Consider the following 44437-nt stretch of genomic DNA (forward strand, 5'->3'; position numbering starts at 1 on the left):
GGGGGGGGGGGGGGGGGGGGGGGGGGGGGGGGGGAAAACCCCGCGCGAAGCGCGGGGCACCCACCCCGGCCCGTGCGAAGCCGCCCCCCACCGCGCGAAGCGCCGGGGCCGGCGCCGCAGCCGCCGCAGGCCGGCCCGGCCCGCCGGGCCCACCCGCGCGAAGCGCGGAACAAAGGGCGGGTGGGTGGGGAAAACCCCGCGCGGAGCGCGGGGCACCCACCCCCACAGCCCGGCTCGCGCGGAGCGCGCCGCCGCGGGCCAGCCCGGCCAGGGCCGGGCGGGGAGGCCTCGGCCGGCCTCGTGGGTCACAGCTCGGCCAGCAGCTCCGTCTTCTTTGTCGTGAACTCCTTGTCGGTCAGCAGACCAGCCGAGTGCAGCTCACCGAGGTGGCGGATGCGGTCCGCGATGTCCGCCGGGTCCGCCCGGTGGTTGCGAGGGGCCGGCGCCTCCGACGACTCGGCCGCGCGGACGGCCGCCAGGACCGCCGCCGCCAGCGGCAGCGACTCGTGGACCAGGCCGTAGCCGAGGCCGAAGACGACGGCCGCCGGATCCTGGTCCGCCGGTTCCGCGCCCTCCACCGGCTTGCCGTCCTTGCCGCGGCGCAGCAGCCGCAGGTGGCCGCCGGCTATCTCAGGGGAGCGCCACTCCACCTCGGCCAGCTCCGTCACCGCGAACGACTGGTCGCCCGCCTTCCACTTGGCCGACGAGGCGCCCGTCCAGAACCAGCGGAAGGAGACCACCGCGCCGTCGAAGGACACCTTCCCGTCGTACGCCTTGAAGTTCAGCGGCGCAGGCGGCGCCGCCACCAGGTACTCGCCGGCCTCCTCGTCGGCCCGGGGGCCGAGGGCGGAGCGCAGCTCGGCCGCGTAGTAGTCGGCGAGCAACTCGCGCTCGACCGGCAGCAGCAGCCGGTACGGGTCGGCGGAGGCACGCAGCTGCCCGGCCGCGGCGTCGAGCAGTGGATCGGCCCCGACGCGCGGGACGGCGTGCAGCACCACCGTCCCCTTGCGGGGGCCACGCACCAGGTCGACCGAGCTCAACGCCTCGTAGGGGATACGTCGCTCGCCGAGCACCTGGAGCAGCCTTGGTGTGCGCATTCCCCGTTCGAAGCGGATGAGCACGGAGTCGGTGTCGAACTCCCATGTGGAGTGGATTCCGGCCAGCACATCACCCATGCGGGTCATCGTAAGCGCCGGGGCTGATGAAACGGCTTCCCCCGGATGGGTGTGTTCCTGTCACATTCTGTCGGTCATGTGGCGTGGGAGGCGCACGGGTCATGCGGGGCGCACGACAGCACCCCGGGGGCGCACGTCACGTCGTCCACCTCGCCGGTGCCGACGAGCGCCAGATTGGTCAGGCTCGCCTCGCCCGGGGTGAAGTAGCCGCTGTGTCCCTCGGCCTGCCCGGCGCTGAGCAGCCGGGCGCCGAAGTCCGGGGTGACCGGGTCCCGGCCGAAGCCGATCGGGCCGATCTCCATGTGCGGCACGTCCTCGATCCAGTCGTCGTTCGCCCTTATCGCCCAGACCCGGGCCGCGGTGTCCAGGTCGCCCACGTCCGAGGCGCGCATGCCGGGGCTGCCGGCCACGGCGATGTCGCTCACCCGGCTCGGCAGCTCGGACGCGGCCACCCCGCACACCACGGAGCCGTAGGAGTGGCAGAAGAGCGCCACCCGCGCGTCGCCAGGCAGGGCCCCCACCGCGTCCACCAGCCGGTCGGCGCCGGCGGTGGCCAGCTCGGCGGTGGCGGCCGACATGGCGATGGTGGGCGGCGCGTCGTAGTCGGCCCAGGCGATCACGGCGGTCGACTCGCCGCCGGCCACGGCCCGCTCCTCGTCGTAGAGCGCCTGCGCCATGCCGACGGGGGCGCTGTACTTGCGGGCGGTGCGTTCGAAGTTCAGCAGGCCGCTGTCGACGCCGGGCACCACGACGGAGATCCGGTCGGCGGACTCCAGATCCCCCATCACCTCGGCCGCCCGGCCGCGCCCCGTCGGGTCGAAGGCGAGGATCTGCCGGCCCTCGGTCAGCATCGACTCGTAACGGTGCATCCGCCGGCCGGCCTCCCGCTGCCCGGTCGGCGACAGCCGCTCGTCGTTCATCCGGGCCCGCTCGGCGACGACGGCGTCCGCGAGCCCGTACCGGTTGGCGAGGTAGCGCAACTGGACGGGGGCGCCGTCGAGGTTCCCGACCACCAGCGGATACCGCTCGGCCAGCCGCCGCTGCTGGGCGAGGGAGAGACCGGCGAAGAACTCGGCGACGCGTGCGGGGGAGCCGTCAGGATCCGGCAGCGGGCCGCCGGCGACGTGGCCGTCCTCCCAGGAGCGGAGCTCCAGCTCGTACACGTCGGGCTTGGGCTCCGCCCGGCTGGACAGCCAGCCGGCGGTTACCAGCACAACGAACACCACCGCCAGCGGGAGCAGAACGCGCCGTGCGGTGGTCGGGAGAAGGAGGGACTTACCTCGTGGAACGGGACGAAATTTCAGCACTGCGTCGTCATCATACGGGGCGGGCGTGGCCGCCCTACCCGGCTGGCCGGGGTTTCTCCCCCACCCTCCCGCCCTTTTCCCGCTACCGCGGCCACCGCTGGGCGCTGCGGGTGGGAAGAGTCACGGCTCACGGCAGTTCGGAGTGGACGAGGGCCTGCGGCCCTCCACCCACCTCCGGCGCGGGGCGCGGACCGAAGCCGGGTTCGCTCGCGCGAGGCCGACGGCCGACGGGCGCCGGGCACCGGCCGCGTCGGTGGGGCTTGTACGGCCCGCCGCGCGGAGCGCGGAGGGGCAGGGGGAAGACCGCGTCAGCGGGGGAAAGGGCGGGTGGGTGGGGGGAGAACCCCCACCCACCCAAAGCCGCAGCGGCCAGCGTCAGGCGTCGCCGCCGGCGGAGCCGGGGTCGGCGGCCGCGACGTCGAGCAGCTGGTAGCGGTCGACGGCCTGCTTCAGGACGGAGCGGTCGATCTTGCCGTCCTTGGCCAGCTCGGTCAGCACGGCGAGCACGATCGACTGCGCGTCGATGTGGAAGAACCGCCGTGCCGCGCCGCGGGTGTCGGCGAAGCCGAAGCCGTCGCCGCCGAGCGACTGGTACCGGCCGGGCACCCAGCGCGCGATCTGGTCGGGAACGGACCGCATCCAGTCGGAGACGGCCACGAACGGACCCTCCGCGCCCGAGAGCTTCCGCGTGACGTACGGCACGCGCTGCTCCTCCTCCGGGTGCAGCAGGTTGTGCTCCTCGACCTCCACGGCCTCGCGCCGCAGCTCGTTCCAGGAGGTCGCGGACCACACGTCCGCCTTGACGCCCCACTCCTCGGCGAGGATCCGCTGGGCGTCGAGCGCCCACGGGACGGCCACGCCGGAGGCCATGATCTGCGCCGGGATGCTGCCCGCCTCGCCGCGCCGCAGCCGGTGGACGCCGCGGAGGATGCCCTCCACGTCCACGTCGGCCGGCTCGGCCGGCTGCTGGATCGGCTCGTTGTAGACGGTGAGGTAGTAGAAGACGTCCTCGGCGCCCTCGCCGTACATCCGGCGGAGGCCGTCCTTCACGATGTGCGCGATCTCGTACCCGTAGGCCGGGTCGTAGGCCACGCAGCCCGGGTTGGTGGAGGCCAGCAGCTGGCTGTGGCCGTCCGCGTGCTGGGTGCCCTCACCGGTCAGCGTGGTGCGCCCGGCGGTCGCGCCCAGTACGAAACCGCGCGACATCTGGTCGGCCATCTGCCAGAACTGGTCACCGGTCCGCTGGAACCCGAACATCGAGTAGAAGACGTAGACCGGGATCAGCGGCTCGCCGTGCGTGGCGTACGCCGAGCCGGCGGCGATCAGCGAGGCCGTACAGCCCGCCTCGGTGATGCCGTCGTGCAGCATCTGGCCCGTCGGCGACTCCTTGTAGGAGAGCAGCAGGTCCCGGTCGACCGACTCGTAGGTCTGGCCGAGCGGGTTGTAGATCTTGGCGGACGGGAACATCGCGTCCATGCCGAACGTGCGGTACTCGTCCGGCGCGATCAGCACGAACCGCTTGCCGATCTCCTTGTCCCGCATCAGGTCCTTCAGCAGCCGCACGAACGCCATCGTGGTGGCGATCTGCTGCTGCCCCGAACCCTTCTTGACGCCCGCGTACGCCTTGTCGTCCGGCAGCGCCAGCGGCTTCGCCCGCACCACGCGGGTCGGCACGTAGCCGCCGAGCTCGCGCCGGCGGTCGTGCATGTACTGGATCTCCTCGGACTCCTTGCCCGGGTGGTAGTACGGCGGGGCGCCCGTCTCCAGCTGGCTGTCCGGGATCGGCAGGTGCAGCCGGTCGCGGAACCGCTTCAGGTCGTCGGCGGTGAGCTTCTTCATCTGGTGGGTGGCGTTGCGACCCTCGAAGCTCGGGCCGAGCATCCAGCCCTTGATCGTCTGCGCCAGGATCACCGTGGGCTGGCCCTGGTGCTCCTTGGCCGCCTTGAACGCGGCGTACACCTTGCGGTGGTCGTGGCCGCCGCGGCCCAGGTGCAGGATCTGGTCGTCGGTCATGCCCTCGACCATCGCCCGCAGCCGGTGGTCGCCGCCGAAGAAGTTGTCCCGGATGTAGGAGCCGGTCTCGGTGGCGTAGGTCTGGAACTGACCGTCCGGGGTGGTGTTGAGCTTGTTGACCAGGACGCCGTCCCGGTCCTGCGCGAGCAGCGGGTCCCACGAGCGGTCCCACACCAGCTTGACCACGTTCCACCCGGCGCCGCGGAACACGGACTCGAGCTCCTGGACGATCTTGCCGTTGCCGCGCACCGGGCCGTCGAGCCGCTGCAGGTTGCAGTTGACGACGAACGTCAGGTTGTCCAGGCCCTCGCGCGCCGCGATCGACAGCTGGCCGAGCGACTCGGGCTCGTCCATCTCGCCGTCGCCGAGGAAGGCCCACACGTGCGAGTTCGTGGTGTCGGCGATCCCGCGCGCGTTCATGTAGCGGTTCATCCGCGCCTGGTAGATCGCGCTGATCGGGCCCAGGCCCATGGAGACCGTGGGGAACTCCCAGAAGTCCGGCATCATCCGCGGGTGCGGATAGCTGGAGAGGCCGTAGGGCGCCTTCGACTTCTCCTGCCGGAACGCGTCCAGATGACGCTCGGAGAGCCGGTCGAGGAGGAAGGCGCGGGCGTAGATGCCGGGCGAGGCGTGACCCTGGAAGTACACCTGGTCACCACCGTCACCGCCGTCCTTGCCGCGGAAGAAGTGGTTGAAGCCCACGTCGTAGAGCGAGGCCGAGGAGCCGAAGGTGGCGATGTGGCCGCCCACCCCGATTCCCGGCCGTTGGGCACGGGAGACCATCACGGCCGCGTTCCAGCGGGTCGCGTTCAGGATCTTGCGCTCGATCTCCTCGTTGCCGGGGAAGAACGGCTCGTCCTTGGTCGCGATGGTGTTGACATAGTCCGTGCTGCGCATCTCGGGCACGGCCACCCGCTTCTCACGGGCGCGCTCGATCAGGCGGAGCATGAGATAGCGGGCCCGCTCCCGGCCTCGCTCGTCGACGGCGGCGTCGAGCGAGTCGAGCCACTCCTGAGTCTCCTCAGGATCGAAATCCGGGACCTGGCTGGGTAGGCCGCCAATGATGATCGGGTTGCGATCTGATCCGGAAGCCACGCTGTTCCTTCACTGTGAGTTGTCTGCTCTGCTGTGTCGCGCCGCCTCCATCGTGTACCGCTGACGGCGAAACGTCATCTCTACTAGGCGGTAATCATCGTCCGTGATCTTCTTTGGATCCCTACAAAAGGCGGCTCGACGACAGGTTCGCCGACCGGCAACCCTACGCCCCCGGGGTTCCCCGACCACGAACACCCGTTCGCGGAGCTATGGCGCAGATCACGCCACAACCGCCCCGGGAACGGCTCCCGGCGCTCGTCGACTCCGCTCCGTGATCGGCCGGGGACCGCCGTCCCGCCCCCGCCGGAGCCGCCGCCGGCGGCCCCGGCCCTGGCCCGCGGAAACGGCCAAGACGTCAACGTTTGGGCAGGCGCGGCCGCCGGGTACTTGCGCGATCCGCCCCGCACGTGTGGACTACGGCCCAAGCCGCGCACACACGCGCGCGCCTACCCGTACTTTTCCGACACAGGACAGGAGCAATCCGTGAGCGCGACCGCGGACCACGCGGAGGAGCGGACCAACCCCGCCGCCAGGCTGGGTTTCCAGGCCGGACAGGTGGTCCAGGAGCTCGGCTATGACGACGACACCGACCAGGAGCTCCGCGAGGGAATCGAAGCCATCACAGGCCAGGAACTCGTCGACGAGGACTTCGACGACGTGGCCGACGCGGTGGTGCTGTGGTTCCGGGACGAGGACGGCGATCTCACCGACGCGCTGGTGGACGCCACCACGATGATCGACCCGGGAGCCCCGGTCTGGCTGCTGACCCCCAAGACGGGCCGGTCCGGCTACGTCGAGCCCAGCGACATCGGCGAGGCGGCTCAGACCGCCGGGCTCGCCCAGACCAGCAGCATCAACGCCGGCCGCGACTGGTCGGCCAGCCGTCTCGTCACCCCCAAGGGGGCCGGTAAGAAGTAGCCAGGTTCGGCGCGGGCGCGTCCGCTCCCCGGGGGCCGGGATGCCCGCCGGGGGCTCGTCGTAGGCTGGGCGGCGTCACTTTACCTTCGGCAGTGGAACGGATTACGCGCCCATGGCAATCGAGCCCGCCCAGCCAGCTCCCGATTTCCGGCTGAAGAACCAGCACGGCCAGACGATCTCGCTGTCCGACTTCCGGGGCGAGAAGAACGTCGTGCTGCTCTTCTACCCGTTCGCTTTCACCGGCGTCTGCACCGGCGAGCTGTGCGCCCTCCGTGACGAGCTGCCCACCTTCGTCAACGACGACGTGCAGCTGCTGGCCGTCTCCAACGACTCCCCCTTCTCGCTGCGCGTCTTCGCCGAGCAGGAGGGCCTGGAGTACCCCCTGCTGTCCGACTTCTGGCCGCACGGCGAGGTCTCCAGGGCGTACGGCGTCTTCGACGAGGAGAAGGGCTGCGCCGTGCGCGGCACCTTCGTCATCGACAAGCAGGGCGTCGTCCGCTGGACCGTGGTGAACGGGCTTCCGGACGCCCGCGACCTGAACGATTACGTCACGGCCCTCAAGGGGCTGTGAGCCCACCGTCGGTCCTGGGTACCGACCCGGTGGGACGCGTGTGCGGCGCGGGGCGGCAGAGCCCCGCGTGAAAGGAGTGGAGTAGCAGGTGGGCAACGGGGGAGTCAGCCTCGGTGAGGGCACGAGCGCCCCGCTGACGCATGCCCGGGGCCGGGTCCTCAGCGACGACCACTTCGTCTTCCTCGACAACCCCAAGTCCCCCGACGGCACCGTCGAGCACTGCGGCGACGAGCTTGTCGGCTCCACGGACTCCGCCACCGGCGGAGCCGGGGAGGAGATCAACGTCGACCTCACGGCCACGGCTACGGCCACGGCCACGGCCACCGAGGTGGACAGGATCGTGTTTCCCCCGTCCATCCACAAGGCGGCCATCCACGAGGCGGCGGCCGGACGACAGAACCCCGGCCCGGTCTCCGACGCCTACATCCGCACCATCAACCAGGCCGACGGAAGGGAACCGGCCCGTCACGACCCGCCGGGTCAACGCGGGATCGCCCTGGACTACGGGGTCAACGCCTGACATGTTCGCCTGCATATCCGCGGCCCCGCGCGGGAGACTGGACTTCTTGTGCTACTGAAAACCTTTGGCTGGTCCTTCGGCGTCACCGTCGCCGGCCTGCTCTTCGCCCTCTACTTCTGGGGCTGGGAGGGCTTCGCCGTCGTGGCGATCCTCTCCGTCCTCGAGATCTCGCTCTCCTTCGACAACGCCGTCGTCAACGCCGGCGTGCTGAAGCGGATGAACGCCTTCTGGCAGAAGATCTTCCTGACCATCGGCATCCTCATCGCCGTCTTCGGCATGCGGCTCGTCTTCCCCGTCGTCATCGTGGCGATCACCGCGGGCGTCGGGCCGATAGAGGCCGTCGAACTGGCCCTCGACGACCCCGACCGGTACTCCGAGATGGTCACCGACGCCCACCCGGCGATCGCGGCCTTCGGCGGCATGTTCCTGTTGATGATCTTCCTCGACTTCATCTTCGAGGAGCGGGACATCGTGTGGCTCAAGTGGCTGGAGCGCCCGCTGGCCAAGCTGGGCCGCATCGACGCGTTCTCCGTCGGCGTCGCGCTCGTCGCGCTGCTGCTCACCGCCACCACCGTCGCCCACCAGGCGTACCAGCACGGCGGCCTGCACGTCGACAAGACCGAGACGGTGCTGCTCTCCGGCCTCGCCGGCCTGCTCACCTACCTCGTGGTCGGCGGCCTCTCCGGCTACTTCGAGAACCGTCTCGAGGAGGACGAGGAGCGCGCCGAGGAGGCCGAGGAGGCCGCCAAGGAGGAGGCCAGGCGCACCGGCAAGGAGCAGACCGTCGTGGGCCTCGCCGGCCGGGCGGCGTTCTTCCTGTTCCTCTACCTCGAGGTGCTCGACGCGTCGTTCTCCTTCGACGGTGTGATCGGCGCGTTCGCCATCACCAACCACATCTTCTGGATGGCGCTCGGCCTCGGCATCGGCGCCATGTACGTCAGGTCCCTCACCATCTACCTGGTGCGGCAGGGCACCCTCGACGACTACCGCTACCTGGAGCACGGCGCCCACTACGCCATCGGCGCCCTGGCCGTGATGCTGCTGATCAGCATCCGCTGGCACCTGCCCGAGGTGGTCACCGGCCTCGTCGGCGTGGGCCTGATCGCGGCCGCGTTCTGGTCCTCGGTCCGCGCCAACCGGCTGGACGCGGCGTCCGGAGGCTCCGGCGGATCCGGCAACGGATCGGCACAGAAGCCGGTGAGCTCCGGGGTGTGAGCCGCCCGCGGGTGCGGAAACCTTAGAGCGGGGCGGGAACGGTCGACGGTCCGGCGACGGACACGACCGCCCGCCCCGCGGTGTACCGGTCGATTGGTTCGTTTTTCGTTTTTCGTTTCGGTGAGGGGTGGGGTGGGGAACGATGGCGTCCCTGTGGTCGTACCTGCGCAACGGTGGCGCGGCCGACATGAAGTTCGACACGGTGGGCGGCATGTCCAGCTACGCCCAGGAGCTCACCAGGCGCCGCCCGACCGCCCCCCTGACCGCGCCGGGCGCGGACACCGGCACCCTGCGGATCGACCTCTCCTGGCGGATGCGGAGCAGCACGGACTTCGGCAACGGCCGGGCCGGCTGGCAGAGCCTCCTTCGGCACCCGCTGGACATCTTCAAGCCGGCCGAGATCAAGGGCCACTCGCAGGGCGTCGCCACCATAGACTTCGACCTCGCCTGCATGTACGAGCTGACGGACGGCAGCAAGGGCGTCGTCCAGTCCGTCGGCGGCCTCCTCGGCGACTTCAACGACCCGCCGTACATCAAGCTCAGCGGCGACGACCGCTTCGGCACGGCCTCCGGCGAACAGATCTACGTCAACCTCGACGACAAGGACGAGTTCAAGCGGCTGCTGGTCTTCGTCTACATCTACGACGGCTCCGAGGCCTTCGCCCGCGCCGACGTCGTGGTCACGCTGGTCACGGCCGACGGCAAGAACATCGAGATCGGCCTGACGGACCCCGTCCCGCAGGCCAGGGCCTGCGCGGTGGCGCTCATCGAACCCCACAAGGGGCAGCTGGTCGCGCGGCGGGAGGTCAAGTACGTGCTGGGCTTCCAGTCCGAGATCGACCGGCTGTACGGGTGGGGGATGTCGTGGGGGCGGGGCACGAAGCCGACGCGAACGTAGCCGGGGGTTTCCCCCCACCCACCCGCCCTTTCCCGCGCGCTTCGCGCGTGTCGCTGTCGCGGTGCCTGGCGCTTCGCGCGGGTGGTGCCGTGCGGCGGCGTAGCCGCTGTGGTGCGGCTGGGCCGGGGTTTGTTTCCCCAGCCGCCCGCCCTTTCTGCGCTTCGCGCGTGTCGCTGTCGCGGGGCCCGGCGCTTTGCGCGGGCGGTGCCGTCCGGCGGGGGCCACCCGCCCGCTCCCTTCCGCGCTTCGCGCGGGTGGGCTCGCCCCTGGCGGCGTGGCCGCCGTGGGGCGCTCGGCGCGGCTTTTCCCCGCCCACCCGCCCCTTTCCGCGCTTCGCGCGGCCGCTGTCGCGGTGCCTGGCGCTTCGCGCGGGTGGTGCCGCTCGGCGGAGGCCACCTGCCCGTCTCCTTCCGCGCTTCGCGTTTCCGGCGCTTCGCGCCGGGGCCGTGGCCGCCGTGGGCCGCCCGGGCGTGCGGCCCGGAGACGCAGGGTGTCGCGCGGAGCGCGGGGAGGGCGGGTGGGCGGGGCAGAAACCCCGGGCCAGCCGCCCCGCGGCAGCGGCAGCGGCACGCGCGGAGCGCGGGAAAGGGCGGGTGGGTGGGGGGGGAACAACCCCTGAGGGCCGCCGCTAGGGCCTCGCGCGGGGGAGGAACTGCGGGCCCTGTGGCGGCAGCGTGAAACCGGGCTGCCCCGCCGGAGGCGACCGGCGGGAGGCGGTGATGCCGAAGTCGGCGGCCAGGGCGATCAGGCCGCCCGGGTAGCCGTGGCCGGTCGCGTGGAAGTCCCAGCCGGTGGGGGTGCGCGAGAACAGTCCGCAGACCAGCGCCGTCTCCGAGGGGGCCGGTGTGAGGGGGAGGACCGCGAGGGACGTGCCGGAGCCCGCGTCGTGGAGGAGCAGTCGGGGGTCGCTCTCGGGGGCGCCGAAGCCGCCGGGGCCCGAGGAGGCGGCCAGGACGACCCGGGTGACGCCGCCGTCGAGGCGGCCGAGGTCGGCTTCGACGGAGTCCCGCAGGCCGGCCGCGTCCCGCCGTTTCGTGAGTCGTCGCACCAGGCCCGTGGGATGCCGGGGCTGGTTGTAGAACACGAAATCCCCTTCCGTGCGCACCCGCCCCCCTGGCCCCAGCAACAGGACCGCGAGATCGATATCCGGTGTCCCCTGAGCCCCGATGATCCCGGTGGGCTGCCATCGCACCACAGCTCGTAATGAGGCGACCGGTAGATGAATTGTCGCCCCCCTCTCCAGTGCCTGCGTCATAGCAGGAATCCTGCCTTCCGCCACACCAACGAAACAATGTCGCGCTTACGATTGCGAGGGGAACCGGTAAGCCAGCGGGGCGGCCGGAACCGCTGCCAAAATCCGGGGAGATCCATGCGGCATTACGGGCACCTCACGCCTGCGCAACGTCGCGCGCTGTTTCACCGGGAGCCCGCCGATTTCGGGCCGGCCTCCCCCGTCAGGACGTTGGGCGTCGCCCTGGGCGCCACCCTCTACTGCCCGGCCACTCGTCCCAGACTCGCGGGCGACATCCTGAAGCAGGCCGCCGCAGGGGTCGTGTCCATGGTGTTGTGCCTGGAGGACTCCATCAGCGACGCCGAGGTCGAGGGCGCCGAGGAGAACCTGGTCCGGCAGTTGCAGAAGCTGCTGCGCGAGCAGTCGAGCACGGAGGACGCGCTGCCGTTGCTGTTCGTCCGGGTCCGCACCCCGGAGCAGATCACCGATCTCACCAAGCGGTTCGGGCCCGCGATCCGGCTGGTCACCGGCTTCGTGCTGCCCAAGTTCACCGCCGCCTCGGGGCCCGCGTTCCTCGAGGCGCTGACCGGCGCCGAGGTGATGTGCGGCCGCCGGCTGTTGGCCATGCCGGTGCTCGAGTCGCCGGAGCTGCTGCACCTGGAGACCCGCGCGCAGGGCCTGCAGGCCGCGGCCAGGGTGGTCGACAAGTACCGGGAGCGCATACCCGCCGTCCGGCTCGGCGTCACCGACTTCTGCTCCGCCTACGGGCTGCGCCGCAGCCCCGACATGACCGCCTACGACGTCCACCTGGTCGCCTCGGTGATCGCCGACGTCGTCAACGTCTTCGGCCGCGCCGACGGCACCGGCTACACCGTGACAGGGCCGGTCTGGGAGTACTTCCGGGCCCAGGAGCGGATGTTCAAGCCCCAGCTGCGCAACAGCCCGTTCAGCGGCCGCGCCGAGGGGCTCCGCGCCCGGCTGATCGAGCACGACATGGACAGCCTGCTCCAGGAGATCGAACTCGACCGCGCCAACGGCCTGTTGGGCAAGACCTGCATCCACCCCTCGCACGTGGCGCCGGTGCACGCGCTGTCCGTCGTCACCCACGAGGAGTTCAGCGACGCGGCCGACATCATGGGTGCAGGGCCCGAGGGCGGTGGGGTGCTGCGCTCCGCCTACACCAACAAGATGAACGAGGTGAAGCCGCACCGGGCCTGGGCGTCCCGCACCCTGCTGCGCGCCGAGGTCTTCGGCGTGGCCAGGGAGGGCGTCGACTTCGTCGACCTGCTGGCGGCCGGTCTGGGGGCGGCGGCATGACCGACGTGCGGAACACCGGCCAGGGCGTCTGGTCGGGCGAGTGGGTCAGCCGGCGGCTCGGCGTGCGCCTCGAGGGCGAGGGCGCGCGGGAGATGCTCGGCCTCGCGCTGCGCCGCAACCCCAAGCGCTCCCATCTGCTGGTCTCCTCGGTGCTCGGCAAGCACGTGCCGCAGCGCCCGGCGACGGTCCACGGCACCGGCGTCGCGCTCGGCCGGCGGGTGCGCGAGGTGCTCGGCGAGGCCGACGCGGACCGGGCCGTGGTGCTCGGCTACGCGGAGACCGCCACCGGCCTCGGGCACAGCGTCGCGGACGGCCTCGGCGCCGCCGCCTGCCTGCACTCCACCCGCCGCCCGGTGCCCGGCATCGCGTCGGTCGGCGGTTTCGAGGAGGAGCACAGCCACCACACCTCGCACCTGCTGCTGCCCGCCGACCCGGCGCTGCTGGCCGGCGGCGGGCCGCTGGTGCTGGTGGACGACGAGCTGTCCACCGGCCGCACCGTCCGCAACACCATCGCCGCGCTGCACCGCACCGCGCCCCGCGCGTGCTACGTGGTGGCCACCCTCGTCGACATGCGGACCGACGTGGACCGGGCGGCGCTCGCCAAGTTCGCGGCCGAACTCGGCTCGGACGTCCGGGTGGTGGCGCTGGCCGGCGGCCAGGTGCGGCTGCCGGCCGACGTGCTGGCGCGCGGCGCCGAGCTCGTCGCCCAGAACGAGCCGCAGAACGAGCCGCAGAACGAGCCGCGGCAGGAGCGGGCCGACACCGGGCGTGCCGCGGCCGCCGTCGGGCGGGTGGCGCTCGACTGGCCGGCCGGGGTGCCGGACAGCGGCCGGCACGGCTTCACCCCCGACCACCGGCGGCTTCTCGACGCCGCGCTCCCGCGGCTGGCCGCCGACGTCGCGGCCGCCCTGCCGGCCGGCGCCCGCCGGGTCCTGGTGCTCGGCACCGAGGAGCTGATGTACACGCCGCTGCGGCTCGCCGAGGCCACCGCGGCGCTGCTCGGCGACGCCGGGCCCGAGGTGCTGTTCTCCACCACCACCCGCTCCCCGGTGCTGCCCGTCGACGACCCCGGCTACGCGATCCGCAGCCGGCTCACCTTCCCCGCCCACGACGACCCGGCGGACGGCCCTGGACCGCGCTACGCCTACAACGTCGCCGACCGGGCCTGGGACGCGATCCTGCTGGTCACCGACGCGGCCGGCGACACCGCCGCGCTGCACGCGCCCGGCGGCCTGCTCGACCGCCTCGCCGCGCTCACCCCGTGCCCACTGCTGGCCGTCGTCCCCGACCGGCGCCTGGCCGAGCCGCTGCGCGGCCCCGCCTTCGGCTCCTACGCCGCCGACGAGGTCGGCTGGCTGCTCCAGGACCTCTCCGACGTCACCCTGGAGGCCCCGGCCGAGGAGCGCGAGGAGGCCATCCAGTCAGGCGGCGCGCACTACGCCGAGTCGCTGCCCGTCGAGTACCAGCCGAGCCCCGAGTACCAGCGGCTCTTCCACGCCGCGTTGGAGGCGTCGGCCCACCGGGTGGCGCGCGCCGTGGGCACCGTCACCGAGGCCGTGCTCGCCGAGCGCGGCCGGCCCGGGCGCCCGCCCGTGCTGGTGTCGCTGGCCCGCGCCGGCACCCCCGTCGGCATCCTGATGCGCCGCTGGGCCCGGCGGGCGCACGGCATCGACCTGCCGCACTACGCCGTCTCCATCGTGCGCGGCCAGGGCATCGACGCCACCGCGCTGCGCTGGCTGGCCGCCCACCACGACCCGGCCGACGTCGTGTTCGTCGACGGCTGGACGGGCAAGGGCGCCATCACCCGCGAACTCGCCGCCGCCGTCGCCCCGTTCGACGGCTTCGACCCCGAACTCGCAGTGCTCGCCGACCCCGGCGGCTGCGTCACCACCTACGGCACCCGCGAGGACTTCCTCATCCCCTCGGCCTGCCTCAACTCCACCGTCTCCGGGCTGATATCGCGGACCGTGCTCCGCGCCGACCTGGTCGGCCCCGACGACTTCCACGGCGCCAAGCACTACCGGGAGCTGGCCGACGTCGACCTCTCGGGCCACTTCCTGGACGCCGTCGGCGCGCACTTCGCCGACCCGGAGCTGGTCGCCGGCGTGGCCGCCGACACCGCGGCCCTGCTCGCCGCCACCGACCGCGCCCCGACCTGGGTCGGCTGGCGGGCCGTGGAGCGGATCAGCGAGGAGTACGGCATCGGCGACGTCAACCTCGTCAAGCCGGGCGTCGGCGAGACGACCCGCGTGCTGCTGCGCCGGGTGCCGTGGCGGATCCTCGCCCGCCGCGGCGCCGGCGCCGACCTCGACCACATCAGGCTGCTCGCCGAGCAGCGCGGAGTGCCCGTCGAGGAGACCGACGACCTGCCCTACAGTTGCGTGGGTCTGATCCACCCCCGCTTCACCAGGGGCGCCACCGGAGCCGACGGAAAGGCCGCCCGATGACCGGCAGCACCGTGGTCGCCAGCGACCTGGACCGCACCCTGATCTACTCGGCCGCCGCGCTCGCCCTCGACATGCCGGACCACGAGGCGCCCAGGCTGCTGTGCGTGGAGACCTACCAGGCCAGGCCGCAGTCGTTCCTCACCGAGGCCGCCGCCGCCCTGCTGGTGGAGCTGGCCGCCGACCCCGGGGTGGTGTTCGTGCCGACCACCACCCGCACCAGGGAGCAGTACCGGCGGATCAACTTCCCCGGGCCGCCCGCCCGTTACGCGATCTGCGCCAACGGCGGCCACCTGCTGGTCGACGGCGGAACCGACCACGACTGGCACGCCTCGGTGCGGCGCGCGCTGGCCGCCGACTGCGCCTCGCTCGACGAGGTCAGGGACCATCTGCGGCGCTCCGCCGACCCGGCCTGGCTGCTCAAGGAGCGGGACGCGGAGGAGCTGTTCAGCTACCTGGTGGTCGACCGGGCGCTGCTGCCCGAGGCGTGGCCCAAGGAGTTGGCCGAGTGGGCCGAGCCGCGCGGCTGGTCGGTCTCGCTCCAGGGCCGCAAGCTCTACGCGGTGCCGCGCCCGTTGACCAAGTCGGCCGCGGTCGCCGAGGTGGTGCGCCGCACCGGCGCCGACCGGGTGCTGTCGGCCGGCGACTCGCTGCTCGACGCCGACCTGCTGCTGGCCGCCGACCGGGGCTGGCGGCCGGGCCACGGCGAGCTGGCCGCGGCCGGCTGGTCAGCGCCGCACGTCACGGCCCTGGCCACGGAGGGCGTGCGCGGCGGCGAGGACATCCTGCGGGCGTTCCTGGCCGCCGTTCGCTAGGCCTCGGCTAGGGTCTGGGGCGCTAGGGCCTGTCTTCCGGATCTTCGTGGGGCCGCGACGCCGGCTACGGCACCTCGCTGCGTTACCCCACGCCGCGGAGCGGCATGTCAGGCGCCGCGCGCGAATACGGCCACGTATGAGCTGCGCTGCGGTCGATGTGCGGCTCCGCCGCGTGGGGCGCCTTGCGCGAAGCGAATGGGGGCACTCCCCCAAGCACTCCGTGCAGGGGGCACCCCCACCCAGGCCGCCAGGCCTGGGGGAGCCAAGGCCTGATCCACGAAGATCCAAAAGACAGGCCCTAGTCCGCTCGCTGGAGCCTGGCCCGGACGGCGGCGGCCTGGGGCAGGTCGCCCGCCTCGTAGACGGCGAGCGCCAGCCGCCAGTGCTCGCGGGCCGTGGCGTGCTCGCCGAGCCGGGCGCGGGCCTCGGCGATGCCCGCGTGCGAGTGGGCCTCCGCGACCCGCTCGCCGGCCTCGACGGCCAGGGTCAGGGCCTCGCCGTGCAGCCGCAGGGCCTGGTCGGGGTCGCCCGCGTGCGCGTGGGTGGCCGCCAGGGTGTTCAGGGCCTCGGACATCATCTCCGGCTCCGCGACGGAGCGGGCGAGGTCGAGCGCCTCGCCGTGCAGCCGCAGCGCCTGGGCGAGGTCCCCGCGCTTCCGGTGCAGGGTGCCCAGCTTGTCGAGACAGAGCGCCTCGATCTGGCGGTAGCCGGTCTCGCGGGCGAGCGCCAGGCTGCGCCTGGCGTGCTCGAACGCCGCCGGCTCCTGCCCGAGACGGGTGAACACGTCGGAGAGTACGCAGTGGGTGTTGGCCTCGACCGACAGGTCGCCGTGCGGCTCGCACAGCTCCAGCACGCTCTCCAGGCAGCGCCGCGCCTCCGCCAACCGGCCGAGGGTGCGCAGCGTTCGGCCCATGTTGACGAGGATCGCGCAGCGGACCCGCCAGTTGCCGTCCGTGCCGTTCGTGGCCAGCGCCAGCTCGAACCGGCGCATGGCGTCCGGCAGGTCGCCCCTGCGGAGCCGGACGCTGGCGAGCCCGTTGAGCACGAAGCCCTGGAGCGAGCGGTCGCCGATCCGTTCGTAGGTGGCCAGCGCCCGCCTGAGGTGGTCGACCACCTCGTCGGGGTCGGCGCCCGTCAGGTTCAGCATGGTGCCGAGCACGCGCCGCGCGTTCGCCTCGGCGATCTCGTCGCCGGCCCCCAGGGCGGCGCGGAGCGCCCGCGTGTGCAGGCCGATCGCCTCGTCGAAGTAGCCGCCGACGCGCAGGTACAGGTGCAGCGTCTCGGAGAGCCGGGTCGCGAACGCCTGGTCGCCTTGCCCGGCGACCGCGAGCAGGTTGGCGCGTTCGGCGTCCAGCCAGCGCAGGGCGCGGTCGTGGTCAGCGAAGGTGGGGAGCGGCCCGGCCGGCGGCGTCGCCTTCGGCCGCGGCGCGTAGTCGTGGGGTGCGAAGGCGTCCATGGCGGCGGAGGCGGCGTAGAGGTAGTGGCCGCGCAGCCGGCCGAGCGCCGCCGCGCGCTCCGCCTCCGGGTCGGTGGCCGCGGCGAGTTCGGCGGCGTAGCCGCGTAGCAGGTCGTGTTGCCTGTGCCGTCCCGCGCCGGTCTGCTCGACGAGGTGGGCGCGCAGCAGGGTGTCGAGGCAGCGGCGGGTCTCCCGTGGCCCCTGTCCGGCCAGGGCCGCGGTGGCGCCGGCGTCGGCGTCGTGCCCGGGGTGCAGGCCGAGCAGCCGGAACACCCGGGCCGCGGCGGGGTCGAGCCGCTGGTACGACCAGGAGAACACCGACCGCACGGCGGTGTGCGGATCGCCGTCGATGTCCAACAGGTCGAGGGCGTCCTGCCGTTCGCCCAGCTCGCCGGCCAACTCGGCGATGCTGAGGTCCGGTTGCGACCTGATCAGCTCGGCGACGATGCGCAGCGCGAGCGGCAGCCTGACGCACTGCCTGATCAGCCGCTCTGCCGCCTCCGGCTCGGCCGCGACCCGCGCGCCCAGCGACTCGCGCAGCAGCCGCGTGGCGTCCGCCGCCGGCAGCCGGTCGACGCGGATCCGGTGGGCGCCCTCCCTGGCGACCAGGCCGGCCAACGCGTCGCGGCTGGTGACCAGCGTGAGGCACGACGGGGCGCCGGGCAGCAGCGGCCGCACCTGCTCCACGGCGTGGGCGTTGTCCAACACGATCAGCATCCGCCGCCCCGCGACCAGGGTGCGGAAGCGGGCGGCGCGCTCGGCGAGCCCCTGGGGCACGGCCGTGCCCTCGAGGCCGAGCGCGCGCAGGAACCCGCCAAGCGCGTCCTGCGGGGTGACCGGCCGGTCGGGCCCGTAGCCGTGGAGGTCGACGTAGAGCTGGCCGTCCGGGAAGCGGCCTCGGTCGCGATGGGCCCACCGCACCACCAGCGCCGTCTTGCCGACGCCCGCGGTGCCCGACACGGCCGCGACGGCGGCTGGCGTCGTCGTCAGCAGGCCGTCGAGCTCCGCGAGTTCGGCGTCCCGACCGACGAAGCCCCGGACGTCCAACGGGAGTTGAGCGGGGATCTCGGGGCGCGGCACGGTGCGGCGCGCCGATCCCCGTGGGGCCGGCCGCGGGGCGTGGCCCGTGGGCCCCGGATCCTCGCCGGCGAGGATCCGGCGCTCCAACTCCCTTAGTTCGGGGCCTGGATCGATGCCCAGCTCGCCGGCCAGCGTCTCCCTGGCGGCCCGGTAGGCCGCCAGCGCGTCGGCCTGCCGCCCGGCCCGGTAGAGGGCGGTCATCAGCAGCCCGTGGAACCGCTCGCGCATCGGGTGCTCGCGCACCTGGGAGATCAGCTCCGCCACGATCTCCGCGTGCCGCCCGCGCGCCAACTCCGACTCGTACAGCACCTCGATGGCGATCAGCCGCCGCTCGACGAGCCGGTGGATCCAGTCGTCGAGGAGCGGCAGGTCCACGCCGCTGAACGGTGCCCCCCGCCACCCCGCCAGCGCCCCGCGCAGCGACTCGACCGCGCTCGACGGGTCCGCGCGGTCGGCGAACGCCAGCCCCTCCTCGACCGACGACTCGAACCGCTCCGCGTCCAACTCGCCGGGCTCCACCCGCAGTCGGTACCCGGCCGGTCCGAGCGACAGCCGGTCGGGCTCGCCCAGCTTGCGGCGCAGCCGGTGGACGTGGAGCTGGAGCCGCTGCCCGCTGCGTTCGTCCGGCTGGTCGCCCCACAACGCCTCGGTGAGGACGTCCGTCGGCACCGGCCGTCCGCCGCGCGCCAACAGCGCGGCGAGCAGGGTGCGTTCCAACCGACCGGTGAGGGCCTCCGCCCGCCCGTCCCTGAGGAGCAGCACCTCACCCAACACCTGAAACCGCACGGCCGCGTCCCTTCCCCCGCGCGTGCGGCCGACCGGCGTGACCGCACGTCACAGCCCGCATCGTCGCAGAGACGGGGGGTGGGGGGAAACTCGAAGGCCCCGATGATGAAAGAGCGGAGAAAGTGGCCGGTGCCATGCTCGGTTGGCCGGGGAGCGCCGGGGGACGGGCAGCGCCTCGTCCCCCGGCGGGGGAATCACCGCACGACCGCGGTCTTCGGTCCTGCGGTGACCCCGGCGCCCCGCGGGCTGGCCGGGGGGTGCCGGGGGAGGGGGACGGCCTCAGGCCGCCCGTCTCCCCCCACCCTCGTCACGGCCCTCGTCCGCCTCGTCCGCCTCGTTGTCGGCGTTCTCGGCTTCTTCCTCGGCCTCGGCCTCGGCCTCGCGGCGGCGCTCCCGGCTCAGGCCCTCGTTGAGCTCCTGGCGCCGGTGCTCCGCGATCTCGTGCCGCACGGCCATGTCCTCCGCCGACTTCGCGTGGCGGGCCCGCCAGTACGGGTTGTCGTGCGGCAGCCGACCGCTGATCCGCCCGTACATGCCGATCGCCATCAGCACCACGCCCACGACGAAGCTGAAGATGATGTTCTGGATGCGGAAGTCCAGGAAGTTGAGCCCGGTCCGCACGATCGCCAGGTTCACGAAGCCGCTGAGCACGAACAGCACCCCGAGCACCAGGTTCAGATTGGAGGCGAAGTTCCCGCCCTTCACCATCCCGCCGAACAGCAGGACGCCCACCACGATCGACAGCCAACTCAGCGCGCCGTTGCTGTTCAGCCCGATCACCGCGTTGTCGCCCGTCGAGAAGAAGCCGACGTCGCTGGCGATGCCGAACGCGCCGAAGATCACGAAGCCGATCCCCATCAGCCCGGCCCCCACCCGGTAGACCCGGCTCAGCCGGTGGTGCCCCGGAAGCCGCTCGTCGAGCTCGGCCTGCCGGAACAGCTCGCGTGGCCCGCTGTGCGGCAGCCGCGGCTCGCCGTGCGGGTCGGTGCCCAGTGCGCCGCGCATCCAGGACCTCCTCAGGTGCTCGCTCCCGAGACGACAGGAGTCGCCGAGTACCCGGGGCGCCCGCCCCCAATCCCGCCCGTGGCCCGCCTCAGCGGCCGGCCCTGATCTCCTCCACCACGGCGGCCACCGCGCCCCGCACGGCCTCGGCCTCGGTCAGGAACCGCCAGTAGTCCGGGTGGCGCCCGCCGGCCTCGAGCTCGGCCACCGCCCGGTCGAGCCGGGCCACGGCGGCGTCGAGCGGCCGCGCGTGCCGCGGCTCGGGGATCGACCGGCCCGCCATCGCGAGCCGCTGCGCGTCCCTGATCACGAAGCGCGTCCGCTCGATCTCCCGCGCCGGGGCCGACGACACCTCGTTCAGCCGGCGCAACCGGTCGCCGGCGGCCGACACCGACTCGTCGGTCGTGCCGAGCAGCGCCTGCACGCTCGTCAGCGTGGCCGTGGCGGCGTCGAACCGCTGCTCGTCCCTGGCCCGGCGCGCCTCGGTCAACATCTCGCCGGCCCGACGCGTCGCGTCCTCGGCCCGCTCGGCCACGCCCCGCAGATCCTGCCAGCAGGCCGCGGTGAACCGGCGCCGCAGCTCGCTCAGCACCGGCTCCACCTTGCTGGCCCTGGTGGTGATCGCCTCGGCACGGGTGCGCAGCGAGGAGAGCCGGCGGTCGATCTCGGCGGCCAGCGTCGGCAGCCTGGCCGCCTCGGCGGCGATCGCGCCGGCCCGCCGGCGGACGTCCTCGGCACGGCGGATGGTGGGCTTGATCCCGTGCCGGCCGGCGCCCTCGTTGAGCAGCCGCAGCTCGGGCGCCAGCGCCGCGAGCGACGCCGCCAGCTCGTCGGCGCCAAGACCCGCGGCGCGCGCCTCGTCCAGCGCGGCGGAGGCCGTGCGCAGCGCCTCCTTGGCGCGCTCCACGGCCGGCGCGACCAGCGCCAGCTGGGAGGCGGCCCGCTCCTGGAGCGGCGCCAGCCGGGCGGCGAACCCGTCGAGCTCGGCCTTCACCTTCTGCAGCTCGCCCTGCGCCACCAGCAGCGCGGCCCGCGCCCGGTCGGCGGTGCTGGCGTCCAGGCCCTCGGCGTCCAGGTCGTGGGCGTCGACGGTGGCGATGTAGTGCTGGCTCACCTGGTCGATGCGCTCGCCGAAGGCGGCGAAGTCGGCGGCGGCCCTGGCCGCCGCCGGCGAGTCGTCCGCGGCGCCGATGGTCTGAAGCGCGATCTCCAGGTCCCGCTGCGCCATGTCGAGGTCGTAGAACGCGGCGGCCGCCCCGTCCCTGGCCTCCTGGGCGGCGGCCCGCAGATCCTCCACCCGCATCCGCCGCCACGGCCGGTAGCTCCCGCCCCCGCCGCCGCCGCCGAAGGCGGCAGGCAGCGCCCCGAGGAGCAGCAGGGGCAACGTCACGGACAGCCCGAGATGACTCCTGGAACGCCTCGCCCTCACGTCTCCCTCTCCCCGCCGTCGCCCGGCCGATACGTGTGAGGGCCATTGTCCCACTCGGGAGGCGGGTCAGCGGGAGTCGGTGCGCAGGATGATCTCGCCGTTCCGGCTGCGCGCGTCGATGACGGGCGCGGCGGCCGCGTCGTCCCGGGGCACGTCGACGTCGACGTCGCCGTTGTGGGTCTCGGTCTCGACCCGGTACGCCGTGCCGTCGTCCGGGACCTCGACGGTGGTGCCGCCGTTGTCCGAGACGGTCTCGATCCGCTCGGGCGCGGCGTCCAGGCTCAGCGAGAGGCCCCCGTCGTGGGTCCGCGCGGTGATCTCGGACGAGCTGAGCCCGGTGCCCTCGATCCGGCCGTTCCTGGACTCCAGGGAGAGCGGCGCCGAGACGTCCTCCAGGGTGATCCCGCCGTTCCTGGTGTCGAGGACGACCGGCGCCGAGGAGTCCCGCACGGTGATGCCGCCGTTGTGGGTGGCGAGGTCGAGCGGCGCGGCGAAGCCGTCCGCCTCCACGGCGCCGTTCCGCCCCTCGACGGTCACCGCGACCCCGGCCGGCACTCGTATCTCGTGCCGGGCGTCGCACTCCACGACGAAGCCCCGGCAGACGACGCGGAGCCGTAGCGTGTCGTCCGCCATCGACCACTCGATGCCGGTGGTGCCGGTCACCCGCCGCGCCTCGAAGGTGCGGGTCACCGCGACCTCGCCGGTCAGCGAGTCGTCGGGCACCAGCACGATCCGGCTGTTGTCGGAGTCGACGGTCAGCGTCTCGCCCGCCAGCGCGAACGCCTGCTCCTCGGGCGTGCCGTCGTGCGTCTCCCGCACCACGCAGCCGCTCAGGGCGGCGCCGGCCGCCAGCACGACGAGGGCGGCAAGCGAGGCGCGACGGACGGCGGCGGTGCTTCGGATCATGGGTCTTCTCCGGTCTCTGCCCCCTCGCCGGGTCCGGCGGGGCGCGGTTCGTGTCGACGCCTCCGACGCTAGAAGTCCCGCCCACCGCCCCGGAATCCGGCGACCCACCGGCTCCGGGGTGGGGCTGTCCCCACCTGTTCCCTCCAGCGCCGACGTTTGCGGCGGCGCGGCGGGGGCCATGTAGGCTGTTCCCTCAATCCCCGGGTGCATAGCTCAGCGGTAGAGCGCCGCCCTTACAAGGCGGATGTCGGCGGTTCGAACCCGTCTGCACCCACCCGCGGGCCTGAGATCGCCGATCACCCCGCTCGCGTCGGCGACGACGCGCTGCCGCCCTGGACGCCCCCGGCTCCCGGGACGCTCAACGGCCCCTCCCGCTGCCGCGGGAGGGGCCGTTCACTGTTCCCCGGGCGGCGCCCGGGGGTACCGTCCTGGTGTCGAGTCAGAACGGAGTCAGCTTGCCATGTCTGCCTTCATCGGCGACAGGCTACGCGACACGCGCAAGCGCCGCGGCCTGTCCCAGAGCGACCTCGCCAAGCGAGCCGGCGTCTCCTACTCCCTGGTCAAGAAGCTGGAGCAGGGGGAACGGCAGTCCACCAGGCTGGAGACGGTGCGGAAGCTGGCGGCCGCACTACACGTACCGACCAGCGCCCTCGTGGCTGAGAACGTGGAGCCGGGCGCGGACGCCGCAACCGTAGACCGATGGGCGCCCGTCAGACGCGCGCTCGCCGGAACCTATCCCGGTGACATCGCTGAGGAACCCACCGTGGCTGGCGTCGGGGAGGCCCTGGACGCGGCCATGCCGCTCTTCTCCAGCGACAGCTTCGCAGAGCTCGGCGCGCTGCTGCCCGCGCTCATCCGAGACATCGACACCGTAGCCGCACTGGACGAGCGTGGCCGTCGACTCCAGGCCCGCTTGCTGCAGCTCACCGGCTGGCTGATGGTGCAGACCCGCCAGTTCGAGACCGCATCGGAGGTCTTGGACCGCGCGCTGGCCGCCGCGGAGGACCGGTTGGACGGGGCCGCAGTGGTCAACTCCCAGTCGTGGCTACTGCTGCGGACCGGGCGGTTGGCCGAGGCGCGGGAGCTGGCAACCAGATGGGCCGATGAGACTGAGCCGCGCCGGCCCTCACGGGCGACTCTGGGTGAGCTGTCAGCCTGGGGGTGGATGCTGCTACGGGTATCGGCGGCAGCGGTGCGCGACAACCGCAAGGAAGAGGCAGAGGACGCACTGAGGTGGGCGCGCGCGGCGGCTGTGGGCATGGGCCGAGAGCACCAGCCACGGGCCGATTTCCTGCGGACGTTCGGGCCTGCGACGGTGGCGATGAAGAGCGCCGAGAACGCCATGGTCGTCGACAAGCCGGATCGCGTGCTGCAACTCGCGGGCAAGGTCCCGGCGGGTGGCCTTCGGCCGACCTCGAATAACCGGAATCGGCACCTGCTCGATGTCGCGGATGCGCACGCGAGGATGCGGCAGTACCCGGAGGCAGTGCAGAAGTTGCAGGAGATCCTGCGGGACTCTCCGCAGTGGCTGCCGAACCAGCGGTACGCGCAAGACATCATGGGGCGGGTGATCGCCCGGCGCCGGACACTCACACCGGAGATGCGGCAGCTGGCCGACGCCATAAAGCTGCCGATGTGACGGTGTGGCAGTTCGGGATCGGGCTGCCACAAACGGCCATTGATGGGTAACGGGCCGCTTGCATAGCGTCATGTGTCGCAACCTCCCAACAGGAGCCGACCATGACGACCGCGTCCCCACCCACTGAGTGGATCCCGCCCCCGCGCACTGGAGCCCGGGCCATACCGACTGTCCAGTGGTGGGGCGCGCTCGTCTCGGTTGCGCGCGCCGTTCTCGCCCGCCTCTTCGAGCCCGACACCGACGTCACCCTGGTGACCGGCCTGGAAGGGCCCGTCGACCTCGCGGAGCCGGTCACCTGCCGGTACTGCCGGCATGACATCGTCGCGGACGACGACCACGCCCCCGACTGCACGTGGCGCCCCGGAAGGGCGGCCGCGCGGTGAGCGTCGAGGTCCCGGGGACCCGGACGCGGTGGGCCGGGCACGCGCTGATGGGCCACCTGGTAACCGACCCGACCACGGGTCGAGTCGGGAAGCTGGACGGCGTGCTGGAGTTCGTCGCGAACGGCTCCGGCCGGGTCGTCGCGGCCGAGGCGCACGTCCGGCCGGTCGACGGCTCCGGCTGGGAGTGGAAGACCCGGCCCGAGGCCCTGGTGGCGGTGGCCGATGCCGAGGCATAGCGCGCACCGCGGCGTCCGGCGTCCGGTGCGGCTCGCCGCGGGAACCGTGGGCTGGCTTCTCGCCGCCGCCTTCGTCGCCGGCTGGTTCGCGGCCCTGCTGCCCCAGGCCGTCCTCCGGTGACCGCCGTCCACGTCATGGCGATGGTGTGGCTGCCGGCGAGTCCTCCTCCTCGGGGAGCGGGGGCCCGCCGGGCACGAGGCCGCTCTCGTTCTCCCGCACCACCACGTCCACCAACTCGGCGAGACCGTCGACGCTCCAGTCCGCCGCCGCACGCACCTCCGGGTCGTCCGCCCACAGATACCCCCACGGGCCGCGCCGCAGATGTGCGGTCCGCAGCCCGAAGTCCCGTGCGGGGAAGATGTCGTTGGCGGGATGGTCGCCGACGTACACGATCTCGTCCGGCTGGGCCGTACCCAGGGTGACGACGCGGTGGAAGAAGTCCGCGGCCGGCTTGGCCACGCCCCAGTCGCCGGACACGGTGACCGCGTCCGCGGGGAGGTCGAGCGCCCGCAGCAACTCCCCGGCGCGTGACGTCTGGTTGCCGGCCACCGCCACACGCACCCCGAGATCTCGTAGCGCGGACAGCGCGGGCCGCACGTCCTCGTACAGGTCGCCCTCGCCCAACACCTCGCCGCGGCCGGCCGCCTCGCGGGCCGCGTACTCGGCCGCGAGGTCGACTCCCGGGCGCAGCAGCCTGATCGCGTCCGCGTTGTCCCGGCCCTGCGACACGACCACGCCGACCAGGGCCGACAGCGTGTGCCTCGGCACCCCGAACCAGTCGGCCCACGACGCCCAGTACCGGTCGTCGCGGGTCAGGGTCTCGCCGATGTCCAGCACCACGGATCTGATCACCCGGACACCATAAGGGCGTCCTGGGCGATCGGGGCCGAGTTGTCGCCCGCGGTCCGCGAACCGGCCGGCGGCGTCGACCCGGTGAGGGTGGTAGCCACCAACGGGGGGTACGTCGGGATTCGCCGGACCCTCGGCCGGTCGGCGGTCTAGCGTGCTGGCATGCCGCGCACCCGCCGTGGCCGAACGAGGAGGCGCCCCATGTCATCGCCCTGTGACCCCGAACACGCGCCCGTCGGCGACGTGGGCGCGGCGCTCATGATGATCGACTCCCAGCTCAGGGCCCTCTACGACAGCAAGACGGAGGCCGACCCCGAACAGCAGCGCATGGTCGAGCAGTTCGCCGCGACCCTGGGCCCCAGGGGGATCGACGAGGTGCTGGACGGTGCCTGCACGATCATCTACATGTTCATGAAGTGGCTGCGGCTGGCCTGCGAGGACCACGACCAGGACGTCATCGAGTACGTGGTGCCGAGCCAGGTGGCCACGATGCGGATGATGCCGAGGACCTTCCGCCCCGAGACCATCCCCACCATGGTCGGGCTGCTCGTCGCCGCGGCCACCGGGCTGAGCCCCAACCTGTGGCGTGCGCAGTACGGGCGGTGGACCGAGGCCGAGTTGAATCCCCTGGAGGCCACGGCCGTCCTGCTCGCCGAGCGCATCAACCGGATCTCCGACGACCGCGACTTCGCCACCCGGCTGATCACCGAGGCGCTGTCCAAGTCGGAGCGGGGCTGAGGCGCGGCCGTTACTCGTGGGGCGGGGTGCAGGGCGCCTCGGCGGCGCAGGAGTAGCCGCGGCCCTTGCAGTGCCAGCAGTAGTGCGGCGCGGCGACGCCCTGGGCGTGGCCGTCGCCCGAGAGGTACAGCGTCTCCCGGACCTCGATCTGCGAGCCGCTGCACGCCTGGCACTGCCGGTGGTGCCCGGAGCACTCGCTGTCCACTGCCTCACTCATCCCGCGCCTCCGCACCTGCCGTGTCACAGCTCCCGCACCGAACGCTACCGGCCAGCGGCCGTTCCCGGGGCCGGTGTCTCATTCGTGGAGCCAGAACCCCGTTCGCCTGAGCCACAGTTCGAGGAGCGCGGTGTCGCCCGAGACGTCGAGGCGGTCGATGACGGGGCGGCCGTAGACGAGGAGCAGCAGGTCGGCGAGCGGGCCGTGGACGGTGACGGCCGCCGGGCCCTCGGCGCGGAGCCAGCGGGGGGCGTCGCCTGTCAGGTCGACCAGCCAGCTGTCGGCCGGCTGGTCGGTGGCCTGGAAGCGGAGGGTGCGGCCGGGGCCGAGCAGCGGCTCGTCGGTGGTGGGGTCGTACGCCTCGGGGACGGTGCCGAAGCCCATCCACTCGTCGACGCCGTCGCGCGCCACCGCCGCGTCCAACTCGTAGCGGCGCCCCAGCGCCCAGGCCGCGTCGGCGCGGTGGACGGTCGTCTCGAACAGCATGCGCCGCGCCCAGAACGCCAGGGGCTGGTCCGGGACCACCGTCCACACCCTGGTCTCGGGGCCGGCCTCGGCCAGCGCCTCGTCGAGGCGCCGCGCGCCGTCGGCGAGCCAGGCGTCGACCACGGTCAGGTCGCGGTCGTCGTATCCGAAGACGTCGTTGACCAGGTGGTCGGAGACGGTGTCGGTGGCCCTGGTGCGGACGATGGTCTCCACCCAGCGGTGGGCTCCGCCGACGTGCCGCAGCAGCTGGCCGAGGTTCCACTCGGGGCAGGTGGGCACGGGGACGCCCGGATCCGCGCCACGCGTCAGGGCGCGCAACAGGTCGGTCTGGGTGAGGATTTCGGTGCGGTAGCGGTCGAGGCTCCAGCGCGACATGGCAGCCAGGCTACGAGGCGCGGGCCTCCTCGCGCGCGTCGGTTTTCCAGGACCGGCCACGGGTGGCCGAACCGGCCGCTCGGCCACGACAATTGTTCGTCATGGATCCCGCCGTGTTAGCCGCGTTCGTATCCATTCCCACCGCCCTCCTCACCGCCGCCGCCTCCTACGCGGCCGGCCGCAGCCAGGGCCGTAGCGCCGTGGACGCCGTCCGGCGCCAGCATCGGCGCGATGCCTACACCGCGTTCCTGCTGGCCGCCAACGCCTATGTCAGCAGCGCCTCCTGGAACGCCTGCCTGGCCGAGGCACGAGCCGCCACGGGGAAGGTCGACAGCTGGCTCGACAAGGAGCGCAACGAGACACTCGTCCGGCACGCCCTCCGGATCAGGGCAGGCGTCTCGGTGGCTCCGCTGCGGGCCGCCGCGTCCATCGTCCACCTGGAAGGTTCCGCGCACCTCGGCGCCCTCGCCGGGCGCGTCATCGACTGCGCCGAGGACATGCGGGTCGTCGCGCGCAACAAGAAGGACCTGGAGGACGAGGTCAGGACCCTGGTGACCAACCCCCGCGCCGAACCGCGGACGGACGCCCAACTGACCCGGGCTGTCGAGGCGTTCACCACCGAGGCGCGCCGCCATCTCGACGGCGCCAGGCCGGCGGCCTGAGTCGGAGATCGTCGCCGATGGCGGATTCTCGGCTGCCTGACGCCGTCGGCCGACGGGTAGTTGGGATGGGCAGGCAAACCAGGAACAGGAAGAGGAACCACCATGCGTAGATCCAGACCCGGATCAAGACCCGAGAGAGCTGAAAGACCCGGGAGCGTCGGACGAGGGCGAGGACGTGGACGAGGGCGAGGGCGAGGGCGAGGGCGCGGCGCCGCGCTCGTCGCCTCGGCCTTCGCCGCGTTGCTGGTGGGCCTGGCCGTCCCCGGCCAGGCCCAGGCGGCGTTCGGCGTGATCGAGTACACCCCGCACGACGCTCAGATCCCGCCCTACTACCGGCTGAACCCGGCGAGCGGCTGCCACAACGTGGGGCTCGCCGGCGTGCCAGGGCTGTTGAACAACCGCACCAACCAGGCCGTCATCGCCTACGTGGGCCCCGACTGCACCGGGCTGCGGATCGGCACCTTCGCCGCCTACGAGCGCCGCAATCTGACGGGCCTCGGCAGCGTCCAGTACACCTGAGCCCACCGGCCGTCCTACCAGGAATTTCCAGAATCGAGGTTCCCGTGTTCAAGCGACTGGCCGTGCTCCTCTCCGCCACCGCCCTCGCCCTCGGCGGGGCGCTCGTCCCGCAGGCGTCGGCCGCCGCCGAGTCGGCGGCCGATCCTCGGATCTGCTACCGGGCGTACGTGGAAAGCGTCGGGTGGGAGCCCGACGAGTGGTGCAACGGGATCGCCGCCGGCCTGCCCGGCCTCAGCATCCAGTCCCTCCAGCTCAGCGCCTCCGAAGTCGGCACCCTCTGCGCCCGGGCCCACCTGAGTCGTAGCGGCTGGCAGGCGCGGCAGTGTTCCAGCACCGAATGGGGCCAGATCCAGATCGGCTCCACCACGGCGGGGCAGGCGATCACCGGCATCGAACTCTCCGTCACCAGTGGCACCGTCACCGCCAGCGTCGAGCTGTCGGACATCGGCTTCCAGGAGCCGAGAACCGGCTCGACGATCCAGGTCGGACGCCCCGGCAGCGTCTACGAGATCGAGGTCATCGGCATCGCCGTCAACTAGCCCGGGAATTCCGGCAGGGCCGGTGCCCCGCCCGGGGCACCGGTGCGGAACGTGGCCCGTGGCCCACCACCTGCTCGACGACGGTCGTCACCCGGGTGTGCCTCAACCTGCCGCGGGCCCGCGGGGAGCGCCGACGCGAGACGTGCGCGTACCAGCGGGCCCGGACCACGGTGATCGCGGCGCCGAGGACGTACCGCACCAGGCCGGGCCCGGGCCAGGGCGGTGACGACGAGGTGGGCGACGGACAGGGGGTGCTCCTCGTCCGTGGGTGGTTCCTCGCCGCTCTCACCTCACTGACCCGGGGCGTCGGAGGGGGGTGACAGGTCCCGGGAGAAGAGTTTCGTGGCCGGTCGGCAGACCTCGCAGGGGGTGATGCCGCGGCCGTGTTCGGCCAGGAGCCGGTGGAGCGCGGCGGTGTCCAGGTCGGGGGTGCCGGGGTGCCAGCAGCCCTCCTCGTGCAGCACGCCGCGTCGGGGCGCGCCCGGTGGGCGGCGTTGCCACCGCACCCACCAGCGCGGGCGGCCGGCCTCGGCGGCCGCCGCCCGCTCGGCGTCGGCGACCGCCTGGCGCACCTCGACCAGCCGCTCCTGGAGCCAGCCGGCGAGCGCCCGGAGGCTGGGCAGGTCGTCCGGCGGCAGTTCGGTCACATGTTCGATTCTAGGTGTTCGGTCGACCGCCGTCCGCCCGGGGCGGCGTCGGGATCGGGGTCGCGTTCGGCGTCGGGGGCGGCGTCGGGGGCGGCGTCGAGGTCGGGAGTCAGCCGTTCGACCAGTCGGCGCAGCAGAGGTAGACGCGGGGTGCCCCGCCCGGGTCGGGGACGGGGGCGTCGGCGGTGGCCCGGACGCCGGTGGCGGTGATCTCGCCGGTGCGTGGGTCGACCACCCGGTAGGGGAGCGGTATCGACTCGCCGGCCCAGGGCGCGATCCGCAGGTCGCCGCCGTGTTCCGCGTAGCTGACGTAGAGCCGGCCCGGCACCAGCAGCCCGCGCGGTGCCAGCGTCAGGTCCCAGCTCGGGGCCATGTCGGTGGTGGGGAGCCCGGCCAGGATCCGGGAGACGAGGCCGACGTAGCGGGAGCCCTCGAAGTCAAGCGCCTCCCGCCAGCCCGCGCCGTCCGCCACGAAGAACGGCTCGTGGCCCGGCTCCTCGGGCCGCAGTACCCACTGCCACAGGCTGCCCGCGCCGTAGACCACGCCCATCGTGCCGCCGGCGCACAGGTTGCTCCACGCCTCGTGGCCCTGCCACCAGCCCGCGCCCTTGCCGCGCGCGCCCGAGTGCTCGTACGTCGGCTCGCCGTTGGCGACCGCCCGCACCGGCTCGTTGCGCCACATGTCGGCGACCCGCTCCGGCACGTGCTCGCCGCGGTGGCCCGTCTGGCACCACTGGAAGTCCAGCCAGGGCGCGTCCTGGTGGGCGTCGGCCCGGGAGTGCGGGCGGTAGTGGATCCCGCACGGCTGGCCGTAGGCGTCCCACTCCTCGATCTCCCGGCCGCCCGCCTCGATGCCCGGCTCGTGGCCGCTGCCGTCCGCGCCGACCAGGTAGACCACCGGGTCGGCGCCGTAACGGGCCACCAGGTAGCGGCAGTAGCGGGCGTACTCGGCCGGCTCCACCACCGGGCCCGCCGCCCGCAGGCCCTTCCAGCCGAAGCCGTGGAAGACCGGCTGGAGCACGGGGACGACGCCGTGCTCGGCGAGGATCGCGAGCAGCCGGTCGAGGTGCTGGAAGTAGGCCGGGACGAGGTCGCGGAGGTGGCCCTCGCGCAGGTCCTCGAAGGCCACGTCGAAGCCCTCGTCCGCCGTCCGGTCCCGGGGGCCGCGCGCGTCCATGTCCGGCTGTACGCTCATCAGCAGCACCGCGTTGAACCCCTTGCCGGCCCGGTCGGCGGCGTAGACCCGCGCCTGCTCCTCGGTCGCGCGCCACGGCAGGCCCCAGGCGGTGTCGCCGACCAGCAGCGCCAGGGTGCCGTCGGCGTGCACCAGGCTGCGCCCGCCGGGGGACATCCGCCAGAACCCGTGCCGGCGGAACGGGCTCTCGCCGGTCGGCTCCTCGGAGACGGCCAGCGCCTCGGAGACGGCCAACTCCCCGGTGCGTCCCGCGAGGCCGGGGTCGTCGACGTCGGCCTCGGTGCGCCAGCGCCAACCGCCGCCGGCCAGCGGGGAGGTGAAGCGGATCCGCCAGGTGCGGCCGCCGTCCCAGAAGGCGGGGCGGCGCAGCGTCGCGCCCGAGTCGTGGACGAACTCTGCCCAGACCGCGACCTCGGCGTAGGCGGCCGGGTGGTCGCGCTCGGCGGTCAGGGTGATCTCGGCGCGCTGCCACGGGGATGTCGTCTGCACGGTGCGGGGGGTCCTTCCTCAACTGCCGCTGGTGGGACGGGATCAGGGTTCGTCGAGCAGGCGGCGGGCGGTGGAGAGGTCGGTCACCAGCGAGGTGATCCACCGGCCGCGGACCGCGCCGCGCACCGCCGGGTACTTGCGGGGCCCGCCGGCGACCGCGATCCGCCGTGGCGCGCCGCGGAGTTGGTCGACGGAGACGCCGACGGTGCGCTCGCCGAGGCCGGCGTCCACGTGCACGCCGTTCTCGTCGAAGAACCGCTGGCAGATGTCGCCGACCGCGCCGAGGCCGCGCAGCCTGGTCAGCTCCTCCTCGGCCACCGCGTTGCCGCTGAGCCGCAGCAGCGGGGACGGCTCCAGGCTGCCGATGCCGACCAGCACGGCCGTCAACTGCTGCCAGGCCTCGCCGACTTCGAGCACCGAGGGGTCGCGCAGCAGCGAGAGCCTGGCCTCTGCCGAGCCCACCAGGCCGGGGGCGCGGACGAACAGCGGGACGGTGCCGGTCAGTTCGGCGAGCCGGGCGGTGAGGCGGGTGGCCTGCACCTGGCTGTGCGCGTCGCCGACCCCGCCCATCAGCTGGACGACCCGGCCGGCGACGGCGGCCTTCCGCGGCCCGGGCTGCATCGCGTCGACGGCGGCGAGCAGCGTCTCGCTCCAGGTGGAGACGCCGATGACGTCGCCGTCCAGGAACGCCGTCTCCAGATAGCCGGCGGCTGAGCCGCCCAACGCCCGCATCAGGCTCGGCGGGTCGTCCAACAGGTCGTCGCCGTCCACGATCACGACGTCGGCGAGCCGGTAGCGCTCGGCGACGGCGTCCTCGAGTTCGCTGTGGATGCCGGCCGGCGCCACCACCACCGTGCGGACCACGCCCAGGGTGGTGGCGGTGCGGAGCATGCGGGAGACGCCTGCCTGGGTGAGGCCGAGCAGTTCGGCGATCTGGGTCTGCCGCAGCCCGCGCTCGTGGTACATCCGCGCGACGCGCACTATCTGGCGCAGTTTGGAGACGGACATGTTGGCGGGAATCTGAGGAGGCTCGGACACGTCCCGCACCCTACGGGAGCCCGCGGTGGCCCGTTGCTGGTCGCTCATGGCCCCGACACCTCCTCGCCCGGGCCGCCGGAGTGGCCGCCCGAGCCGCCGGTGGGGCGGCGGGAGCGGGCGACGGCCGCGTGCCAGCCGGCCCGCAGCGCGGCCCGCGTCTCGGCGGTGGAGCGTGGCGGGTGGAGGTCGGCCTCGGCGGGCGGCGGTGGTTCCGGCAGTCCGAGGGCGCGGGCGGCGAGTTGGGCGGCGCCGAGCGCGGAGAGGTTCGCGGTGTGGGGGCGGCGCACGGCGCGGCCCGAGACGTCGGCCTGGAGTCGCATGAGCGTGGCGTTGCCGGCCGGGCCGCCGTCGGCCAGCACCAGCGAGACGGGCCCGGCTGCGCGGTCCATGGCGGCGATCACGTCCTCCACCTGGAAGGCGATGGACTCCAGGGCGGCTCTGGCGAGTTGGGGGATCCCGGTGCCGAGGGTGAGGCCGGTGAGCAGGCCGGTGGCGTCGTTGTCCCACCAGGGGGCGGCCAGGCCGCCGAAGGCGGGGACCAGGTGGACGCCGCCGGCGTCCTCGGCGGCGCGGGCCGCCAGTTCCGACTCGTCGAGGCCGAGCAGGCCGGCCAGCCAGCGCAGGGTGGCGCCCGAGGACCGGATGTTGCCCTCCAGCGCGTAGGCGGGGGCGCCGTCGTCCCAGGCGACGGTGAGGCACAGCTCGCGGCCGACGGCGCCCCCCGTGGTCAGGCCCATCACGGAGGAGCCGGTGCCGTAGGTGGCCTTGACCTGCCCGGGGGCGCGGACGCCGTGGCCGTGGAGCGCGGCGTGCGAGTCGCCGAGGACGGCCGCGACCGGGGTGCCGTCCGGCAGCGGGTCGAGGCCGCGCAGCGCGGGGAAGGGGCCGGTGGAGGGGACCACGCGCGGCAGGGCGGCGGCCGGGATCCCGAACAGGTCGAGCAACTCCTCGTCCCAGGCCCTGGTGTGGACGTTCAGGAGCTGGGTGCGGGAGGCGTTGCCGACCTCGACGACGTGCTCGGCGCCGCCGCTCAGCCGCCACAGCAGCCAGGAGTCGACGGTGCCCAGGCAGAGTTCGCCGCGCCGGGACCGCGTCCGCGTCGGGTCGTGCGCGTCCAGCAGCCAACCGGCCTTCAGGGCGCTGAACATGGGGTCGAGCGGCAGCCCGGTGCGGGCTCGCACCAGCGGCCCGGCGCCGTCGGCGAGCAGCCGGGCGTGGGTGTCGGCGGTGCGCCGGTCCTGCCAGCCGAGCAGCGGGCCGAGCGGCCGCCCGGTGGCCCGCTCCCACAGCAGGCAGGACTCGCGCTGGGTGGACAGCGCGACGCCCGCCACCCGCGCCGGGTCGTGCCCGGCAAGGCAGGCGCGGATCGCCGCCACCACGCTCTCCCACACCTCGTCCGCCGACTGCTCGACCCAGCCGGGCCGCGGATGGGCGCTGGTCAGCGGCGCGGAGGCGGTGCCGAGCACCGTGCCCGAGGTGGCGAGCAGCACGGCCTTGGTGGCCGAGGTGCCCTGGTCGACGGCGAGCAGCAGGGGCGCGTGGTCGGTCATGGTCGGCCCGCCTCGGCGGCGGCCGTGGCCAGCGCCTCGTGGGCGGCGCGGCGGATGCCCTCGGCGGTGAGCCCGAAGTGTTCGAGCAGGAAGGCGGTGTCGCCGGTGGGCGCGAAGCCGGTGACGCCGAGCAGCCGCATCGGCGTCGGCCGGCGCTCGGCGACCAGGGCGGCGACGGCGGCGCCGAGGCCGCCGCTGAGCGTGGCCTCCTCGACGGTGACCAGGGCGCGGACGCCGGCCACGGCGGCCAGCAGCGCGTCGGCGTCGAGCGGCGCGACGAACGGGGTGTTGACGACGCGGGCCGAGACGCCGTCGGCGGCCAGCGCCTCGGCGGCGGCCAGCGCCCGGGAGACCGCGGTGCCGACCGCGATCACCGCCACGTCGGTGCCGTCCCGCAGCGCCAGGGGGCGGTCGGGGGCGAACGGCGCGTCGGCGGGGATCACGTCGGGCACCTTGAAACGGGGAATCCGCAGATAGCTCGGGCCCTCGTGGGCGTGGGCCCAGCGGATGGCGGCCCTGGTCTGGGCCCGGTCGGTGGGCACCAGCACGGTCAGCCCGTCGACGGCGCGCAGCCAGGACAGGTCCTCGACGGAGTGGTGGGTGGGGCCGAGTTCGCCGTAGGCGAGGCCGGGGCTCTGGCCGCAGAGCACCACCTTGTGGCCGCTGTAGGCGACGTCGGCCTTGATCTGCTCCAGGGCGCGGCCTGTGAGGAAGGGGCCGGCGGCCGAGACGAACGGCACCAGGCCGCCGTTGGCCAGCCCGGCGCCGACGCCGACCATGTTCTGTTCGGCGATGCCGACGTTGATCAGCCGGTCGGGGAACTCGCCGCGGAAGGCCACCAGGTTGCTCGAGCCGACCGAGTCGTTGCAGACGGCGACCACCCGGTCGTCCTCGCGGGCCAGGGCGGCCAGTTCCTCGGCGAAGGTCCCCCGGCAGTCGAAGACCTCGGGGGCGGCGGGCGCGGTGCTCATCGGGCGAGCTCCTCGAACGCGACGCGGACCTGCTCCTCGTTCGGGACCTTGTGGTGCCACTCCACCCGGTCCTCGGCGAACGAGAGTCCCTTGCCCTTGACGGTGTGGGCGATCACCGCGACCGGCCGGTCGGTGCCGGTGGGGCGCAGCGCGGCGAGCAGCGCGCCGTGGTCGTGGCCGTCGACCTCCCTGGTCTCCCAGCCGAACGCGGCCCACTTGGCGGAAAGGGGCTCCAGCGCGTTGGTCTCCTCGGTGCGGGCGCCCTGCTGGAGCCGGTTGCGGTCCACCACGGCGGTCAGCGACGCCAACCCGTAGTGCGAGGCGGACATGGCGGCCTCCCAGTTGCTGCCCTCCTGGAGCTCGCCGTCGCCGAGCACCACCACGGTGCGCCACGGCTCGGCGCGCAGCCGGGCGGCCAGCGCGCAGCCGACCGCGATCGGCAGGCCGTGGCCGAGCGGTCCCGTGTTGCTCTCGACGCCCGGCACCTTGCGGCGGTTCGGGTGGCCGTTGAGGGCGGAGAGCGGGGCCATGAAGGTGGCGAGCTCGGCGCGCGGGAAGTAGCCGCAGCGGGCCAGCGTGGCGTAGAGGGCGGCGGCGCAGTGCCCCTTGCTGAGGATCAACCGGTCGCGGCCTGGGGCGGTGGGGTCCTCGGGGTCCACGTCGAGGACGGCGCCGAAGAGCGTCACCAGGATGTCGGTCACCGACAGGTCGCCGCCGAGGTGGCCGAGCCGGGCGCGGTCGATCATCTCGACGACGGTCCTGCGGACGTCGCGGGACATCGCCCGCAGCGTCTCGGCGGCGTCGGCCGGATCGCCGTCGCGCGTGGCCTGCCGGAGCGCGCGGTACCGGGCCGCGGCCGGGGGGTCAGCGGTCAGCATGTGAATATCCATTCACGCTAGCGATATCTATCTGATTTTCTCTGCCTCGGATGGTGGTCCACGCCATCCCACCCCGTCAAGACCTCGTGCAACAGTCTTGCTGCAGCAGTCTTGACATGTCGCTTCGGCCGGTCCTACGGTCCCCCCACCGTCATAAACACCGAACAAGTGAATTAATATTCAAGAGGGGTTCGCCAATGACGTCCGCACCGTCCTCAGCCTCCCGTACCTTCGCCGGCGGCATGTGGAGCTTCGGCCGCATCATCGACCGCTACGCGACCGACGGCTACGGCCCCGAGATCGGCACCCTCAGGACCATCGAGCTGGCCGCCGCCTCGGGCGAGCTGGTGGGCCTCGACCTCAACTACCCCTTCGACGAGGGCGTGAGCGTCGCCGACGTCAGGGCCGCCCTCGACGCGCACGGCCTGGTCGCCACCAACATCACCCCGGTCATCTACGACCGCCGGTTCCGCAGCGGCTCCTTCACCGGCGCCGACGCCGCCACCCGCCGGGCCGTGCACGACCTCGCCGAGGAGTCCGTCGACGTCGCCGCCGCGCTCGGCGCCCGCTACGTCAAGTTCTGGCCCGGCCAGGACGGCTACGACTACCCCTTCCAGGTCGACTACCCCACCCTCCGCCGGCACGCCGTCGAGGGCATCAGGGACGTCGCCCGCAACCACCCCGACGTCACCTTCGCCATCGAGTACAAGCTCAAGGAGCCCCGCAACCGGCTCTTCTGGTCGACCGCCGCCGCCAGCCTGCTCGCCATCGAGCGGATGGGCGTGGACAACGTCGGCCTCGTCGTGGACTTCGGCCACTCCCTGTTCGCCAAGGAGAACCCCGCCGAGGCCCTGAGCCTGGCCCACGAGATGGGCCGCCTGGTGGACGTCGAGGTCGACGACAACTACCGCGAGTGGGACGACGACCTCACCGCCGGCGCCCTGCACCTCGTGGAGACGCTGGAGTTCCTGCACGTCGTCCGCGAGATCGGCTGGCAACACCCGGTCAAGCTCGACCTCTTCCCCTACCGCGAGGACCCGGGCGACGCCGTCCGCGAGTCCGTCGCCACCCTCCGCACCCTGGAGGAGCGCGCCGCCAGGCTGCCGCTCGACGAACTCCGGGCGGCCCAGGCCGCCCACGACGCCATGACCGCCCAACGTCTCGTTCGCACGGCGCTGTTCGGCTGACGGCGGAGGCGCCCGATGACCATGGACCGCAGGCGGTTCCTCGGCGCCGCCGCCCTGGCCGCGACGCTCGGCACGACCGGCTCGCTGACCGCCTGCGGCGGCGGCCGGCCCAAGGCGTCGCCCGGCCGGCTCTCGCTCTTCACCTATCTGGACGCCACCCAGGCCCCACCGCTCGACCAGGCCCTGGAGGCGTTCCGCGCGGAGTCCGGCATCACCGTCAGCCACGACACCCTGCCGGGCAGCGGCGCGGCGCTCTTCCCCGACAAGGTCCGCACCCAACTCCTGGGCGCCAGGCCGCCCGACCTCTTCATGATGTGGGGCGGCCAGATAGCCGCCCCCTTCATCGACGCCGGCCAGATAGCCAACCTCGACCCGTACTACGCCCGTTACGGCTGGGACGACGTGCTCAACCCGGCCGCCGTCGGCGACATGACGTTCAACGGCCACAAGCACGGCCTGCCTGGCGTGATCGCCAACCTCGGCTGCTGGTACCGCACCGACCTCTTCGAGCGCGCCGGGGCCGGCGTCCCCGCCAGCTACGACGAGTTGGAGGACGCCTGCGACCGGCTGCTGGCGAGCGGCGTGGTGCCGCTGGCCACCGGCGGCGTCTACGGCTGGGACCCGATGCGGCTCTTCGAGTACCTGCTGGAGATCACCGCGGGCCCCGAACTGCACGACCAGCTGCTGACCGGCGAGGCGGACTGGGACCGCGCCGAGGTCAGGGACGCCTTCGGCCTCTTCCGGAAGTGGGTCGAACGCGGGTGGGTGCCGGACGGCTTCCTCGGCATCAAGCCCGACATCGCCGACTCCTACCTCACCCAGGGCACCGGCGCCTTCCTGATCACCGGCCAGTGGCAGGAGTACACCAACGTCGCCTCCGGGCTCGACCCGGCGCTCTTCGACACCTTCGTCCTCCCCACCGGCCACGACGTGGTCCGCACCTCGGGCTGGACCGAGGGCTTCTTCCTCTCCAAGGCGTCCCCCAACGCCGAGAACGCCGCCCGGTTCTTCGACTTCCTCCTCACCCCCGCGGCCCAGGAGGTCTTCGCCGGCTTCCGCACCCCCGTCCGGGGCGTCACCCCCGACCCCGGCGAGCTCCCGCTCAACGCCAGATGGCTCGAACTCGGCCGCCGGCACCCGCACTACGTGATCCAGGACCAGGCGTTCCCCAAGGACGTGTCCGACGCCTACTACCAGATCCAGAGCGACATCGCCCAGGGCGACGTCTCCCCACGGGACGCGGCGGCGCGGATGAGCGACGCCGTCACCACCTGGAAGGAGGGCGAGATCCGATGACGACCGCCGTCCCGACCGAGACCGCCCGCGCGCCCGGGACCCGGCGCCCCGGCGCCACCCGACCCCCGCGCCGCCCGGGCGGCCGCCGCCGGCTCAGCGCCTGGGCCTACGCGGCCCCCGCGCTCCTCGTCTACACCGGCTTCCTGGTCTACCCGTCGCTCCAGTCGGTCCTCCTCAGCCTCACCTCCTGGGACGGCATCACCCCGGACCGGGAGTACGTCGGCCTCGACAACTACCGGCACCTCGCCGACGATCCGGTGATCGGCACCGCCGTCCGCAACAACCTGCTGTGGACGCTGGTCACCATCCTGCTCCCCATGCTGCTCGGCCTCGCCCTGGCGCTGACCCTCAACAGCCGCCTGGTGCTCGGCCGTTCGTTCCTCCGCACGATCTTCTACGCGCCCGCCGTGCTGCCGCTGGTCTCCGTCGCCACCATCTGGGGCTGGCTCTACAACCCCACCGACGGCGCGATCAACGAGGCCCTGAGCGCCGTCGGCCTCGACTCCCTCACCCGCGCCTGGCTCGGCGACGACTCCACCGCGCTGTGGGCCACCATGGTCCCCGCCGTCTGGGTGCGCACCGGCTTCCCGCTGCTGCTCTACCTGGCCGCCCTCCAGACCATCCCCAAGGAGCTCTACGAGTCCGCCACGATGGACGGCGCCACCGCCTGGCAGCGCTTCCGCCACGTGACCCTGCCGGCGCTGCGCCCCACCAACCACATCGTGCTGGCGCTCTCGCTGATCGAGTCGTTCAAGGTCTTCGACCTGATCTACGCCCTCACCTACGGCGGCCCCGGACGCTCCACCCAGGTCCTCGGCACCTGGATGTACTTCAACGTCTTCCAGTACTACCAGTCGGGCTACGGCGCGGCGATCGCCGTCGTCATCACGCTGGTCGCCGTGTTCGTCGGCATCCCCTATGTGCTCTCCCAGACCAAGGACACGTGATGGCGACGATCCCCGGCCCCCGCCTCGCCTCCCGCCTCACCCCGCGCACCGTCGGCCTCACCCTGGGCCTCGGCCTGCTCGCCCTGCTCTGGTTCGGGCCGCTGCTGGTGCTCGTCACCACGGCGCTGCGCACCGGCGCCGACCTGGCCTCGTCCGGGACCATCTCCTGGCCGAACTCCTGGACCCTCGGCAACTTCGGCAACGCCTGGGACGTCGGCGACTTCTCCACCACCTACCGCAACAGCCTGCTCATCACCGTCGTCAAGGTGCCGCTCGGCGTGGCCGTCTCGGCGCTGCTCGCCTACGCGCTCGCCAAGCTCGACCTGCGCTTCCGGCGATCGGTGATGTTCTTCGTCTTTCTCGGACTGACCGTTCCGCTCTACATCGCGATCGTCCCGCTCTTCACCATGCTCAGGTCCGTCTACCTCACGGACACCCTGGTGGGGCTGCTCCCGGCCTACCTCGCCTTCGGCATCCCCTTCACCACCCTGGTGCTGCACCAGTTCTTCCGGCGCATCCCCGACGAGCTGATCGAGGCCGCCAGGGTGGACGGGGCCAGCAGCTTCCGGATCTTCTGGCAGTTCATCCTGCCGCTCTCGCTGCCCGCGCTGGTCACGGTCGCCATCCTCGACACCGTCGCCACCTGGAACGAGCTGCTGATCGCGCTGATCATGCTCAGCTCCCCGGAGAACAGCACCATCCCGCTCGGCATGCTCAACTTCAACGGCGCCTTCTCCACCGACTACACCGGGCTCAGCGCCGGCATCCTGATCGCCGTCCTGCCGATCCTCGTGCTCTACGCCCTCCTCCAGCGCTGGATCGTGGGCGGCCTGACGGCCGGCGCCATCAAGGGCTGACGCGCGCCCCGACCGGCGGGATCGGCATTTCATACAATCGAACGGATGTCGCTCCCGCCCGCCGCGCTGCCCTCGCCGCTCACCCAGCTGACCGACGAGCGGCTGGCCGACGCGGGCGTCGAGCTCTGGCTCAAGCGGGACGACCTCGTGCACCCGACCGTCCCGGGCAACAAGTGGCGGAAGCTCGCCCCCAACCTGGCGGCCGCCCGCGAGGCCGGCCACCGCCGGGTGCTCAGCCTCGGCGGCGCCTACTCCAACCACATCCGCGCCCTCGCCGCCGCGGCCGCCGGCTCGGGACTCGCGAGCGTCGGCGTGATCCGGGGCCACGAGCTGGCCGACGCGCCCCGCAACTGGTCGCTGGCCCGCGCCGAGGCCGCCGGCATGCGGCTCGCCTTCGTCACCCGCGCCGACTACCGGCGGCTCCGCGCCACCCTCGGAGAACCCGCCACCCGCCGCGAGCTCGCCGACCGCTTCGGCCCCTGCCTGCTGCTTCCCGAGGGCGGCTCCAACGGGCTGGCCGCGCGCGGCAGCGCCGCCACCGCCACCGAGCTGGCCGCCCAGCTCCCCGGCTTCGGCGCGACCGGACGCGACGTGGTCTGCTGCGCGGTGGGCACCGGCGGCACCCTCGCCGGCCTCGCGGCCGGCGCGCCACCCGGCGTGCGCCTGGTGGGGGTCGCGGCGCTCGCCGGCGGCGAGGGCTATCTGGAGCGCGAGATCGACGCGCTGCACGCGGCCGGCTGGGGCCGCGCCTTCCCCAACTGGCGCCTCGACCACACCCACCACGCCGGCGGCTACGGCCGGGTGCCGGCCTCGCTGGCCGCCTTCGCCGACGACTTCGCCGGCCGCCACGGCCTGGCCGTGGAGCGGCGCTACGTGGCCAAGGCGCTCCGCTGGGTCTACGCGACGGCCGGCACCGCGCCGCTTGCCCCCGGCACCCGGGTCACCCTCGTCGTCACCGGACCACCGGATCCGGGCCCGGCCGCCGATTGATGGCTCATGACAGCCGTTGAACGTCCTGAATATGCCGATGCCCGCTGACGCCGATTTCAACTCCGATTAGTGTGCGACGAGTTGATCCATCTGATCGATTCCTTTCGTCTCGCACCGAAACCCTACGGAGTGGAGAACACGCGTGGCAGACATCGACCTGCGCACCGATCAACCGCACTCGGCGCGGATGTACGACTATCTGCTGGGCGGCAAGGATCACTACGTGGTCGACGGCGAAGCCGCGGAGAAGGCCCTGACGCCGTTCCCCATGCTGCGCACCGCCGCCCGCGAGAACCGCAAGTTCCTCGGGCGGGGCGTCCGCCACCTGGTACGGGAGGCCGGCATCCGGCAGTTCCTCGACCTCGGCTCCGGGCTGCCCACGGCGGAGAACGTGCACCAGGTCGCCCAGGCCGTGGCGCCCGACGCGCGCGTCGTCTACGTCGACAACGACCCCATCGTGCTGGTGCACGGCGGCGCGCTGCTCGCCAAGGACGAGCGGACCGCCGTCATCCAGGGCGACATCCGCGACCCCCGGTCGATCATCGACCACGACAAGACCCGCGCGCTGATCGACTTCGACCAGCCGGTGGGCGTGCTGGCCGTCGCCGTGCTGCACTTCGTCGGCGACGACGAGGACCCGGCCGGCATCGTCCGCACCCTGCGCGACACCGTGGCGGCCGGCAGCCACCTCATCCTGTCGCACGCCACCGCCGACATCGCCCCCGAGGAGGCGATGGGCGTCCAGCGCGCCTACCGCTCCCAGGGCGTGCCGCTCACGCTGCGCACCAAGGAGCGGTTCGCCGAGTTCTTCGACGGCACGGAGCTGATCGACCCCGGCATCCAGGTGGTCTCCGACTGGCGCGCCACCGTCCCCGAGTCCGAGCGGCCCCGGCACGCCGACGTCTCCTGGTACGGCGGCATCGCCCGGGTCGGCTGACCGCCGGCGCGGACGCCCGGCGCACGGAAGAACGGAGGAACGGAAGAGGGGGCGCGGCCGGATCGGCCGCGCCCCCTCCTCGTGGGGAGTTCGGATGCGAGAGGTCAGGAGAGCCCGGGCTCCGCAGGCATCGAGACCGGGACCGGCACCGGCTCGGGCGCCGGGCGCAGCAGCCGGGCGGCGACCACGCCGGCGGCCAGCAGCGCCGCCACGGAGAGGCCGGTGCTGAACCAGCTGGCGCCGAGCAACTGCCCGCCCAGGTAGCCGACCCCCACGCTGTACACCGTCCACACCACGGCGGCCACCGCCGACCACGGCAGGAACTCGCGCTTGCGCCGCCGCGAGACGCCGGCGCCCAGGCTCACCACCGCGCGCCCGGCCGGCGCGAAGCGCGCCAGCACCACCAGCGGCCCGCCGCCGCGCCGCAGCGCCCCGTCGAGCCGCTCCTGGGCCGCGGACAGCCGGCGCGAGCGGGCTATCGCCCCACCGAACCGGCGCCCGCCGCGCAGCGCGAGCGCGTAGGCCAGCAGATCGCCGACGAACGACGCGGTGATGGCGCACAGGCCGAGCAGGAAGAGCTGCGGAAGGTGGGGGTTCGAGGTGGGGGAGGGCAGGCCGGCGACATCCGCGGCCGTGCCGGCCGCCACCGTGGCCGCTGTCACCACCAGCGCGCCACTCGGCAGCACCGGCACGAAGACGTCCAGCATGATGGACGCCGCGACGACAACGTAGATCCACGGAGCGTAGAGCAGCACCCCCAACGTCTCCTGCACCGTGCTCCCCGTTTCCCCTGATGACGTGCTCTGTGGATGTGTACCTGGTCGCCGGCTGTGACGCGCCGTCCGGACACCTCGGTTCCGCCGCCAAGACTACGCCCGGGTCACCCACTCGGTGTACACGGGTGCGTGTGGCGGGCATCTCGTCCCGACCCTGGGCAGGGTGAACCCCGCGGGGCGGTCGAGCGACGGCCCACCGACAGGAAGCGGACGACACGATGACGAGGACGACCGTCGCGGTGGCCTTCACCACCGCCCTGATCACGGCTACGGCCACGGCCGGCCAGGCGGCGGCCGCCGGCGCGGCGAACGACTACTGGCTGCGCACCGGAGCCCGGTTCGCCGTCGCCGACGACCCGGCCGCGCCGCCCAGGGCCGTCAGCTACGACCAGGACCTCGTGCCGCCGGGCGCGCACCTCACCGTCACCGAGTACGTCGTCGACGGCGCCCTGACCGTCGAGGTGTCGGCGCGCGGCCTGGTCCCCGGCCACACCTACGGCGCCCACGTCCACGTCGCCCCCTGCGGCGCCGACCCGGCGGCCGCCGGCGGTCACTACCAGAACCTGCCAGGCGAGGTCGGCGCCGAGAACGAGGTCTGGCTCGACTTCACCGCCGACGTCGACGGCGCGGGCTACGCCTCCTCCCGGCACGACTGGCTCTTCCGCCCAGGCGAGGCCGCCTCCGTGGTGCTGCACGAGCACCCCACCCACCAGGACGGCACGGCCGGCGACCGCACCGGCTGCCTCACCGTCCCGTTCGCCGCCCTCGGCCAGGGCTGACGCCCGGGTGGGTCTCGGGTAGGGTGGGCGAGTCTGAAGGGGAGTAGCTCTTCGCCGGACCGTCGACATACTGGCCCGCCAACGATCACGTTGCGGGCCCGGCGCCCGGAGCGGACACCCGACGCCTCACGCGTCGCCCGTGATCCGCCAGCGAGACCTTCGGCCGCAGTGTCATGTGACGCTGCCGTGCCGAAGTCTCCGCCTCCCCGCGGAATCCTCCGGCCCGGTGGCCTGAGTTTCGAGGATTGCCGTGTTCAGTTTCGCCGTCGCAGCCGTCGTGTTCGGCATCATCTTCCTTGCCGAACTGCCCGACAAGACCGCCCTGGCCGGTCTGGTGCTCGGCACCCGTTTCCGAGGTTCCTACGTCTTCGCCGGCGTCGCGGCGGCCTTCGTGGTCCACGTGATCCTCGCCGTCGCCGCCGGCAGCGTCCTCACGCTGCTGCCACAGCGCCCGCTCCAGGCCGTGGTGGGCGTCCTCTTCCTGGCCGGCGCGGCGATGCTGCTGCGGGAGGCCCTGAAGAAGGACGACGAGGAGGAGGACGAGGTCAAGGAGCCGGAGGACCCCTCCTTCTGGAAGGTGGCGGGCAGCGGCTTCATGCTGATCCTGGTCGCCGAGTTCGGCGACCTCACCCAGATCATGACCGCCAACCTGGCCGCCCGCTACGACGACCCCATCTCGGTCGGCGTCGGCGCGGTCCTGGCGCTGTGGGCCGTGGCCGGCCTCGGCATCCTGGGCGGCCAGGCGCTGCTGAAGCGGGTCCCGTTGACGTTGATCACGAAGATCGCGGCGGGCGTGATGGTGGTGATGGCCGGCTGGAGCTTCTTCGAAGCCATCGCCGGCTGACGCGGCGCGGGGTGGCGCTGACCGCTGGTTTCCCCCACCCTCCCCCAGCTAACGCTGGGAGGTGCCCCCACGAGCCCTTTGTCCCGCGCTCCGCGCGGGGGTGGTGCGCGCTGCGCGCGGGCGGCTGGCCTGCGGCCGTGCCGCGCCCACCCACCCGCCCTCGCGGGTGGCTTGCGCGGCAGCGGCCCGGCGGCGAAGCCGCCGTGGGCCGGGCCCGCGTGCCCCTGGCGGGGC

At 73.2% G+C, this 44437-nt stretch carries 42 protein-coding genes and 1 tRNA gene; 25 read left to right on the top strand and 18 right to left on the bottom strand.

The window, feature by feature from the left end:
- Positions 1 to 305: 305 nt before the first annotated feature.
- The 3 genes from ACYVPE_RS25455 to aceE form a co-directional block, all read right to left on the bottom strand.
- Positions 306 to 1175, bottom strand: coding sequence for a DUF4429 domain-containing protein (locus ACYVPE_RS25455; RefSeq protein ID WP_461036039.1), 870 nt, complete (start codon positions 1173 to 1175; stop codon positions 306 to 308).
- A gap of 74 nt (positions 1176 to 1249) precedes the next feature.
- Positions 1250 to 2389 (bottom strand): alpha/beta hydrolase, encoded by a 1140-nt coding sequence (locus tag ACYVPE_RS25460; protein WP_461036040.1) that lies wholly within the window; start codon positions 2387 to 2389, stop codon positions 1250 to 1252.
- A gap of 468 nt (positions 2390 to 2857) precedes the next feature.
- A complete protein-coding gene (gene aceE, locus ACYVPE_RS25465; protein ID WP_461036041.1) occupies positions 2858 to 5590 on the bottom strand; it encodes a pyruvate dehydrogenase (acetyl-transferring), homodimeric type in 2733 nt (910 codons plus the stop codon).
- Positions 5591 to 6073: 483 nt separating this feature from the next.
- Between aceE and ACYVPE_RS25470 the strand changes: the two genes are divergently transcribed.
- The 5 genes from ACYVPE_RS25470 to ACYVPE_RS25490 all read left to right on the top strand — a co-directional run bounded on the left by ACYVPE_RS25470 (position 6074) and on the right by ACYVPE_RS25490 (position 9712).
- Positions 6074 to 6508, top strand: a complete 435-nt coding sequence (locus ACYVPE_RS25470) for a DUF3052 domain-containing protein (protein ID WP_461036042.1) — start codon at positions 6074 to 6076, stop codon at positions 6506 to 6508.
- A 112-nt stretch (positions 6509 to 6620) separates the two neighbouring features.
- On the top strand, positions 6621 to 7079 hold the full coding sequence (locus ACYVPE_RS25475) for a peroxiredoxin (RefSeq protein WP_132821027.1): 459 nt from the start codon (positions 6621 to 6623) through the stop codon (positions 7077 to 7079).
- 88 nt (positions 7080 to 7167) lie between these two features.
- Entirely contained in the window at positions 7168 to 7599 is a 432-nt protein-coding gene (locus tag ACYVPE_RS25480) for a TerD family protein (RefSeq protein ID WP_461036043.1), read from the top strand.
- Between the two features lie 48 nt (positions 7600 to 7647).
- Entirely contained in the window at positions 7648 to 8814 is a 1167-nt protein-coding gene (locus ACYVPE_RS25485) for a DUF475 domain-containing protein (RefSeq protein WP_461036044.1), read from the top strand.
- Positions 8815 to 8956: 142 nt separating this feature from the next.
- A complete protein-coding gene (locus ACYVPE_RS25490) occupies positions 8957 to 9712 on the top strand; it encodes a Tellurium resistance (RefSeq protein WP_461036045.1) in 756 nt (251 codons plus the stop codon).
- A 628-nt stretch (positions 9713 to 10340) separates the two neighbouring features.
- On the opposite strand, the gene ACYVPE_RS25495 is transcribed toward ACYVPE_RS25490, so the two are convergent.
- Complete coding sequence (locus ACYVPE_RS25495) at positions 10341 to 10967, bottom strand: TerD family protein (RefSeq protein ID WP_461036046.1); 627 nt, start codon at positions 10965 to 10967, stop codon at positions 10341 to 10343.
- A 114-nt stretch (positions 10968 to 11081) separates the two neighbouring features.
- On the opposite strand from ACYVPE_RS25495, the gene ACYVPE_RS25500 reads away from it, so the two are divergent.
- From ACYVPE_RS25500 to ACYVPE_RS25510, 3 genes are read left to right on the top strand one after another with little or no spacing between them, the layout of a single operon-like run.
- Positions 11082 to 12260: an HpcH/HpaI aldolase/citrate lyase family protein gene (locus ACYVPE_RS25500; RefSeq protein WP_461036047.1), complete on the top strand. Its 1179-nt coding sequence runs from the start codon at positions 11082 to 11084 to the stop codon at positions 12258 to 12260.
- Positions 12257 to 14707: a phosphoribosyltransferase gene (locus ACYVPE_RS25505; RefSeq protein ID WP_461036048.1), complete on the top strand. Its 2451-nt coding sequence runs from the start codon at positions 12257 to 12259 to the stop codon at positions 14705 to 14707. The genes ACYVPE_RS25500 and ACYVPE_RS25505 overlap by 4 nt, the downstream gene beginning before the upstream one ends.
- Entirely contained in the window at positions 14704 to 15519 is an 816-nt protein-coding gene (locus ACYVPE_RS25510; RefSeq protein WP_461036049.1) for an HAD family hydrolase, read from the top strand. The genes ACYVPE_RS25505 and ACYVPE_RS25510 overlap by 4 nt, the downstream gene beginning before the upstream one ends.
- 298 nt (positions 15520 to 15817) lie before the next feature.
- Here the strand turns inward: ACYVPE_RS25510 and ACYVPE_RS25515 are convergent, their stop codons facing one another.
- From ACYVPE_RS25515 to ACYVPE_RS25530, 4 genes are all read right to left on the bottom strand, one after another.
- The gene (locus ACYVPE_RS25515) at positions 15818 to 18841 is read right to left on the bottom strand and encodes an AfsR/SARP family transcriptional regulator (RefSeq protein WP_461036050.1); all 3024 of its coding nucleotides are present in this window, start codon (positions 18839 to 18841) and stop codon (positions 15818 to 15820) included.
- Between the two features lie 279 nt (positions 18842 to 19120).
- Positions 19121 to 19846 (bottom strand): DUF4383 domain-containing protein, encoded by a 726-nt coding sequence (locus ACYVPE_RS25520; RefSeq protein WP_461036051.1) that lies wholly within the window; start codon positions 19844 to 19846, stop codon positions 19121 to 19123.
- An 88-nt stretch (positions 19847 to 19934) separates the two neighbouring features.
- Positions 19935 to 21239 (bottom strand): hypothetical protein, encoded by a 1305-nt coding sequence (locus ACYVPE_RS25525; RefSeq protein WP_461036079.1) that lies wholly within the window; start codon positions 21237 to 21239, stop codon positions 19935 to 19937.
- A gap of 99 nt (positions 21240 to 21338) precedes the next feature.
- Positions 21339 to 22178: a DUF4097 family beta strand repeat-containing protein gene (locus ACYVPE_RS25530; RefSeq protein WP_461036052.1), complete on the bottom strand. Its 840-nt coding sequence runs from the start codon at positions 22176 to 22178 to the stop codon at positions 21339 to 21341.
- A 202-nt stretch (positions 22179 to 22380) separates the two neighbouring features.
- Between ACYVPE_RS25530 and ACYVPE_RS25535 the strand changes: the two genes are divergently transcribed.
- The 5 genes from ACYVPE_RS25535 to ACYVPE_RS25555 all read left to right on the top strand — a co-directional run bounded on the left by ACYVPE_RS25535 (position 22381) and on the right by ACYVPE_RS25555 (position 24557).
- Positions 22381 to 22452, top strand: a tRNA-Val gene (locus ACYVPE_RS25535).
- Between the two features lie 186 nt (positions 22453 to 22638).
- Complete coding sequence (locus ACYVPE_RS25540) at positions 22639 to 23817, top strand: helix-turn-helix domain-containing protein (RefSeq protein WP_461036053.1); 1179 nt, start codon at positions 22639 to 22641, stop codon at positions 23815 to 23817.
- Between the two features lie 101 nt (positions 23818 to 23918).
- Positions 23919 to 24200 carry a hypothetical protein gene (locus tag ACYVPE_RS25545; RefSeq protein ID WP_461036054.1) on the top strand — a complete coding sequence of 94 codons (282 nt, stop codon included), beginning with the start codon at positions 23919 to 23921 and terminating at the stop codon, positions 24198 to 24200.
- Complete coding sequence (locus ACYVPE_RS25550; protein ID WP_461036055.1) at positions 24197 to 24436, top strand: hypothetical protein; 240 nt, start codon at positions 24197 to 24199, stop codon at positions 24434 to 24436. Before ACYVPE_RS25545 ends, ACYVPE_RS25550 begins: the two co-directional genes overlap by 4 nt.
- Entirely contained in the window at positions 24423 to 24557 is a 135-nt protein-coding gene (locus ACYVPE_RS25555) for a hypothetical protein (RefSeq protein WP_461036056.1), read from the top strand. Before ACYVPE_RS25550 ends, ACYVPE_RS25555 begins: the two co-directional genes overlap by 14 nt.
- Positions 24558 to 24569: 12 nt before the next feature.
- On the opposite strand, the gene ACYVPE_RS25560 is transcribed toward ACYVPE_RS25555, so the two are convergent.
- Positions 24570 to 25289, bottom strand: coding sequence for an HAD family hydrolase (locus ACYVPE_RS25560; RefSeq protein WP_461036057.1), 720 nt, complete (start codon positions 25287 to 25289; stop codon positions 24570 to 24572).
- A 198-nt stretch (positions 25290 to 25487) separates the two neighbouring features.
- On the opposite strand from ACYVPE_RS25560, the gene ACYVPE_RS25565 reads away from it, so the two are divergent.
- Positions 25488 to 26024, top strand: a complete 537-nt coding sequence (locus ACYVPE_RS25565) for a hypothetical protein (protein WP_461036058.1) — start codon at positions 25488 to 25490, stop codon at positions 26022 to 26024.
- Positions 26025 to 26034: 10 nt separating this feature from the next.
- Here the strand turns inward: ACYVPE_RS25565 and ACYVPE_RS25570 are convergent, their stop codons facing one another.
- Together ACYVPE_RS25570 and ACYVPE_RS25575 are read right to left on the bottom strand one after the other, a co-directional pair.
- Positions 26035 to 26241: a hypothetical protein gene (locus tag ACYVPE_RS25570; protein ID WP_461036059.1), complete on the bottom strand. Its 207-nt coding sequence runs from the start codon at positions 26239 to 26241 to the stop codon at positions 26035 to 26037.
- A gap of 78 nt (positions 26242 to 26319) precedes the next feature.
- Positions 26320 to 27102 (bottom strand): maleylpyruvate isomerase family mycothiol-dependent enzyme, encoded by a 783-nt coding sequence (locus tag ACYVPE_RS25575; RefSeq protein WP_461036060.1) that lies wholly within the window; start codon positions 27100 to 27102, stop codon positions 26320 to 26322.
- Positions 27103 to 27203: 101 nt separating this feature from the next.
- Between ACYVPE_RS25575 and ACYVPE_RS25580 the strand changes: the two genes are divergently transcribed.
- The 3 genes from ACYVPE_RS25580 to ACYVPE_RS25590 all read left to right on the top strand — a co-directional run bounded on the left by ACYVPE_RS25580 (position 27204) and on the right by ACYVPE_RS25590 (position 28822).
- A complete protein-coding gene (locus tag ACYVPE_RS25580) occupies positions 27204 to 27764 on the top strand; it encodes a hypothetical protein (protein ID WP_461036061.1) in 561 nt (186 codons plus the stop codon).
- Between the two features lie 240 nt (positions 27765 to 28004).
- A complete protein-coding gene (locus tag ACYVPE_RS25585) occupies positions 28005 to 28283 on the top strand; it encodes a hypothetical protein (RefSeq protein ID WP_461036062.1) in 279 nt (92 codons plus the stop codon).
- Between the two features lie 44 nt (positions 28284 to 28327).
- Positions 28328 to 28822 carry a hypothetical protein gene (locus ACYVPE_RS25590; protein WP_461036063.1) on the top strand — a complete coding sequence of 165 codons (495 nt, stop codon included), beginning with the start codon at positions 28328 to 28330 and terminating at the stop codon, positions 28820 to 28822.
- A 290-nt stretch (positions 28823 to 29112) separates the two neighbouring features.
- Here the strand turns inward: ACYVPE_RS25590 and ACYVPE_RS25595 are convergent, their stop codons facing one another.
- From ACYVPE_RS25595 to ACYVPE_RS25620, 6 genes are all read right to left on the bottom strand, one after another.
- Positions 29113 to 29469 carry a DUF6233 domain-containing protein gene (locus tag ACYVPE_RS25595; RefSeq protein WP_461036064.1) on the bottom strand — a complete coding sequence of 119 codons (357 nt, stop codon included), beginning with the start codon at positions 29467 to 29469 and terminating at the stop codon, positions 29113 to 29115.
- A gap of 109 nt (positions 29470 to 29578) precedes the next feature.
- On the bottom strand, positions 29579 to 31153 hold the full coding sequence (locus ACYVPE_RS25600; RefSeq protein WP_461036065.1) for an apiosidase-like domain-containing protein: 1575 nt from the start codon (positions 31151 to 31153) through the stop codon (positions 29579 to 29581).
- 42 nt (positions 31154 to 31195) lie between these two features.
- On the bottom strand, positions 31196 to 32239 hold the full coding sequence (locus ACYVPE_RS25605; RefSeq protein WP_461036066.1) for a sugar-binding transcriptional regulator: 1044 nt from the start codon (positions 32237 to 32239) through the stop codon (positions 31196 to 31198).
- A complete protein-coding gene (locus ACYVPE_RS25610) occupies positions 32236 to 33741 on the bottom strand; it encodes an FGGY family carbohydrate kinase (protein WP_461036067.1) in 1506 nt (501 codons plus the stop codon). The genes ACYVPE_RS25605 and ACYVPE_RS25610 overlap by 4 nt, the downstream gene beginning before the upstream one ends.
- Positions 33738 to 34712, bottom strand: coding sequence for a transketolase family protein (locus ACYVPE_RS25615; protein ID WP_461036068.1), 975 nt, complete (start codon positions 34710 to 34712; stop codon positions 33738 to 33740). Before ACYVPE_RS25615 ends, ACYVPE_RS25610 begins: the two co-directional genes overlap by 4 nt.
- Positions 34709 to 35590 (bottom strand): transketolase, encoded by an 882-nt coding sequence (locus ACYVPE_RS25620; protein WP_461036069.1) that lies wholly within the window; start codon positions 35588 to 35590, stop codon positions 34709 to 34711. Before ACYVPE_RS25620 ends, ACYVPE_RS25615 begins: the two co-directional genes overlap by 4 nt.
- 197 nt (positions 35591 to 35787) lie before the next feature.
- On the opposite strand from ACYVPE_RS25620, the gene ACYVPE_RS25625 reads away from it, so the two are divergent.
- The 6 genes from ACYVPE_RS25625 to ACYVPE_RS25650 all read left to right on the top strand — a co-directional run bounded on the left by ACYVPE_RS25625 (position 35788) and on the right by ACYVPE_RS25650 (position 41804).
- A complete protein-coding gene (locus ACYVPE_RS25625) occupies positions 35788 to 36777 on the top strand; it encodes a sugar phosphate isomerase/epimerase family protein (RefSeq protein ID WP_461036070.1) in 990 nt (329 codons plus the stop codon).
- A 15-nt stretch (positions 36778 to 36792) separates the two neighbouring features.
- Positions 36793 to 38073 (top strand): ABC transporter substrate-binding protein, encoded by a 1281-nt coding sequence (locus ACYVPE_RS25630; RefSeq protein WP_461036071.1) that lies wholly within the window; start codon positions 36793 to 36795, stop codon positions 38071 to 38073.
- Complete coding sequence (locus ACYVPE_RS25635) at positions 38070 to 39020, top strand: carbohydrate ABC transporter permease (RefSeq protein ID WP_461036072.1); 951 nt, start codon at positions 38070 to 38072, stop codon at positions 39018 to 39020. The genes ACYVPE_RS25630 and ACYVPE_RS25635 overlap by 4 nt, the downstream gene beginning before the upstream one ends.
- A complete protein-coding gene (locus tag ACYVPE_RS25640; protein WP_461036073.1) occupies positions 39020 to 39877 on the top strand; it encodes a carbohydrate ABC transporter permease in 858 nt (285 codons plus the stop codon). The genes ACYVPE_RS25635 and ACYVPE_RS25640 overlap by 1 nt, the downstream gene beginning before the upstream one ends.
- 45 nt (positions 39878 to 39922) lie before the next feature.
- Entirely contained in the window at positions 39923 to 40867 is a 945-nt protein-coding gene (locus ACYVPE_RS25645) for a 1-aminocyclopropane-1-carboxylate deaminase/D-cysteine desulfhydrase (protein ID WP_461036074.1), read from the top strand.
- A 142-nt stretch (positions 40868 to 41009) separates the two neighbouring features.
- Complete coding sequence (locus ACYVPE_RS25650) at positions 41010 to 41804, top strand: SAM-dependent methyltransferase (RefSeq protein ID WP_461036075.1); 795 nt, start codon at positions 41010 to 41012, stop codon at positions 41802 to 41804.
- Between the two features lie 104 nt (positions 41805 to 41908).
- Here the strand turns inward: ACYVPE_RS25650 and ACYVPE_RS25655 are convergent, their stop codons facing one another.
- Positions 41909 to 42577, bottom strand: a complete 669-nt coding sequence (locus ACYVPE_RS25655; RefSeq protein ID WP_461036076.1) for a DedA family protein — start codon at positions 42575 to 42577, stop codon at positions 41909 to 41911.
- Positions 42578 to 42798: 221 nt separating this feature from the next.
- Here ACYVPE_RS25655 and ACYVPE_RS25660 point away from each other — a divergent pair, with 221 nt between their 5' ends.
- Together ACYVPE_RS25660 and ACYVPE_RS25665 are read left to right on the top strand one after the other, a co-directional pair.
- Positions 42799 to 43359 carry a superoxide dismutase family protein gene (locus ACYVPE_RS25660; protein WP_461036077.1) on the top strand — a complete coding sequence of 187 codons (561 nt, stop codon included), beginning with the start codon at positions 42799 to 42801 and terminating at the stop codon, positions 43357 to 43359.
- A gap of 250 nt (positions 43360 to 43609) precedes the next feature.
- On the top strand, positions 43610 to 44203 hold the full coding sequence (locus tag ACYVPE_RS25665; RefSeq protein ID WP_461036078.1) for a TMEM165/GDT1 family protein: 594 nt from the start codon (positions 43610 to 43612) through the stop codon (positions 44201 to 44203).
- Positions 44204 to 44437 lie beyond the last annotated feature (234 nt).

The sequence above is a fragment of the Streptomyces mayteni genome, from assembly GCF_054783955.1.

What these genes read in the sequence shown, in the direction of transcription:
- ACYVPE_RS25490 (WP_461036045.1), top strand. Translation starts at nt 8,957, where the DNA reads ATGGCGTCCCTGTGGTCGTACCTGCGCAACGGTGGCGCGGCCGACATG.
- ACYVPE_RS25605 (WP_461036066.1), bottom strand. Translation starts at nt 32,239, where the DNA reads ATGAGCGACCAGCAACGGGCCACCGCGGGCTCCCGTAGGGTGCGGGAC.
- ACYVPE_RS25615 (WP_461036068.1), bottom strand. Translation starts at nt 34,712, where the DNA reads ATGAGCACCGCGCCCGCCGCCCCCGAGGTCTTCGACTGCCGGGGGACC.
- ACYVPE_RS25620 (WP_461036069.1), bottom strand. Translation starts at nt 35,590, where the DNA reads ATGCTGACCGCTGACCCCCCGGCCGCGGCCCGGTACCGCGCGCTCCGG.
- ACYVPE_RS25625 (WP_461036070.1), top strand. Translation starts at nt 35,788, where the DNA reads ATGACGTCCGCACCGTCCTCAGCCTCCCGTACCTTCGCCGGCGGCATG.
- ACYVPE_RS25505 (WP_461036048.1), top strand. Translation starts at nt 12,257, where the DNA reads ATGACCGACGTGCGGAACACCGGCCAGGGCGTCTGGTCGGGCGAGTGG.
- ACYVPE_RS25545 (WP_461036054.1), top strand. Translation starts at nt 23,919, where the DNA reads ATGACGACCGCGTCCCCACCCACTGAGTGGATCCCGCCCCCGCGCACT.
- ACYVPE_RS25570 (WP_461036059.1), bottom strand. Translation starts at nt 26,241, where the DNA reads ATGAGTGAGGCAGTGGACAGCGAGTGCTCCGGGCACCACCGGCAGTGC.
- ACYVPE_RS25530 (WP_461036052.1), bottom strand. Translation starts at nt 22,178, where the DNA reads ATGATCCGAAGCACCGCCGCCGTCCGTCGCGCCTCGCTTGCCGCCCTC.
- ACYVPE_RS25660 (WP_461036077.1), top strand. Translation starts at nt 42,799, where the DNA reads ATGACGAGGACGACCGTCGCGGTGGCCTTCACCACCGCCCTGATCACG.
- ACYVPE_RS25580 (WP_461036061.1), top strand. Translation starts at nt 27,204, where the DNA reads ATGGATCCCGCCGTGTTAGCCGCGTTCGTATCCATTCCCACCGCCCTC.
- ACYVPE_RS25495 (WP_461036046.1), bottom strand. Translation starts at nt 10,967, where the DNA reads ATGACGCAGGCACTGGAGAGGGGGGCGACAATTCATCTACCGGTCGCC.
- ACYVPE_RS25520 (WP_461036051.1), bottom strand. Translation starts at nt 19,846, where the DNA reads ATGCGCGGCGCACTGGGCACCGACCCGCACGGCGAGCCGCGGCTGCCG.
- ACYVPE_RS25630 (WP_461036071.1), top strand. Translation starts at nt 36,793, where the DNA reads ATGACCATGGACCGCAGGCGGTTCCTCGGCGCCGCCGCCCTGGCCGCG.
- ACYVPE_RS25475 (WP_132821027.1), top strand. Translation starts at nt 6,621, where the DNA reads ATGGCAATCGAGCCCGCCCAGCCAGCTCCCGATTTCCGGCTGAAGAAC.
- ACYVPE_RS25500 (WP_461036047.1), top strand. Translation starts at nt 11,082, where the DNA reads ATGCGGCATTACGGGCACCTCACGCCTGCGCAACGTCGCGCGCTGTTT.
- ACYVPE_RS25565 (WP_461036058.1), top strand. Translation starts at nt 25,488, where the DNA reads ATGTCATCGCCCTGTGACCCCGAACACGCGCCCGTCGGCGACGTGGGC.
- ACYVPE_RS25645 (WP_461036074.1), top strand. Translation starts at nt 39,923, where the DNA reads ATGTCGCTCCCGCCCGCCGCGCTGCCCTCGCCGCTCACCCAGCTGACC.
- ACYVPE_RS25510 (WP_461036049.1), top strand. Translation starts at nt 14,704, where the DNA reads ATGACCGGCAGCACCGTGGTCGCCAGCGACCTGGACCGCACCCTGATC.
- ACYVPE_RS25635 (WP_461036072.1), top strand. Translation starts at nt 38,070, where the DNA reads ATGACGACCGCCGTCCCGACCGAGACCGCCCGCGCGCCCGGGACCCGG.
- ACYVPE_RS25610 (WP_461036067.1), bottom strand. Translation starts at nt 33,741, where the DNA reads ATGACCGACCACGCGCCCCTGCTGCTCGCCGTCGACCAGGGCACCTCG.
- ACYVPE_RS25455 (WP_461036039.1), bottom strand. Translation starts at nt 1,175, where the DNA reads ATGGGTGATGTGCTGGCCGGAATCCACTCCACATGGGAGTTCGACACC.
- ACYVPE_RS25540 (WP_461036053.1), top strand. Translation starts at nt 22,639, where the DNA reads ATGTCTGCCTTCATCGGCGACAGGCTACGCGACACGCGCAAGCGCCGC.
- ACYVPE_RS25640 (WP_461036073.1), top strand. Translation starts at nt 39,020, where the DNA reads ATGGCGACGATCCCCGGCCCCCGCCTCGCCTCCCGCCTCACCCCGCGC.
- ACYVPE_RS25555 (WP_461036056.1), top strand. Translation starts at nt 24,423, where the DNA reads ATGCCGAGGCATAGCGCGCACCGCGGCGTCCGGCGTCCGGTGCGGCTC.
- ACYVPE_RS25575 (WP_461036060.1), bottom strand. Translation starts at nt 27,102, where the DNA reads ATGTCGCGCTGGAGCCTCGACCGCTACCGCACCGAAATCCTCACCCAG.